The organism is Emticicia sp. W12TSBA100-4 (assembly GCF_040253585.1).
Taxonomy (GTDB): Bacteria; Bacteroidota; Bacteroidia; order Cytophagales; family Spirosomataceae; genus Emticicia.
Genome location: NZ_JBELAU010000015.1, coordinates 1 through 57,671 on the forward strand (window position 1 = coordinate 1; position 57,671 = coordinate 57,671).

Genomic DNA, 57,671 nt, shown 5'->3' on the forward strand with positions numbered 1-57,671 from the left:
AAGCTTTTGGTAAATAAATTATAAACGTTGCCCCAACATTTACTTCACCTTTTGCGGTGATAAATCCATTGAATCGAGTAACAATTTTTTTACAAATAGCCAAGCCAATACCTGTGCCTGAGTAGGTTTGATTGGCGTGTAATCTTTGGAATAACTCAAAAATTTTGTTGGAAAATATTTGTTCAAACCCTATACCATTATCCTTAATTTGGATACAATGATAAGTAAGATGATGAATAACTTTTTCTTCATTAATATCACTCCCGCTGACCTCTTTTGAATGAATTTTGATTGAAATTGGCTGATTTGGCTTAGAATACTTGACCGAATTTTCAATAATATTAGCAAATAACTGACTAAATAAAAAGCATATTCCTTTAACAACAGGCAAAGGCGATACATCAAAATTAATGTTTTGCTGTTGAGAAGATTCTTGTATTTGACTTTGTATATTTCCAATAATCTTATTCAAATCGCAGCTTTCAAACGCATCTGTCATTTCGTTTGCTGCTAAATATTTTTGTAAATCATCAAGTAAGTTTTGCATCCGGTGCACCGCTTTAAGCATCTTATTCAGAGACTCTGAAGACCTTTTCGAAAGCGTTTTATCCTCAGTGATAAGCTTGGTAAAAATTTGAATTTTCCGAAGAGGTTCTTTTAAATCATGATTAGCTATAAAATTAAAGCTTGTCAGCTCTTCATACATTTGTTGAAGTTTTAGATTTTTTAATTCTAATTCTTCTGTTCGAACTTTTACTTTTTCTTCTAATGAAGCATTTAGTAAATTCAAAGCCTTTTCTGATTCTTTAACTACCGATACATCTGTATTAGTACCAAACCACTGCACAACTTTATTGTCTTGATTTCTAATTGCAGTAGCCCTTGACAAAAACCAGCGATATTCTCCATCTTTTCTCCTTAACAAAAAAGTATCTTCCCAATTTGTACCTTTTTGAATGGCAGTACTAAATCTTTCTACTACACCCGCTACTAAGTCTGGGTGGTGAACTTTCTGCCAACCCCATCCTTGCATTTCTTCAAATGTTGTACCAGTATATTCATACCATCTATCATTATACCAATAAATGTAACCTTCAGCATCAGTCATCCAAGCCAGTTGAGGGATTGAATTAGCCAATGTTTTGAAACGTTGTTCGTTTTGTTTGGTTTCTTCCTGTATATTTTTTTGTTCAGTAATATCTTGTGCAGCCAGAATACTGTACTTTGGTTTAGGAGGCGAAAGTGTGTGGTCAAAAAAGAGATTCATTCTCACCTTCAGCCATCTGGCTTCGTTATTGGGTAACAAAACCTGATGCTCAACCTCCATAAAATCATTGGCATGGTTACTTAATAATACTTCTATTTTCTTTTTCATTTCCACCTTAAATGCAGGGTGGATTGTTTGGTGAAATGTTTCTCTGCTTATTTGACGTTGATTTGTAGACAACCCGTACATGTGAGCGGCCTCAGTAGATAAAGTAACGGTGTTGGTGACATAATTGATTTCTGCAATACCTACATTTGCAACTTTTAGGCCGGTATATAGTAACTGACTTCCTTTTTCGAGTTTTTCTAAAGTTTCTTTTTGTGAAGTAATATCTCTAGAAGTGGCAATGATTTGTGATACATCGTGACCTTTGTGACGAATAGGCGAAACCATCACATCCCACCATTTGGGAGTGCCTTTGGCTGTTTCACAAAAAGCCGTGAAGTTTGCCGATTCTCCATTTTTAGCTTTTTCAACTGCCGACCTAACAAGGTCACGGTTTTCTTCACCCCATAAATCCCACCAGTACCTATATTTAAATTCACCAAAATCATCGATTTCCATCTGGCACAACCCATTGAAGTTCATAAAATGAATTCTGCCTTCCACATCAATTACTTTTAAGCAATCGGGGCTACTTTCTAGCACTGTTCTATTAAAGTCATTGTCGAGGTTACTATTATTCGAAAAACTTTGCTCGTTTTTTACTGTGATGATAGAAACCCGATAGTTATCTAATGAAAAAGCTTCTATGGCACAGTATATCTCTTTGTTGTGCTTATCGTAAAGAATATTATTCGAAAATTGCTTATCTGAAGAGGATGACTTTTCACTTATTAGCGTAGTATCGGTCTTGGTGCCAAAAAGTAATGAGCAGCTATTGCCTACTAGTTCGTTTGCTGAATAATTGACAATTTCGCAAAAAGCATTATTTACGAATACAATTATTTCATCCGCCGTACTTGCATTGTTTTCTTGTACTAAAACTGCTTCATTAATTGAATGCAGTAGTTGCTCATAAATTTTTAAGTTAGACATATACTTTTGGTGTTTTTAGCTTCAAATAGGCAGCAAAATTTTATTAGTAAGGCATCTGTGGTATAGAGTTTAACTTAAGGATATAAAATACTATGGTTTTAGGCAAACCAATTTTTGGATTTATATATCAAACAATTGAAAAGAACAAATTGTTATACCACAATTTTAGAAATTACCACCGTACCTGCCCATCACCAAGAATTACCCATTTTTCGGTAACGAGTTTTTCGAGAGCAAAAGGCCCACGGGCATGGAGTTTTTGGGTCGAAATGCCAATTTCAGCACCGAGTCCAAACTGTCCGCCATCGGTAAAGCGAGTAGAGGCATTATGATAAACCGCTGCGGCATCAACTTCGGCCAAAAATCTTTCAGCGAGTACCTGATTATTTGTCAAAATGGCTTCTGAGTGTCGAGAAGAAAAGGCTTGCACATGAGCCAATGCTTCATCGAAGCCACTCACGGTTTTGATTGTAATTTTATAATCAAGCCATTCACGACCGAAATCTTCGGGTTGGGCATGATGAAGGTTTTCGTAGCCAATTTTTTCAAAAACAGCATACGATTTTTCATCAGCATAAACGCCAACATTCCATTTCTTGAAATCTTCTACCAACATTGGTAAAAATTCATCAATAATGGCTTCATCAACGATAGCACAGTCGAGCGAGTTACAGACCGATGGACGAGAAACGCGGGCATTAACAATAATTTCTTTCGCTTTCGTTAATTCTGCACTTTCTTCAATATACGTATGCACCACACCCGCACCAGTTTCAATAGTCGGAATGAGAGAATTCTGACGTACATATTGAATAAGCGAATCAGACCCACGAGGAATAATAATATCTACAAAACGAGTCGCTTTTAGTAATTCTTCAGTGAATTTTCGGTCGGTTGGTAAAAGCAAAACGGCGTCGGCCGCAACGCCAAATTTGGCTAAGGCTTGATGAATCAAGCCAACTAAGCAAGTATTCGAGAAAATAGCTTCTTTTCCACCTTTCAGCACGCAAGCATTACCTGAGCGTAAGCATAACGAAGCCACATCAATCGTTACGTTGGGGCGAGATTCGTAAATTACGCCCACAACTCCCATCGGAACAGCTATTTTCTTGATATTCAGTCCATTTTCGAGGTTTCTTTCAATCAATACTTCACCCGTGGGGTCGGGCAAAAGAGCAACTTCTCTCAACGAGTCGGCCAAACCTTGAATCCTGCTTTCGGTTAATAATAAACGGTCGTATTTGGGGTCAGCTTTATCCATCAAGTCTAAATCTTTCTGATTTTCTGACATTATCAGTACCTTCGATTGCTCAATGATTTCGGCCAATTCATTTAATAAATCGCTGCGTTGGGAATCGGTAAAACGTCGAACGGACGCCGAAGCTTGTTGGGTTTGCTGTAAAAGAGGAAGTATTGAATTCATTATTTTTTTTATAAGTCGATAGTCCACAGACGACAGTCAATAGCGTTCTGTGGACTGTGAACTATTGACCGTTGACTCGACTAAATTTTAATTAATCCCGAGCAAAAACATTGCCTTGATTCTATTTTTTCGTAAAATTACATTTTTAACAAAACATTTATACCATAAAGTAGCTGATTAAAACCAAACAACGACAATTTTTACCAAAAGCCTCCTTATCAATAGTTTAAATTCCCTTGAAAACCAACTATTGACCTTGGACTAATTAAATCAACCATATTAATTATGTTTAGCGAAAAAGACCTTAGCCTAATCGAAGCCCGTGGGGCAAAAGTGGAAACGATTCTTGAACAAATCGAGAATTTTAAAGTGGGATTTCCATACCTAAATGTCGTACGAGCAGCCACCATCGACGATGGAATGATTCAGCTTGGCGACGAAAAAGCCAAAGAACTATCGAAGGATTTCGACGACCAAATTTTCGGCAAAAAACTACTGAAATTTGTACCTGCTTCGGGAGCAGCTTCACGTATGTTCAAATCGCTTTTTGCGGCTCTGGAAGAAAATAAATTCGACAAATTGGTCAATGAGGTCTTAGAACACCTACAAGATTTTGCATTCTACAAAAGTTTGATAAAATCAGTCGGTAGCGAATCGGCCGACCATAAAACCATTCTCCGACACCTACTCACGGCCGAAGGACTCGACTATGGTGCTTTGCCAAAAGGCTTGTTGGAGTTCCATAAATACGGCGATTCGACTCGCACACCAGCCGAAGAACATTTGGTTGAAGGGGCAAAATATGCCAGTTCAGGCGGTAATGTAAATCTTCATTTTACGGTTTCACCTGAGCATAGAAGCAAGTTTACGGCCTTGATAGATGCAGTTTTGCCTGATTACGAAGCAAAATATGGCGTAAAATACGACATCAGCTTCTCAGAGCAAAAGCCATCAACCGACACGATTGCCGTAAATCTTGATAATACCCCTTTCCGCACGGCCAGCGGTGATTTACTTTTCCGTCCAGCAGGACACGGAGCTTTGCTCGAAAATCTCAACGACCAAGATGCTGATGTGGTATTTATCAAAAACATCGACAACGTAGTGCCAGATAGTCTAAAGGAGCAAACAATTACTTACAAAAAAGCTTTGGCGAGTTTAGTTTTGAGCTACCAACAAGCCGTTTTTGCGTATTTGAAAATGATGGATGGGGCTGATTTGAAAGAAGAGGACGTAGAAGAAGTGGAGGACTTCATTGAGTTCGACCTTTGTGTAGAATTCCCTGACGGTTATGATGATTATACTTTTGAAGAACGTAAAACTTATTGCCGTACGAAACTCAATCGCCCGTTGCGTATTTGTGGCATGGTGAAAAACGTTGGCGAGCCAGGTGGTGGACCTTTCTGGGCAGAAAATGCCGATGGTTCGACTTCGCTGCAAGTAGTAGAATCGGCTCAAATTGATTTGAAAGACCCCGAACAAAAAGAAATTTTTGATGGTGCAACGCACTTCAATCCTGTTGATTTGATTTGTACACTAAAAGATTATCAAGGAAATAAATTCAACCTTTTGGAGTTCCGTGACCCAAAAACTGGCTTCAATACGCAAAAATCACAAAGTGGTCGTGACCTAAAAGCACAAGAATTACCAGGTTTGTGGAATGGTGCAATGGCCGACTGGAACACACTCTTTGTAGAAGTGCCATTGATTACATTCAACCCCGTAAAAACGGTGAATGATTTGCTGAGACCAGAACACCAGTAATTCAATGAAGAATTGAGAATGTAGAATTAAGAATGAGATTGAACAACAAAATTCTACCGACCGTGGTGCGGAACATCGCCCGCAATTGACTAAAAAATGACATCATTAAAAATAGATACGCCTACGGCAGTTAGGCAAGGAGAAGAATTGGATTTGATAAAGTTGAATGACTTTATCAAATCTCAATTACCTGATTTTGAGGAAATTACCGAAGTTTCACAGTTCCCTGGTGGATACTCGAATCTGACGTATTTTTTGAAAACTGCTAATCATGAATATGTTTTACGTCGCCCGCCAGTGGGTGCGAAAGACATCAAAGGTGGGCATGATATGGCTCGTGAGTATAAGATTCTGACAGCCATCAAGTCAATTGGGTATGAAAAAATACCAAACCCGATTCTTTTCACTGATGATGAGGCCGTAATGGGTTGTCCATTTTATATCATGGAGAGAGTACAAGGCATTATTTTGCGAGCAAAAGATGCTCCTAAACTCATGCAAACCGTTACTCCTGCCGAAATGCGAAAACTTTCGGAAGCACTGTGCGATAATCTGGCAGCTTTACACGCTATTGATATTGAATGCACAAGCCTGATAAATATCGGAAAGCCCGAAGGCTATATCCAACGACAAGTTGAAGGTTGGTATAAACGCTATTTAGCCTCACAGACCGATGAGATTGCAGCAATGGATACGTTGGCCGCTTGGCTCAAAGAGAATCTTCCTACCGAAAGCAAACCTACACTCATTCATAATGATTATAAATATGATAATGTGGTGCTAAATGCCAATAACTTATCAGAAATCATTGCAGTTTTAGATTGGGAAATGACCACCGTTGGCGACCCACTCATGGATGTAGGTACAAGCCTTTCGTATTGGGCCGAAGCCAATGATGGAGCATTTGAAAAAACATTTAACCTTTCGTGGGTAGAAGGAAACCTAACTCGCCAAGAGTTTGCCGAGCGTTACGCCGAAAAAAGCGGTCGAGATGTATCAAATATTCTATATTTCTATGTTTTTGGCTTATTTAAAAACTCGGTTGTTATTCAACAAATTTATAGCCGATACAAGAAAGGACTAACCACCGACCCACGCTTTGCAGATTTAATTTTTGGAGTGAAAGCACTTTCTAAAAAAGGCATAAAGTCGATTGAGAGTGGAAAAATGATGTGATAGACATCTAAGCTTTATTGCGATAGAATTTACACCGAAGCCTTGCCGTTTGTTGCCCCGATATTGAGCCAATTTTATTGATTTTTCTTGTAATTTTCTTACATTTGAATAAAAAAACTGAGATGGCTATTACATTTTTAGAGAAATCTAACCAATCCATTAGACCCGCTCCTAAAGTTTATACATTGTGGGAATACCTTGCCCGTGAAGAGCGAGCAAAGGAGAAACATGAATTTTATAATGGAATCATCGTAAAAATGGCAAATGCTAAATTTTATCATAATCTAATTGCTTCCAATATCTTACATTTTATGCGTTTGTCTATTAAAAATACTCAAAAAAAGTATTTAATTCTTGGCGATAACCAGAAAGTGTATATTGAAGCTGAAAATGTGGCAGTATATCCTGATGCTTTGGTAATAAGCGAAAAACCTATTTTTTATCAAAATCGTGAAGATATTTTACTGAATCCTGTTGTGATTGTTGAGGTGCTTTCTCGTCGAACGAGTTTGTATGATAAAACTGCAAAATTTGATTTATACAAAAGCATTCCCTCTTTCAAAGAATACGTTTTGATTGACCCTAAAAAAATGAGTGTTGAAACTCGTTACAGAGAAGAAATAGATTTATGGCGGATAACATCGCATAATGCTGATAGCCAAAAATTTAACCTAAAATCATTGGGCATAACCTTAGAAATGAATGATATTTATGAGAATGTAGTTTTTTAAGCCTTAATGATTGATGCAAATGAAGATGATGTTAAAAACTTTAAAGTTTTAATTACCAGCTTTCTACCAGAATGATAGAGGTTTTAAAACAACATATCACCAACAGACTCGGCAATGACCTTGATAATTTAGATATGGTGCTTTCCTCTTTTAAGCATATCAAAACTAAGCGAAACCAGCATCTTTTACAACAAGGCGATGTTTGTAAATATGTATATTTCATTGCCAAAGGTTGTTTGCAAGTCTATGTTTATGATAAAGATTTTAATGAAACAACCCGTGACATAATCATTGAGGATAATTGGTGTTCAGAACTTTTAAGTTTTGGCAGTGGCAAACCAGCCTTAGAAAATATAAGAACCGTTGAACCCTGCGAACTCTTCGCCATAGATAAACCGACTTTTCAAAAACTGATGGAAACAGTTCCTCAGTTTGACAAAGTTTATAAACAAATCCTTGAGGCATCTTATGCCAACTCCGTCTATCGTATCAATACATTCGTATCATTGACAGCATTGGATAGAATTAAATGGTTAATGGAATATCGACCAATGCTCATGACACGCCTTTCGAGTAAACTCATCGCTTCCTATCTGGGCATCAATAAAGATGTTTTTAGCCGTCTCAAAGCCAAACTGTAAAACATAGACTTTTGTCATCATTCACGAAATTTTAATTGCTGAAATTTGTCCCATCATTCACAATTAAAGTTAAAGAATCATGACAGAGTATCTATTGTTATTTCGCAACGCCAGTGCCGAAAACGGATATTTGGCCACTTCAGAAGATATGGCAGAAGACATGCCTAAATGGCAATCTTGGATTGGAAATATTGCCATGCAAGGTAAATTAGTACATACCGCCCCAATGCGTTATGAAGCGTCTATTGTAAGCAATAGTGGTGTTTCCGTCGGCCCACATAAAGAAGCTGATAGTGTTTTAGTAGTAGGATTTTTAGTCTGTAAATCTGATAGTTTGGAAGAGGTGCAAGAATGGAGCAAAACCTGCCCAGTACTAAAATACCCCAATAGCTCGGTTGAAATTCGCCCACTTATTCCTTTTCCAACTAACTAAACAAGCAATACAATGGATAAAATCTTAAATTCGGGTAGATATATATTCCCTCTTTCGTTTTTACTTTACGTTGGTTTGCATTTAGGCAAGCCCGAAGTCGGAGCTTCATTTGTGCCTAATTATATTCCGTTTCCGTACTTTTGGAATTACTTTACTTTAGTTTGCATCTTATTATTTATCGTAAGTGCCGTAATTCGGAAGTACGATAAATTAGCCTACTCATTAATGGCAGTTTATGTAGTCTTAATGGCAGTTTTAGTACATTTACCAAGAGCAATGGGGCAAGAATTAGGCCTTGGAAATATGACTGCTGATATAGCAAGAGAGAAAGAACTTGAAATGGTAAATTTTTTTAGAAATATAATGGTAACTGGGGCATTATTGGCTTTTGCCAAATTTGTAGCCAAAGATAAGCGTATTATTGGGTAGTTACATTATATAAACAAACGAGGCTTGGAAGTTATTCCAAGCCTCGTTTGTTTATATAAATTCTCTATTTATACTGCTCAATAATTCTAAAAAGAGCCTTTTGTGTATCAAGATTCGGGAAGAAATCATAGATTTGGGTGTGGGCATCATAGTTTAAAATCAAGCCTGTTTCGAGGTATTTGTAGGCTTCGTTGTAGCTTCCATCAAAAATCAAATAGGCTGCTGCACGATAAAATAAGTCAGCATCGTCGGGCATTTCACTGATTCCGTCATACACAATCTCAAAGGCTTTGCCATATTGGTTTTGCTCAAAGAAAAGTAAAGACCAATTTAACCAAATATCAGGGTTGTTCGGGTCAAGTGCAACGGCTTGTGTGTAAGCCTCATTGCTTGATAAAAAATTACCTAACTTAGATTCGGTATCGCCCAAAAGCAACCAATAATCAGCGTTTGCTTCGTTGAGTTTAATGGCTTTTTGCGTAAAATGGACACTTTCAAACCAACGTTCTTGCTCATACAAAGCCGAACCCATACCAAACCAAGCATCGTCCCACATTTCATCTAAAACGGTGGCTTCTCGGTAGTTTTTGTAAGCTTCGTCGTATTGTTCCAGTTTCTCGCAGGCAGCCCCCAAATGCGTATAAACCTCGGCCGTTGGAGCTTCGTGTTTCAGCACATTGGCGTAGCATTCTTTGGCATCAATAAAATTATTGAGGTTCATGTAGGCATGAGCCAAATTGAACCATCCCGAAGCAAAAGTTTCTTTGACAGTAACGGCATAATCATACGCAAAAGCAGCATCTTTATGCTTACCAAGGCGGCTGTGGGTCATGCCCAATGCAAACCACGCAAAATGCGAATAAGGATCATTATCAACTAATTCTTGAAAATAGCTGAGGTTTTCTTCTAATTTATCGACTTGCTCTAAGCAAAAAACCAGTTCATAAAAAGCAATTTCTTCTTGAAATTTATTTCGGATAGCTTTTTTGTAAAAATGAGCTGCTTCTTCAAACTTCTGCCAGTTTTGGTAAGTTTGGGCAAGTTGAAAATATACTGTTTCTTTTTCGTCAGATAATAATAATGCCTCACGCAGATGCTCAATGGCTTCTTCGTAATTACCCATGAGATTGCAAATGACGCCTCTCATGTAGGTTATTTCGTTATCGGCTGGATTATAAGTGGCAGCAGTATCCAAAACCTCCATTGCTTCGTCGAACTGCTCGTAGTTAGCGTGAAGTTGTACTTTATCGAGTAGTAATTCGAGCGAATAAGGGTATTGCTGAAGGCCAATTCGGCAGGCTTTCATTGCCATATCCCACTTGCTTTTGAGCAAATAGTATTCGGATAATTGTTCGTATGTTTCTTCGTCGAAGAAAATCGTTTCTTTACTTTTGAGCATTTCCTCAAAGCGTTCAGCCGATGCTTTCACATCAGCGTCATCGAAACCATCGAATCTGTCACTAAATTCGTGTTGCATGTAGAATTCCACTCAAAGGTTAAACAGTCCAACCAAGGACTGCACATCGTGCTTAAAATTGATTTTTTGGGTATTAAAACAGCCCTATCTCTCCTGCTTCTTTAGTGTTATCTATTGATAATCAATCAAATAATAATCAAGAATAGCAGTGTCAATAAAACTATCAATAAATGTAAAAATTATTTATTAAATGTCAATAGTTTTCCAGAAATAAAAGTTATTATGATGGTGATTTGTTATTGGTTGATTAGTGAACCAGTTACTCATTATTAGAAAAACAAACCAATAACCGCACGGGCGGCCCCGCAGTTTCCCAATAACTAATTCTCCAATAACCAATTTATTTTTTCAAAAGAAAATTTCCAACTCGACTAATTGTCTCGTCCAAGTCAGTAAATTGAAAATTAATTGCTTTCTGAATCTTTTGGTTTTTATAAGCAAATTTCGTGCGAGAGTTATGGGCGGTTTCTTTTGTAATTAATGGAGCTTTTTTTGTAAAGAATGCCCTCAGAGCTTCAAGTCTCCACAGGATTTCAATGGCGAACGGTGATAAAGTCTTAGAAGGGGCTTTTTTGCCGAAAACGGCCGCTATTTTCTCGAAAAATACCTTGTATGTGGTAGTTCCTCCATTTAGAATGAAGCGTTCACCTTTGATTTCGGAGGTAATAAGTTTGAAAATAGCAGTTACGAGGTCGTTTACATCGACATAATTGAGATTACCGTTGGTATAATATTTGTGCTGGTCATAAACGTACTTAAAGAGCTGCGTACTACTTTTGTGCCAATCTCCTTCGCCTAAAATAATTGAGGGATTTACTACCACCACATTAAGTCCTTCGGCTTCGCCACGCCAAACTTCAAGCTCTCCTTCATACTTCGATTTTGCATAATTTGAGTTAAGTGGAGAATCTTCCCATTTCTGGTTTTCGTCAATGATTCCTCCATGTACATTTTCTGATGCCGACGTTGGGCGACCCAATGCCGCAATCGAACTTACATGACAGAGTTTTTTGATTTTTTTCTCCAAACAAATATTCACTAAGTTGGCCGTTCCTTCCACGTTTACTTTAAACATTTGGTTGCGGTCTTTGGGTGCAAACGATACCAATGCGGCCGTATGAACGACAAAGTCTTGATTTTCGAGTGCATTTTCAAGTGAATGTATATCTAAAATATCACCTTCGATAATTTTGATTTTAGATATAATATCTTTTAGTAAAGATAAATCGCTGCCAGCACGGCACAATGCCGAAACCTCATAGCCCGCTTCTATAAATCTACGAGCAGTAGCACTGCCAACTAAGCCATTTGCACCTGTAATTAGAACTCGATTCATGCTTTTAATGAGTGAATGTATAAAAGTTTACACTATTTACTGCAAAATAGAACGCAGATATTTATGATTGTTCGGATGGATTATGATTTGCTTTCGTTAAATCATATATCTATCATAAGAACCATAAAAATCTGCGTTCAGTTTTCTTTTCGTATAAAAGAAACGATTATCTCGAATAGTTTGGAGCTTCTCTTGTAATCTGAATATCGTGCGGGTGGCTTTCTTTGATACCTGCCGCCGTGATTTTTACAAATTTAGCTTTTTGTAAAGTGGCAATATCGCCAGCACCACAATAGCCCATACCTGCTTTTAAGCCACCTACCATTTGATAGATAATTTCGGCAGCACGACCTTTGAATGGCACACGACCCACGATTCCTTCAGGAACGAGTTTCTTGATGTCATCTTCAGCATCTTGGAAATAACGGTCTTTCGAACCATCTTCCATTGCTTCTACCGAACCCATTCCACGGTATGTTTTAAATTTACGTCCTTCATAAATCACCATTTCGCCAGGGGCCTCTTCAGTTCCTGCCAAAAGTGAACCCATCATTACGGTACTTGCACCACCAGCAATGGCTTTTACAATATCGCCAGAGAAACGAATTCCACCATCGGCAATTACAGGAACACCGTATTTTGCGGCAGCTTTTGCTGAATCAGCAACGGCTGAAAGTTGTGGCATTCCGATACCCGCAATGATACGGGTAGTACAGATACTTCCTGGGCCTACACCTACTTTGATGGCATCGGCACCTGCTTTGGCAAGGGCTTCAGCTGCTTCTTCGGTTGCAATATTTCCAACAATAACATCAATTTTCGGGAAAGCCGTTTTGATACGTTTGAGGGTATCAATTACACCTTTCGAGTGTCCGTGAGCGGTGTCGATACTTACCACGTCAACCCCTGCTTTGATAAGGGCTTCTACACGTGCCTCAATATCAGGCGTTACGCCTACAGCCGCACCAGCAAGCAGACGACCTAAGCTATCTTTTGCTGCATTTGGGCGGTCTTTTTTCTTTAAAATGTCTCGGTAAGTAATCAAACCGATGATTCGGTATTCTTTATCAACAATCGGAAGTTTCTCGATTTTATAATTGCGTAAAATATCTTCGGCTTCGGCTAATCCTGCTCCTTCATGCCCAACGATTAAGTTTTCTTTGGTCATGATATCGGTGATTGATTTTGAAGCATCTTGTTGAAAACGTAAATCACGGTTCGTGATAATTCCTTTGAGCTTTTGGTTTTCATCAACGATTGGAATACCACCGATGCGGAATTCTTTCATGATGCGAAGAGCATCGCCAACAGTTGCTGTTTCGGGAAGTGTAATTGGGTCGATAATCATGCCACTCTCCGAACGCTTCACCTTGCGAACTTGCTCGGCTTGCTGCTGAATAGACATGTTTTTGTGAATAAAACCAATTCCGCCCTCTTGTGCCATTGCCACTGCCATTTCGTATTCGGTAACGGTATCCATTGCCGCTGAAATAAGTGGAATGTTAAGTTGAATATTTTTTGTTAAAAATGTTTTCGTGTGCGTATCACGTGGAAGTACCTCGGAGTATGCTGGGACGAGCAGAACGTCGTCGTAGGTGAGTGCTTCGTAAAGCAACTTTGAAGAATCTAACATAGCAAATAATTTCGTTTTCTTATTTGCCAAGCAAAGTTACGGCAAATATTTGAAAACGACAATTTTATGCGAAAAATTTAATTTTTGGGTAATGTTAGGGAGAGAGTCCACGGTCGATGGTCGGCAGTCCACAGAATGTAATTTTTAATGCTAAGTTGTAACCAATAAAATTCATTGTAAAATTAGAACGCTGATGACGCTGATTTTTACAGATTTACAATAAAGTTTTGTTTTATCAGTGAAAATCAGCTTAATCAGCGTCATCAGCGTTCCATTTTTTGAAGGTTGTAACTTAAATAATTTCTAACTAAAAAAATTACTCAATCCTCCACTCACCGTTTTTATAAAAATCTAAGATTTTTTTCTGTAATAAGAATTCGTATTTGGCTTGTACGAGGTTAGATTTCGCACGATCGAAATTAGTTTTGGCAAGCATATATTCCAAATAATTGACCGTTCCTGCATTGATTCTACTTTCTACGGCTTTGATATTTTGGTCTAAAATATTTACTTGATTGCTTGCAACTTTGTAGCGGTCAGAGGCGGCAGTGAGTAATTGATAATTCTGCTCGATGGCTTGGCGGAGTTGGAGTTTGGCCACATTTAACTGATTTTGACTGAGTTGTTGTTGGATTTTTACGGCCGATATTCTCGGAGCATTTTGTAAACGACCCAAAATCGGAATGCTAATATCTAAACTCAACGACCCACTGCGAGTACCGTTGATTTGTGTAAAATAGTTTTCTGATTTATTAGATGAAGAATAAAACGTGCCATAATTACCCGATAGACTTATCTGTGGTAAATTAAAAGCCTGTGTAGCTTTAAGCTGACTATCAAAACTTTTTAGGCGGAGTTCACCTGCTTTTATTTCGGGGAAATTATTGGCGGCTTGCTCAAAAATGCCGTCAATCGTCTGATTATCAATCGTGTATTGAAGTGCGTCATCTTTTAAGGCCTCAAAACTTGTTGCATTATTGCTTGATTGGTTCATTAGTTGAAACAATGCAAGGCGGGCAGCTTTGTTATTGTTTTGGGCAGTAACGAGCGAAAACTCATCATTGACCAACTGAGATTGAACTTGGAAAAGCTCTGTTTGACCAACTACGCCAGCTGCCACTTGTTTGTTTACTCTTTCAACTTGCGATTTGGCGGTTTCGACTTGTTGTTTGCTTACCTCAAGCAATTCTTGCGAAGCCAAAACTTGCAAATACGCTTGAATGATTCCGATAATGGTGCGGTTTTTTACGGCTTCGATATTTTTAGCCCCAGCATCACGCAGAAACTCATTTTGACGAATTTGATTTTTTATTTGAAAACCATTAAAAACGGGCATTGATGCCTGCAAACCAAAGTAATTGGTGGTATAAACTTGCTCAATGTATGCGTTCGTGAAACGGTCAATACTTCGCCCTACTCGTACATCTTGACCTGTGCCGAACCCAATGCGTGGGTAAATCTGAGATTTTGCTCTTGCCAGTTCGATATTGGCACTTTCGCCCATTATCTGACTTTCTCGGTAAGTCAAATTATTTTTGATAGCAATATCAACGCATTCTTTTAGGGAAAGTCCTTGCCCGAAAACAAAGCCTCCTATCCCCCGATGGGGGAATAAAATGATGATTGTGAGTGAGATTTTTAAAAATAGCTGTTTCATGATAATAGAAATGTAATTTAGAAAATATAGTAGAAATGAATTACCCCATCGGGGGTTAGGGGGCTGGCTGCTATTCTATCCAACCATCTTTCAATCTTATAATTCTATTACCATATTCGGCGTTGGCTTCTGAGTGAGTTACTTGCACGATAGTCACGCCATCTTTTTGGTTGAGTTCTTTGAAAAGCTCCATGATTTGCTGGGCGTGTTCGGAGTGAAGGTTGCCCGTTGGCTCATCGGCAAAGATAATTTTTGGCTCGGCTACAATCGCTCGTGCTATGCCGACGAGTTGTTGCTGTCCACCCGAAAGTTGAGAGGGAAAAAGGTCTTTTTTGGCTACAATATTGAAGCGGTCGAGTACATCGGCCACACGACTTTTCCGTTCGGCCGATGACTGTCCTTTATAAAGCAGTGGGGTTTCGATGTTTTCGTAAACCGTCAATTCATCAATCAAATGATAAGCCTGAAAAACAAAACCAATGCTTGTGCGATGCAGTTCGGTACGTTTCTTTTCAGAAAGTTTCAGTACTGGATTTTCGCCTAAAATATATTCTCCTTCGGAAGCCTCTTCGAGTAAGCCCAAAATATGAAGAAGTGTTGATTTTCCTGAACCTGATGGCCCCATGATTGATACAAATTCGCCCTCTTTTATTTCGAGATTGATGTTGCGTAAAACATAGGTTTTGCCGAATCCTGCTGGATAATATTTGGAGATATTTTTTAGTTCAATCATTGGTTTTGTTTACGGACTTTCGCCATCTAAATCTTTCGTTTGAGTTGCAAATAATCTAAGAAATAGATGACTTTGATGGATAAATTATTATTTTGGTCGCTCTGAAGCGTATTTTGAAAATTGTCAAAGTAACGTGTATTGGCTATTTCTGAACTCATAACTCCTGCATCTTTCCACACAACATTCAGGAAGCTACCAGGAGCAAACTGCCAAGTATAAACCATATCAATATTAAAGTAATTGACATTACGGTTATATTTTTCGGTTAAACCTGTTTTTGGACTTAACGAACCATCATTGTTGAGTGTGAAAAACTCTTTGTTATCAACCACGCTCATATAATGTCTGGCTCTGAAAGTAAGTCCCATTTTATTGGTGAAATTATACTTTAAGTTAAATACATTATCAATGGTGCTTACTTTTCTGATAGCAAATAAAGTATTTCCATCATCAAGAGTTGTGGTATAACCCAAACCTCTTGGTCTTGGCTGAAAACCAAGTTGAAGCCCAACCGAAAACTTGCTATTGAAACGGTAATTTTGAGCTAAAAAAACATCAAAACCACTGAGTTTATAAAAATTTAAAAATACTCGCTCCACAACTTCTGCATTGACCGAATATTTCTTTGCCGAATTACTCTCTATCCAACCACCAAAAGCTACGCTTCCACCTCTTCTGAACACTTTTCCCATTGTGCGTGGCTCGTAAAAGTCATTCTGAACAGGGTTATAATTAGCAAAAGCACCAAACCAAATCAATTTTTTTGTCTGTGCATTGATATTCACATTGAATCTTGAATTCTGATATTTACTATCTATTTCACCAATTTGGGTGTATAAATTGCTCAAACCAGCATTAAAATTCAAAAATAAGCGATTATACCAGCCTTTTGGTTCGGTGTATCGGTAGCCAACGTGGAGGTTATGATTTATAAAATTATTATTCGTAAAATAACCTAAATCGTTGCTGGTATATTTTTCGTCGGTCAAGGCCTGTGAAAGATGATAATTGAATCGGCCGCTATTCTTTCCGAAACTTAAACTATGACTATAACCGAGTGAGTTTTCACTATTAGGTGTTTTATATTTTAAATGACTGAGCGATGCACTTCCTGCCAAATTATAGGTGTTTTTCTTGTCATAAAAGCTAAAAAGAGCGGCACTCACATTAGCATTGTATTCGTTTCCACCTCGCAAAACGCTGGTGTTGACAAAACTTACGCTCGAATTATTCTTGAGTGTTTGGTCAAGCACAAAAAGGTTATAATTGGTCGTTGGATTGGTTTCAAACTTACGAATTTCACCCGTTTCGATATTTTCGATGGTGGCAAATTGTGCTTGCGTAACAGCATTTAAAAGACCAACGCCCAAGCCGCTTTTGGTACGTCCCGAAATCTTTGAGGCATTAATTAGCTTCGATTCCGACGGATTTCTTAACATTCTTTCATTAGCTTTTACGTCATCGTAGGCATCATACAAATTAATTGGTGTGCCTCCGATTCGGCGAGAATAAAACAAATTTCCCTTGTTGAAAAGCTCAGTACCTTCCGTAAAAAAAGAACGATATTCATTGAATTTCACCTCGAAAGGTGTCAGATTCAAGACTTGATTATCACTTTGTACTTGCCCAAAATCTGGAATCAAGGTGGCATCGAGCGTAAATGCTTGGCTGAGGCCGAGTTTTAAATCTAAACCGCCTGACACTTGATTTGTCCAATTTTTCTGATTGGCCACATCCGTCGGGAAATGATTGGCATACACCGAAAAATATGGAAAAAGCTGCAATCGAAGTGGTGGTTTTATATCCGAAATGCCCTTCCATTGTCCTTCTTGGGTCAGAAAACCATTTACATTTGGGTCAATCGGATTCCAAGTATATTGTTGCTCGGTTTTTCTTCTTCTTCGGGTGATATTCAACCCCCAATTTTGTACTTTATCTTTACTAAACCTGATGGCCGCATAAGGCAAAAACATCTCGAAACTCCAACCTTTATCATGAATCACCACGGCACTTTTCCAAACGGCATTCCAGCTAAAATCTTCGCCACCGTTATTGCTATTTTGGTTTGAGGTCATTTTTGCGTCCCATTGTTCACCAAGTGGAGTCAAGAAATATTCAAAACCATTCAATTTGTCGTTATAAGTATCGAAAATCAAACCGATGTAATCATTTGTTCCGAAACCATCACGGCCTGATAATTCTTTCGCAATGCTATCGACATTTCGCTCGAAACAAGTTCCGCCGAAATAGATTCCTGCATCATCATACATCAAATAAGTTTCGGTATGATTTCCTTTTTCTTCTTTTCGACCAGCGGTTGGTCGAAACTCGGTGTAATCATCGGCTATGGCGGCATCTTGCCAAGCCAAATCATTCAGTTTGCCATCAATAACTACGGGTTTGTTGGTGCGTTTGGCTTCGAGTGAGCGAGGCGTTGGAGTTTGGGCAAACGTTAAGCTGAAGCCAATGCACGAGTGCATCAGAGTTAGTAAAAAGAGCTTTTTCATAATTGTTGTTTGTAAGTACAGTTTGTGTCGTAGAAGCTTAGAGCCTTTGCGGTCACAAATTTATTTTTGTTTGGCTTTCGACAAGTATTAATAAATGTTAAGAGGTGTATTTTTAACAATTATTAATCAATCTGATGTGAATACTTGTCTGAAAAAAAAAGGTTACAAAAAGTAATTACGACAACGACACTATTTTTTCATAAAAGTTGCATGGATGTAGGTTTTGTTTTGAAATAAGTTTTTGTTTTTAATGTGATAATAGCTTTTTCATAATTTTGTGTATCTGATGCTCTAAACCCTAATTTAGACAGCAAATAGTATTTTTCAAAACCTGTGCCAACTTTATAAAATATTGATAGTCAAATATTTGTATATTTTTTATAAAAAGTAAATGTCCGAAAATGGACAATTTAAGTACGCCTTCGGACATTGAGAATCTTAGAAAAAATAGTTTTGGTGAAACGAAATTGTATCTTTTCGGAATCTAACGTATATTTGAATGAGTTAGAAAAATTATGAAAAAGATAAACTAAAAATGAACCGCATAGATAGACTTTTCGGGATTCTTACCTTTTTACAATCAAGAAAATATGTTTCGGCCGAAAAAATTGCCGAGAAATTTAAAATTAGTGTCCGTACCGTTTACAGAGATTTAAAGGCTTTGAGCGAATCGGGCATTCCGTTGAGTTTTGAGCCAAACAAAGGGTATTTTGTAGTGCAGGGCTATTTTCTCCCACCAATTTCGCTATCAACCGAAGAAGCCAACGCCCTTCTTCTGACCGAATCGTTGGTTTATGGTTTTACCGATAAATCTATTCAGAAACATTACTCCAATGCTCTCAATAAAATAAAGTCGATTTTACCAACGCAACAAAAAGAAAAGGTTGAGTTTCTGACCAATAATATCAAATATCAAGTTCCCGAACGCCTCACGCAAGACTACGAACATCTCTCAATTTTGCAGCAAACCATTGCCGCCAAAACCATCATTGCGTTTTCGTATCGAAATAATAAAGAAGAACACAGTCGCCGCCAAGCAGAGCCAATCGGGTTGATTTTCTACGCTTTTGGTTGGCATTTGATAGCGTGGTGTCATACAAGAAACGAATACCGAGATTTTAATGTCTCACGAATGTCGAAAATTGAAGATACGCACCAAGCCTTCAAAAAGACCGACCACATCGAAGTAGGCGAATATATGCCGCAGATTCCTGTAAATTATTGATAACTGCTTCATAAGACAACAAAAAATATTTTAAGAACCCTATACAATTAAATTTATTGATTATAAAACCCATTGAAATGGGTAGCTAAGGGAACAAAGGATAAGAAAATGTATATGTGTCTTTCGACTTAAAGTCGAACAAAGAAAGAAAATATACCTTTGTTCTCTTAGTCAGCGAATAAATTCGCTGAGATACGTCAAAAAGCGTGTAGTTCCGAATAAACTTTCAAAAGTACTGACATAGGGTTGTCAGTGAGGCATATTTTCTTTGTGTCATTAACCAAAAATAACACAAAATTATGTCAATGATTGCAACCTTCCTCAAAGAATTAGAACAAGAATCCCTCGTCACTCGAAAGATGCTATCGCTCATTCCCGATGATAAATTCGACTGGCAGCCACACCCAAGAAGTATGACTTTTCGCCAGTTGGGTACGCACGTCGCCGAATTACCAACTTGGGTAACTTTAGCTTTAACGACCGATGAATTAGATTTTGCAACAACGCCCTACGTGCCAAAAGCAATCAATAATACGACTGAATTATTGGCGTATTTTGAAGAATCGTTGGCTGATGGACGTACGCAGCTTATTCCAGAAAATGAAGAAAAATTGACCGAATCGTGGAAGTTACGTACAGGCGACCAAATTTTTATGGATGTAAGTAAAGCCGAAGCCGTACGTAATGCGTTGAGCCAAACGACTCATCATAGAGCTCAATTAGGGGTTTTCTTACGCCTTTTGGATATTCCGATTCCTGGTTCTTATGGGCCAAGTGCCGACGAGAAAAACTTTTAAGCGAGGGATTTTCTAAAGACTTTTTAGCCAAAGGAAATTCATGAAAGGTATATAACCTACACAAAATTATGAAAAATGCTTTTTTAGGGTAAACGCAATCCACACAACTGAAAAGAGGTCATTAATAGACCTCTTTTTTATTTTTTGTGCTATCCATTTGTGCGGCACTTGCGGTGGCAATAGAGTCTTTCTCAAAATATGCCTTTTTGTCAGCATCGGTTGCTTGTTCGGGCGTACCAAAAGTGATAAAACCAGCAAAATAAGCTATCGCCATAAAGCCAATTAATAGACCGAAACCCCATCCCCAAAAACGCTTATAATCAAGTTTGGTTTCTTCTTTTATCTCAGTTTCGTTTTCTAATGCTTTTTTTTGATTAATATTCATGACAGTGAAAGTTTAGTTATACAATTATTCCCAAAAAAATAATACCACAGATTTTCTTATGAATAATGCAATAAATGGAGGAAATTTGGGGATAAACATCAGCATTTGATGATTATTCCACAGAGAAAAGCTTAAAAGTGAGTATAAAATGACTGAAATTGAGATTTTAGAAAGAAACCTGAATAAGTTTTCGGGAATGAGTAGTGAAGCGTTTCAGCTTTCGGCGAAATATTGGCAAGTGAAAACCTACAAAAAAGGTGATTTTTATAACGATTTTCAACAAGTTTGTAAGCATTTAGGAGTTGTTTTAGAAGGTGTCTTTCGCACTTACTACGTCGATGAAAAATCAGCCGACGAAAAAAATATTTTCTTCTACACTGATAATCAACTGGTGGTTTCGTATGCCAGTTTTATCAACCAAGTGCCGTGTCATTTTTATACGCAGTCGATGGTGGCATCAAAGGTTATTTACATTCATTTTGATAACCTGATGTCGCTTTACAGGCAATCGCACGAGTGGGAGCGGCTGGGAAGATTAATTGCCGAACAAGCCTCCAACGTATCGCTTAATCGAACCGAAAGTTTGCTATTTCAAACACCCGAACAGCGGTATTTAGATTTGATTACCTTCCACCCCGATATTATGAATACCATTCCGTTGTATCATATTTCATCGTATCTCGGTATTCAAGGGCCATCGTTAAGTAGAATCCGAAAAAGACTTTCTGAAAAAAAATAAACATTTCTGTACGATTTTAACTTGGGTTAAAGTTTTTGTTGTGACTGATGCTGACCTTTGTATCATCAAATTCAAAACAAACAATTTAAACAATAACGACAATGAAATTTACAAGACAAGCATCGGCCAATTGGAAAGGTACAGGGATGGAAGGCGTAGGAACAGTTTCTACACAAAGTACAACCCTTGATAAAGCTCAATTATCATTCAAAACTCGTTTTGCGGATGGCGTAGGTACAAACCCCGAAGAACTCATCGGAGCTGCTCATGCAGGTTGTTTTTCGATGAAATTTAGTTTCGTTTTGAACGAATTAGGTTTCACGGCCGATAACATCGACACAAATGCAAAAGTGGTGTTTGAAGATGGAAAAATAACGCATATTCATTTAGAAATGTCGGCTTCGATTCCGAATATTTCGGAAGAGCAATTCCAAGAAGCTGCCCTAAATGCCAAAGCAAACTGTCCGATTTCGCAATTATTCAATGCTGAAATCACGCTAACGGCTACTTTAGTTTAAGTATCATCAAAACACGCATAAATTTACTGAACACAGGCAGCAATGCCTGTGTTCTTTTTTGTATCTCTTACAAATACCGCAACCAAGTTTTTTCGGGGTGTTGGCTTTTATAATGGCTGTACCATCTACAAAGTGGATACATAATTAGAATCACGGCAAACCAAGCTAAATAAACCTGTGGAAGCGTAAGCCCATCATCGTTTTTGGGGCGGCCGAGTGTTTGTTCATGAAATACAAAATCGCTCCACTGATAGCCTTTCGCCAGAAATGTAATGATTAAAAAAGTGCGAATCACGTACCAGTGAATGAGGTAATAAAACAATGGTACACTGCCAAAAACCTTGAAAAATTTGAGTTTATTTTCACCATAAAGTTCGGCCAAATAGAGCATCACAAACGCAATGCCGACCATGCAGAGCGTAAAGTCGAGCGACGGAGCATTTTTAGAAACATTCAGAAAGGATAAAAACGTGTAAACGGGTTTTGCTTGGACACTCCATGGCACGGGGTCGCCGTAAAGATTAATAAAACGCAGCAGTAAGAACGTTCCCAAAAATCCACCAGCCATTTTCATGAAAAATGCTGTTCGTTTGGTTTTTTCTACCAAGAAATATTCGCCCAAACCATAGCCAATCAACATAATTGACCACCACGGCAGTATTGGGTAAGCCAAAATCAACAATCTTTCGCCAAGTGGAAGCACCGTAAGTACAAACAACGGACTCAAGGCATTTCTAAGACCCGATTCGGGAACTAAGGCCAGCAAACCATAGAAAATCATAATAACACTACCAATGCCCAAGGCTATTTTGTGCGATTTTCCAATCAAAAACGATAACAAGATAAACCCAACTCCGATGGCCGCAATGACTTGGAAAAGCAGGGTATGAAAACCAATATCTGACCAGATTCCGAACGAAATAATGCTAAACTCTAAGAATATTAACCAAAGTCCACGAGTTCGCAAAAACTTACGGGTTTCGCTGATATTATTTTGGTTTTTGGCCGAAATATACACCGAAACTCCCGATAAAAACACAAACGTAGGGGCACACAAATGCGTAATCCAGCGAGTGAAAAATAGAGCAGGGTAAGTATTTGATAAATCGGTTGGGTTTTGTGTGAGAGCATTTTGCAATAAAAAATCTCGTGTGTGGTCGAGAGCCATAATAACCATAACAATGCCACGAACGACATCAATCGAAGTAATTCTTTTCATAATTTCTAAGGAAGGTTTTTTGTTTTCAAATATAAATAAAACGGCTGTTTTTTTGAAAGAAATTGACCGCTTAAAGAAAAAAAAGAAATTATCACTTTTAAAAGAACGAACGTTCACTTATATTTGCACCTAATATGAGAATTCGTGACGAACATAAAGAACAGATTGTGAAGCAAAAAGCCATTGAACTGCTCGTGAGTCAAGGTTTTGAGGGTTTCAGCATGCAAAAATTGGCTAAAGCCGCCAATGTGTCGCCAGCTACGCTTTATATTTATTATCGAGATAAAGAAGATCTCGTGATGAGTATTGGCCGTGAAATTGGCAAAAAACTCAATCATGCGATATTCAAAGACTTTAATCCTGAAGCACCTTTTGAGGATGGAATGAGGGTTCAATGGCGAAACAGAGCCAATTTTATGCTGAGCCATGCACTTGAAATGACATTTTATGAGCAAATCAAAAACTCAACTTTTCGAGAAGCGGTGGCGGCTGATATTGTTGCTGAGTTTAAAGAAAAAATGAGTGTTTTTATGAGAAATGCTATTGAAAAGAATGAAGTAAAAGTCATGCCGATTGAAGTTTTTTGGTCTGTGGCGTATGCCCCTTTATATAATCTATTGCGTTTTCATAGTGAAGGAAAAAGTATCGGCGACCGCCCTTTTGTTTTTTCTGAAGAAATCATGTGGCAAACCTTCGATTTGGTGATGAAAGCACTTAAAATTTAAAAAATTTACCTAAATAATAAACGAACATTTATTTAATAATGAATAATAATACAACTTCGACTTTTACTCAATACCAGATTTTTATTATTGCTATTTTGGCAATCTTACAATTTACATTGATTTTAGATTTCATGGTTTTGTCACCTTTGGGTGCGATTTTGATGAAAGAATTGAGTCTTCAACCAAATCAATTTGGTTTGGTTGTGTCGGCTTATGCCTTTAGTGCAGGGGCTTCGGGACTTTTGGCGGCTGGCTTTGCCGATAGATTCGACCGTAAAAAACTACTACTATTCTTTTATGTAGGTTTTATTTTCGGCACAACGCTTTGTGCGATAGCCAATAGCTATGAATTTTTGTTGATAGCTCGAATCGTGACAGGTATTTTTGGGGGTGTAATTGGCTCAATCAGCTTTGCGATTATCTCCGATTTATTCAAACTCGAACTCCGTGGGCGTGTGATGGGCTTTGTGCAAATGGCGTTTTCGGCAAGTCAGATTTTGGGTTTACCGATTGGCTTATATCTGGCCAATGCCTTTGGCTGGCACTCACCGTTTTGGATGATTGTGGGTTTTTCGATAATCGTTGGCATTGCGATTGTGGTGTATATGCAGCCAATTACCGAACATTTGAAAGTGCAAAACGACCGAAATCCGTTTGAGCATTTATGGAAGACACTCTCAAAATCTGACTATTTAAGGGCATTTTTAGCAACAATCTTATTGGCTACTGGCGGTTTTATGCTCATGCCTTTTGGTAGTGCTTTTAGTATCAATAATCTAAAGATTGACATCAAAGATTTACCGATGTTGTATTTAGTGACAGGCATATTTACAATTACGTTTGGGCCTCTTTCGGGCAAATTGAGCGATAAATTGGGTAAATATAAAGTATTTTTTATTGGCTCAATCATCACCGTAATCATGGTTTTGATTTATACTAATTTAGGCCCAACCCCACTTTGGTTGGTTGTTGTTGTGAATGTGTTAATGTTTGCGGGTATTACCGCTCGAATGATTTCGGCATCTTCGCTCATGACTGCCGTTCCGCAGCTGCAAGACCGTGGAGCTTTTATGAGTATCAACTCCTCGATTCAACAGATTTCGGGTGGAGCTGCTGCTGCTTTGGCGGGTGTAATCGTATCGGAAGGAAGCGATGGGACGATGCAAAATTATCCATTTTTGGGTATTGTGGTAGTGGCTTCGATGCTTATCACAATTGGTATGATGTATATCTTGAATCGACAAATTCAAAGAAAACAATTAAATAAATCTCAGATTGACTGACATAGGGTTGTCAGTAACAGGTATTTATTTTGTTTATCCTTCCAAATTCAAACCATAGAATAGTCATGATTTGGGTATTCAAAACTACGATAAAAAATAAAATACAAGTACGAAAAGTAGCTCCATTGCTTGACGAACTTGTTTTGCCGCACGGAAAATGGAATTTTGATTTAGAAGATTGCGATAAAATCTTACGAATTGAAAGCCGAAAAATGGAAATTTGCGAAAGCTACATTGTGGAGCAATTAAGTGCTTCGGGCTATGGAATTGAGGTTTTAGAGTAGGTTAGGATGGAAATTGAAGATTAAGGAATGTAGATTGATGATTTAAGAATGATTGAATTAAAAAAATCTACAATCATTAACTTGAAATCCATAATCTTCAATTTCTAACAGACGAAAGTTATTTATTCATATACTTCTTTCCGTTTGAATATTTCATATCAACGCCAGATTTGAATTTTGTATTATCGAAATTGGCATCGTCTTTAAAATCGGCATATTTGAAATCGGCTTGATTACTGAAAGCAGTATTTTTGAAAGTAACACGCTCACTGAAATCAGCGTATTTGAAGTCAGCGTAATTTTTGAAACGTACATCAAAAAAATCAGCATCTTGTTTGAAAGAAGTGTATTTGAAATTGGCGTAATCATCGAAATCTGACTTCGCAAAAATTACTTCTTGCTTAAAATCTGCATATTTGAAATTGGCATCTTTCGAGAATTTCCCTCCACCAAACGAGGTTCTTTCAGCAAAATCAGAATATTTAAACTCTGTTTTTCCTGCAAAAGAACAGTTTTCAAAAACCACCGCTTTCTCAAAATCAGTCGAATAAGTTATTCCATCGCCGATATTCCAGTTTACACTACCGTTTCCAATTTTACGATTTTTTTCTTCTGCTAAGTTTTTATAGGCAATCACATCACCTTTAAACGTACAGTTCTTAAACGAAATTGGCACTTCTACGTAGCTTTTGTATTCTTCGTAATTGCCTTTGTTTTTGATGCGTTTTTTGTTTGAAAGTTCGGTTAAATCTAAATCTCCAATAATTACAGCATCTTGATAATCAACAGTTTGTCCTTTGTCAATGGCTTCAAAAATAGTTTTTGCCGAAATCTCTTTTTGAGCTGAAGCCGTCGTGCCGACGAAAGCAAAAAGCATTAAAATTAGTATCTTTTTCATAAAATAATTCTTAGGCCGTACGCCGTCCGTTTAGAGTGATTGGATATAAATAGATAACTTTCTTGTTAGATGGCTCAAAACCTTAGTCCGTAGGACTTTCATATTGGTAGAGATTATAATAGGTTCAGTTTTCAGAATGCCGTAGGTATTCAACAAATGACTCAATAGTTGAATACCTACGGCATTCTTGTTATACTTATTTGATGGATGCTACCGATATGAAAGTCCTACGGACTAAATAGCTCAGAATTAATCTATTAATCCTTTTCGATAATTTAACTGAAAAAATGTCTAATACACAAATTTATTCGTTGATATAAACACCGCCAGAGTTGGCGTCCATTCTTACGGCAATTCCACCACCATTAAGCGAGCCTTTCACACGGTCTTTTTCAACAGTTCCGCTGAATTTTGATAATGCTGGTACTTTTACTCTTTGTCCGTCAAGGTCTAAATCCATGCCTTTATCCATTGGCATTCTTACATGAATGCTTCCTGCACTCGTCGAAAGCGAAAGGTATTTGCCAAGCGATTTAATATCGGCACTAATTCCACCACCCGAAGTTGAGGCTTTTACGCTGGCTGTAATATCTTCTAATTTGATTGAACCACCCGAAGTTGAAGTTACGAAATCGCCACTGATTTCTTCGGCTCTGATTCCGCCACCACTGGTAGTTGCTTTGATTGAACCGTCGAGTTTTTTGAGAACCAAGCCTCCGCCCGAAGTGCTTAGTCTGATGTCGCCTTTGCAGCCTTCGGCATCAATTCCACCTCCACTGGTTGCTACGTCAATATTATCACGGCAACCGCTGATATTGATTCCTCCGCCCGAAGTGCGTCCTTTTACATTTCCACCCAAGTTTTGGAGTTTCAGGCCGCCACCGCTGGTCGTGAAACCTAAATTTCCTGTCAGGTTTTTGAGAGAGATTCCACCGCCGCTGGTTACTAAATCAGTAGAGATTTTTTCGGGAGTGTAGATTTTGAAAGAAATACTGAGGCCATTTTTCCAGTTGTTCCAGCCTCCTTCACTTTTGCGTTTGGCTACGCACGAAATCGTTTCGCCTTCTTTTTTTACACTTAATTCGTATTCTTTTAGGCGGTCTTCGATTTCTTCTTTGCTGAGGTTACTTCCACCGTTGTTTCCTCTTACATAAACCTCTACACGAGCTTCGTCACCTGCACCGCCAGTTACCGAAATTCCGCCACCCGATGTGCGAACATTAAGGTTTTTTACTTCTGATGATTTGTAAGTTTTTACGAAGTAAGGCGTTTCTTTATCTTGAGCCCAAGAAACCGTTGAAATGGATAATCCTAAAATAAATAATGAGAGTAGCTTTTTCATAAATTGCGTAATGTTAAGATTTCATAATTATTGTTGTCTGAACATAAGATGCAAAACATGAAACGAGCGTTGCAGAAAAGGCGAATTATTTTCAGAATAAATCCATTGGGTCTTCGACGACTCTTAGATTTTCGTTGAAAGTATCAATGAAACTCATGTCTGTTTGACTGACTTCGAAGTCGAAAATATCAAAATTCTCTTTGATTCGCTGCAAATTAGCTGATTTTGGAATACTCGAAACGCCATGCTGCAAAGCCCAACGCAAAATAATTTGGGCGGGAGTTTTATTATATTTTTGAGCAAGACTTTGAAGTTTTCGATCATTCATACGCATACCTCGCACGAGTGGAGTATAAGCTTGCAGTTGGATTTTCTTTTGTTTGCAAACTTCTGCCAAATCTTTCAAATATAAATACGGGCTAAATTCAACTTGATTAACGGCAGGAATAATACTGGCGTAAGATTCGAGTTCGGTTAAAAAAGGCACGAGATAATTTGCCACGCCGATTGCCTTAACTCGACCTTCGGTATAAATTTTTTCGAGAGCCAGCCAAGTGTCTTTTCTGGTTGCTTTGATTGGCCAATGAACCAAATAAAGGTCGATGTAGTCGATGTTGAGTTTTTTTAGACTTTCATCAAAAGCCCGCAGTGTTTTATCAAAACCTTGGTCGCCGTTATTTACTTTAGTTGTCACGAAAATATCGCTTCGTTTAATGCCACTTTCACGCACAGCGTTACCAATTTCGGTTTCGTTTTTATACATTTCGGCAGTGTCTATGAGTCGATACCCAGTTTCTAAAGCCCACAATACGGCCTGTTCGGCTTCACGGTTATACATATCATAAACGCCCAAGCCGAGTAGTGGCATTTGATTACCGTTGTTGAGAGTAGTATAGAGTTGGTTTTGCATAGAGTGTTTGGTTTTAGCAAAATTACGATGATTTTTGAAGAAATGAACGTTGAGTAATGACGAGCCGAAAATCCTGAAAGGATGATATTATTATAGAGAAAGAAGCAAATCTGAGCGTTTTTAAAACTCCGAAGGAGTGATATTATACAACATATAATATCACTCCTTCGGAGTTTTGATTGTTGGCGAAATATATACTGCTATAATCTTTCCACCCCTTCGGGATTTAAAATCATCTTTTATTTATTTCGCATTTTTTCTCAAATTACCATTTTTCTAAACCCAAAAGTTTTTTGCCTAAATCGTTTAACTGTGCTGTATTATATTTAGTTTTTTCCCAATTACGAGGGTCGCCTGGGAACGCATAGCCTTCGGGAGAAATACGGTTTTTCCAAGAATTTACTCGCCAGTCACGCAAATCATCGTTTTCTTCTTCGGCTGGCATCATCGAAATATATTGGGCGATACGCACCTTGTCAGTCGAATTATTCGGACGAATTCCGTGCGGTTGACTGCTATTAAAAATCAATAAATCACCAGCTTCGAGTTTTACTTTTACCAATTTATCTTCAAAACCTGTAATATCGGGTTTGAAACGATTGCGGTCTTCTGGTTGGGTTAATTTCCAAGTATCATACGTGCGGAATAACTCAGGAATACACTGAAAACCGCCCATGTTTTCGTCGGTTTGGTCGGCTAAAGCCAATACTCCTTGTACGTTTTGTGGTTTTGTTTCGGGGTCATAGTCCCAGTGAATAAATCCTTTATATTCAAACCCAGGGCGAAGCGGAAAGTTCAAATTTGCACGGTCGATGGTTACCCATAGTTTTTCGGTTCCCCATACATCTACAAAAGCATCATACACTCGTTGAGACTGGCGGTTATTCCAAAGGTGTTGGTTGTTATACACTTCCACCATTCCCGTACCCGTGAGTTCCTTCATTTGCATTTCGGCACGTGGGGCAGTGTACCAAGTGCTTTGGTCGTTAGGGTCTTTTTCTTCAAACTCCCAAATAAATTCAGCTGTGCGAAGAGCTTGTTCTCGTGGTACGGCATTTTTGATAATTACGTAACCATTTCCTATCCAAAAATTCCAGTCTTCTTCGCTCAAAACTCGCAGTGGGCCGCCTTTGTTGAGGCTTGTACGAAGTTTAATTTGGCTACTGGTAGCGGTTGAAGGATTCCCAGGTTTATCCGTATGATTTTTATTGGGCATCATCGTTGGGGTTGCCATTGTCATTTGCATAGCGTATGTTTTTTTGTGAATGATATTGAGTAATTATTACTTCTATTATTTATTGCGGCGATTGAAATCACCGACTAAAAGAACAAAGGAGTTTTTTAGTAAATGTGGACTTCAAGTCCGCATAAAGTATCGCCACAGTTCCTTTGTTTCTTTAGCTGGTGAATTTATTCACTCGCTGATATGACATTATTTAGTTATATTTTTAATCAAAATAATGATACAAATGTAGCAGCTAAAATTAAACTATTCTTAACCTATAATTGCCAATTTTTGAACAATATTGATTTTATGTAGATAATTATATAGACAAATTACGAAAAATGTGCAAATTTGATAGAAGTGTGTCACCTAACTTGTATTTTGAAGTGCAGCAAAATGAAAATTGTTTTAGAAGAGTTTACGATTGATTCCGAAAGTTCATTTCGGGTTTTTAGGCCACGATTGGGTCAGATTTTTTATTGGCATTTTCACCCTGAATTTGAGTTGGTTTTTATCGAAGGAACGGACGGTACTCGGCACGTTGGCGAACATATTTCTCGATTCGAGGGTAGCGATTTAGTTTTCATAGGCTCAAATATTCCGCACCTCAATTTTGACTATTTAGTAAAAACTGATTATGAAAAAGTTGTACTGCAAGTTCGACAAGATTTCCTGCAAAATGCCATGCTCGAAACTCCTGAATTGGCAGCTATTCAGCAACTTTTTCAACGCTCGCAGTATGGAATTGCTTTCGGAAAAAAAACAAAGAAAATGATTGGCGAACGAATGAAACTGCTCGACGGACTAAGTTATTTCGGACAGTTTTTGGAGATATTGAGTGTTTTTCAGCTTTTGGCAACTACGCAAGATTATGTGTTGCTGCACGAACAACCCGTTGAAAATCAATACAATAAGAAAGACCAAGAACGCATCAAACGCTTGTATCAGTTTATTGATGAGAATTATCAGCGAAAAATAGATTTGCAGGAAGTAGCTGCTTTGAGTCATTTGAGCGAAGCGGCTTTTTGTAGATATTTCAAGAAAATGACGAAGGTAACGTTCACCGAATTCCTGAATCATTACCGAGTCAATCAGGCTAAAAATTTGCTTTTACTTGATAAAAACGTAACTGAAACTTGCTTTGATTGTGGTTTTGAAAGTATGTCGTATTTCAACAGAACTTTCAAAAAACTGACAGGAGAAAATCCTTTGGCTTTTAAGAAACGGTATTTTACGAAGTAGATTTTCGGGGAAATACTATTTATTGCCGTCAGTTAAAACTGACGGCAATAAACTCTTCTTATAATAAAATTCGGGATAAGCTATGTTCATTTATTTCCCCAAAACAATCCAACGATTGAGGGTATTATAGGGCATTTCAATGACAATTTTATAAAACTGCGAAGGCAATTTACTGACATCAATCGTAGCTTTTTCGGCATCAACGGCTACTTGTTTGACTAATTGGTAAGTATCTTTTCCGCCAGTTTCAAAATTATTGGTAGTGGCGAGCCAAATCTTTGCTTTTCCTTTTTTGTCGATGGCTTTCCAAGTTAGGTCAATACTACCATCTTTTAATTTTGCTTCGGGCGAAATGGCTGAAACTTTGCCAGTTAATGGAACTCCGTCGATTTCGAAATGTTGCTCACGAGGCAAAGAAATCTGCATAAACGATGCAATTGAAGGCATAATATCAACAATGGCAGGTTGATTTTGCTTAAAATATGGATTGAGGTTTTGAGCATTTGTTACAATCCAAGTAGCACGCTCTCTGTCCGATTGTCCGCCATGACCTTTGCCTGTTTTGGCATCTCGACCGTGGTCGGTCGTAATGTAAATTACCCAATCTTCTTTAAAATTTGCTTGGCGATACTTGATAGCCTGCCAGATTTTTCCCACTTGTTTATCCATCGTTTCGATAGCCGCATAAAACTCTGGACTATCGCCGTGTTTATGCCCCATATCGTCCGTAAATTCCAAATATACCCAACTCAAATCGGGGGCATCGGTTCTAATAGATTTTGCCGCAGCGGCTGTTACTTCTTCATCAATCAAATTGATGTATTTGCTTTGTTTATCGTGCGGGTAGCGAGCGGTATCGAGTTCTAAACCATCGAAATGGAAATCGGTTTTGAGTTTGCCAGTTTGTGGTAAATCATCACCTACGAGTTTGGTTCTGTTATCAAGCCAAGTCGAAAATACGGCGGTTTTCTTTTCGGGGTATTGTTGTTTGAAGAATCGAAAGATTGTCCAATAATTATAATTCGGTGCTTTGATGTCGTTGTCCCAAACGTTGTGCTTGTTTACCCAAGTGCCAGTCAGTAAACTATTGTAGCCAACGGCCGAAATCGTCGGGGTCTGGGAATAACTTTTGCGTTCGCCACCCACATACGCACGGGCGTAACCACCCACTTGGGCGATTGAATCAAGGTGTGGCTTTTTGAGTTTTTCAATCACATCGGCAGGAATACCATCGACAATGATAAAAACGGCTTTTTTCTTGATTTGGGCTGAAAGATTTAAAGAGACAAGCGTATAAATTAAAATAAATACTTTTTTCATGCGGAAGATTTATAGATGTTGACACCACAAATATAGATACGCACTTTTGATTTTGAGATAAAGGATTTGTTAAATTAGAGAAAAACAAAAAGTGCCAGTATTCTGAACACTGGCACTTTTAAAAAAGGTTTTTTTATGCTATTCATCCAAAATACTCTCTTCCATTGTGGTAGAGTTTCCACCTTGCATAATTTCAATGAGTTGCTTGATGTTATAGACCGAGCGGTTATATTTATTACTGAGTAGAATTATCACAAAATCTTCACGAGGGTCGAAAAACATAATGGTGTTGTAGCCTTTCCACCAACCCGTATGATACACGTAGTCGGTCTGTTGTTTGGCATTTACCCAGAGTCTGAAACCGTAGCCATAATTCCTCAGCCCTGGAAACTCAAAACTACGAGGCATAATCATTTCACGGAAAGATTCTTTGCTAATGATAGCATTAGTTTTTAGAGCTTCATACCATTTTAGTAAATCACCCAAGGTCGAATAAACTCCTTTATCACCCGAAATATCATCATAATAATCTTTCGGTAATTTTCTGCCAAACTGATACCCAATCGTACGATTGATATTGATAGAATCATTTTTGGTAGTTACGATATAAGAATCTTTCATGCCAATCGGACGAAAAATGTTTTCTCGCATATATGTATCAAAATCTTTGCCCGTAACTTTCTCAACCAACGCTGCTAAGATGGCAAAATTGGTGTTATTGTAACCAAAATAATGGTCGGGTTGATTAAACATTCTTGGCGTTGGCTGCACGGTTGCAAACCATTCCATAATTTGCTGATTAGTTGGGTAAGCTTTGGTTTCTCTAACCATCTTATCAAAAGTATATTGATAAAATGGCAAACCCGAACGGTGGCAAAGCAAACTACGAATCGTGATACCATCGTATGGAAAATTTGGGTAATAATCTTTTACAGTGTAATCAAGGCCGAGTTTTCCTTGTTCAGCCAATTTCATGACCGCAACTGCCGTAAATGTCTTTGAAAGTGAAGCAAGTTGAAACTTCGATTGTAGGTTATTTTTAACTGAGTCATTAGCAAAACCAAAGGCATTTTGATACACAATTACACCTTTTTGGGCAATCAGCACATTTCCATTAAAACCCTGAGTTAATTTTTGCTGAATAACTTGTTCAATCAAAGCCGCTTTTTTATCTGCATTAATTTCTTTTCTAATACGAGCTTCCTCTTTCTTTAGAGCAGCACTATCCACTTTTTTCTCGCTTTTACTTGAGCCAACATTCTGACACGAAAAAACACTTGTAGCGAGCAAACAAACAACAATATAGTAGTAACTACTGAAAGGAAAGCTTTTAGTCAATTTCATCATAATATCTCACAAATCCGAATCAAACAAACGAAGTAAAGTAGCTGTAATTTAAGTAGGACAGAAAGCAAAATCTGCCAAATTGTGTCGAAAAAATAATAGGTGATGTTTTAGAAGTAGTGTAGAAAACTGTGCATGGAAACTTAATTTCCACGCACATATTGCAAAATGATAATCAAAAACGTAGTAAAAATAACGCTGCAAATGATTTTCAGAACCGTAATCAAGAAAAACTGAAAACCGCCTGCTTCTACAAAAAACAGCATTGAGTGGTGAATTATTGTAAGAATAGCCACGTATCTTACAAAACGCTCACCGCCCATATCTTTCAACGAAATTGTAATATCGTTTTCAACACCTTTTGTTGGGAATAAAAACTTGATGATGTAGCCTCTCAAATACCCAATCATCACACTGGCGGAGGCGTGTACACCTGCGGTATTGTAGAAAATATCAACTAACAAACCTATCAGAAAACTTATCAAAATCACCCAAATTGGATCAACTTCATCAGGTAAGAGTAAAATACACGCAATATAAACAAAGCAAAACGCCACATCGAAGAACACAAAATTGCGGAGAATCACAATTTGTAGTACTAAATAAATGACGAATGTAAGGACTAATTTTATGACCGTCTGAGAATTCATTTCTTTTCTTCGGTGGTTGATTGCTCTAATAAATCTTGTTCTTTTTTCAGCTTATTGTTTACTATGTAAACATAAGATAAATTGCGGAAGTCAGTTGCCAACTCCACTTCAATATCAAAAAACGCTTGGTCTTGTTTGGCACTTAGCTTACGAATTTTACCAATCATTGTTCCCGACGGATAAATTACGTTTTGCTCAGAAGTAACCACCGAGTCGCCCTGTTTGATTGGCTTAAAGCGGTCAATCGTATTCAAATTAATGATTTTTGGATTCAGACCACCCCATTCGGCAATACCTAAGGCTTTATCGTTTTTAGTACGAAGCGTCAAGTTTTTGATTTCTGACGAAACCTTCGACTCTGAGTGTAGAATCGAATAAACACGAGAGAAATGCTCAGAGCATTGCATCACCGTTCCAACAACTCCTTGCGGACAAATTACGCCCATTCCAGGTTCAATGCCATCAAGTGTACCTTTATCGATCGTCAAGTAGTTTTTCGATAAACCAACTGTATTATTGACAACCTTCGCCACCTTAAACTCGAAACGGAGTGCAAAGGCTGAATCAACCTTATAATAATCTCCCTCTCTTTGCTTAAACGATTGCATGGCCGACACTGCTTTTTTGAGTTGAGCATTTTCAGCAATCAATTGGTCGTTTACATTGCCAAGATTCATGTAGTTTTTTACATAATTTGAGCTTTCGAGGGTCTTGGCTGCGTAGAAATTGGAAGTATTAAAAAACGAAACATCCCAGTAATGATTGTTCTTGACGAGCAACCAAAAGCTGACGAGTTCGAGAATAGCAAACAAAAGAAAATTTCGTATGCGAAATATAAGTCGGAAGAGTTGCGACATATTTTTAAGTTCTGAGTTCTGGGTTCTGAGTTCTGAGTTGTCTAAACTAAGCCATAATCACAATTAAAGTGAAAGCAGTTGAATGTAGAAACCATTCAACTGCTTTTTGTAATTTATACTTAGAGAACCTGAGTGATATATTTAATTACTCAGAACTCAGAACTCAGAATTCAGAACTAATGAATTACTGAACTATAACTGCTCTATATTTTTCGATATTTTTCAAAATCTCACCTGTTCCACGCACAACCGCACGGAGTGGGTCGTCAGCTACGTGAATCGGAAGTTTTGTTTTAATAGCCAAACGTTTGTCTAAGCCATGAAGCAATGCTCCACCACCTGTCAGATAAATACCATTTTCGTAAATGTCGGCCGAAAGTTCTGGTGGCGACATCTCCAATGCACGCATGATGGCTTCTTCAATTTTTGAAATTGATTTATCAAGAGCGTAAGCAATTTCGCTGTAAGTTACCTTGATTTCTTTCGGAATACCCGTCATTAAGTCACGACCACGAATCTCGATGTCAGCTGGTGGATTATCCAAATCTGGTAAAGCCGCACCAACCTGAATCTTGATAAATTCTGCCGAACGCTCGCCAATAAGCAAGTTATGCTCACGACGCATATAATCAACAATATCTCTCGTAAATAAATCACCTGCAATACGAACCGACGCTTCACAAACGATGCCCGAAAGAGCAATAACCGCAATCTCAGTTGTACCACCACCGATGTCAGCAATCATTGAGCCATTGGGTTGCTCAATGTCGATACCAATACCGATAGCTGCAGCAATTGGCTCGTGTACCATGTAAACTTCTTTTGCACCTGCGTGTTCGGCTGAATCTTTTACGGCACGTTTCTCAACCTCGGTGATACCTGATGGAATACAGATAACCATGCGGTGAGAAGGTGAGAAAAACCAACTACGCCCCGTCTCAATCATCTTAATCATACCACGAATCATTAATTCAGCGGCAGTAAAGTCAGCAATTACACCATCTTTGAGTGGACGAATAGTTTTTATATTTTCATTGGTTTTTTCGTGCATTTGCATTGCTTTATGACCTATCGCCAACACTTTTCCAGTAATTTTGTCTAAAGCAATAATAGAAGGTTCATCTACAACGATTTGGTCTTTGTAGATAATGAGGGTATTTGCCGTACCCAAGTCAATCGCGATGTCACTCGTGAGGAAGTTAAACAGTCCAGCCATTTTGAGCTTTATGGGTTAATTTTTTTTAAATTGTCCGCAAATTTACAACTATTATTTACAAAATATTTCTAAAAAGTTGAAAAAGTATTGAAAAAGAGAAAAGTATAATGTCTATTAGATTGCTTTGAGAGGTAATACGACGCTTTTTCAATGAAAAACTTGTGTTTTGAGCATATTTACTCATAAAACTAAGGATTTAGCTCGAAAAAAACGTTTTGTTGATATAGTTCAAAAAATACTTGCTATCGTAATATTATGGGTTTTCTGCTCGCCAAAACCCGCAATAAATAGCGAAACAAAAAAAACTATTATCTTTGCCCCATAGCAAATTATCTAACCAAAGAACAGAAACATAAATGGGAGTTCGTTCGATACTCAGTAAACCCATAGCAGCTTATGTGGTTGCACAGCAGAAAAAGTGGATGGCTCGCTCGGCAGAAGTACAAGCCGAATGGCGAGAAAAGTTAGTAAACCAAGCTGCTCAAACGGTTTTCGGTCGTGACCATCATTTCAATGATATTCGCTCTTACGATGACTTCAAACAGGCTGTTCCTGTTCGTGATTATGAAGACCTAAAACCTTATGTAAACCGAGTGGTTGAGGGCGAAGAAAATATTCTTTGGGCAGGAAAACCGCTTTATTTTGCCAAAACTTCGGGTACAACTTCTGGAACGAAGTATATTCCTATCTCGAAAGATTCGATTCATAATCACATCAATTCAGCCAGAAATGCCCTGCTCAATTATATCAACGAAACTGGTAAATCGCAGTTTTTAGATAATAAACTCATTTTTTTATCGGGAAGCCCAGAAATGACCGAAAAAGCGGGCATCAAGACTGGCCGACTTTCAGGAATTTCTACGCATCATGTTCCTGCCTATTTGCAGGCGAATCGCTTACCATCTTACGAAACAAATTGCATAGAAGATTGGGAAACTAAACTCGAAAAAATCATTGATGAAACCATCAAGCAACCCATGAGTTTGATTTCTGGAATTCCGCCGTGGGTGCAAATGTATTTCGATAGAATTCAAGCTCGCACTGGAAAAAAGATAAAAGATGTTTTTCCCGAATTTGACTTGTTTGTTTACGGTGGTGTAAATTTCGAGCCGTACCGAGCAAAACTTTTTGAATCCATCGGTAAAAAAGTTGATTCTATTGAATTCTTTCCTGCGTCCGAAGGCTTTTTTGCTTACCAAGATAAGCAAAACAACGAAGGAATGTTGCTGCTGCTTGATACGGGTATTTTCTACGAATTTATTCCAGCCGAAGAATATTTCAACGAAAACCCAACTCGTTTGAGTATCGAACAAGTAGAACTTGGCAAAAACTACGCCCTCGTTATCAATAATAATGCTGGCCTTTGGGGATATTCGATTGGCGATACTGTAAAGTTTGTTTCGCTCGACCCTTATCGTGTGATTGTTTCAGGAAGAATCAAACATTACATTTCGGCTTTCGGCGAACACGTTATTGGTGAAGAAGTAGAAAAAGCCATGAAATACGCTTGTGAACGCCAACCCGAAGTGGAGATTGTAGAATTTACGGTTGCTCCGATGGTTACGCCCAATGAAGGACTTCCTTACCACGAATGGCTCATTGAGTTTGCCGTTCCGCCACGAGACATTGTGCAATTCAATAATGATTTAGATAAAAAAATGACGGAGTTAAATGTTTACTACGATGATTTGATTGTGGGTAGCATTCTGCGGAAATTGGTTATTACACCATTGCAAAAAAATGCCTTCATCGACTATATGCGTTCAGAAGGAAAACTTGGCGGACAAAATAAAGTTCCTCGTCTATCAAACGACCGTAAAATTGCCGATGCCTTGAAAAAGTTCTGACGGGGCCGCCCGTGCGGTTATTTTTGACTCAACTTACTTTGGGTCTAAACTCAGCACTCATAATTCATAACTCATAACTCATATCCTCCATCTATCAAAAACTAAGATAATTTTCTGTACATACATATATTTTTGTATTCAGATATAAAAAACTAAACTATAAGCCGTATATGTTACAATTTTTGAAATACGTTTTCGCTACTATCGTCGGGATTTTTCTATTCACGATTTTGAGTTTTATCATTTTGATTGGAATTGGCAGCTTGATGTCAAGTTCAGACACAAAAACCCAAGTTGAATCAAACTCTGTTCTTAAACTCGACCTTAATCAAGTTATCAGAGAAAACACTGCTGAAGATGACCCATTTACCGAAATCCTATCGGGCGGAAATAGTCCGGGGCAAGTGAGTTTACCACAAATCAAAGAAGCGTTAGCGAATGCTAAAATTGACCCAAATATCAAAGGGATCTACCTAAAAGCCGAAAATCCAATGGGTGGTATGGCAACTTTGAAAGAGGTGAGAGAATATCTTTTAGATTTCAAAAAATCAAAGAAATTTATCTATTCTTATGGCGAAACCATGACCGAAGGTTCAATTTACCTTTGTTCGGTTGCCGATAAAAGTTACCTAAACCCAGCGGGAGGCTTAGATTTCAATGGTTTGAGTGCTGAGTATTCTTTTATGAAAGGCTTGTTTGAGAAAATCGGTGTAAAACCTGAGATTTTCAGAGTAGGAGATTATAAAAGTGCAGTTGAGCCATTCTTCTTGACAAAAATGAGCGATGCTAACCGTGAGCAAACACAATCATTTATTTCTGACATTGCCAACAGCTTTTATGGAGATATTGCCGCTTCTCGCAAGATTCCGATGGAAGAATTGAACAATATTCTGAATAATGCCTTGATTCAAGAACCAACTGATGCTGTAAAGTACAAGTTGATTACAAATACTGGTTATTGGGATGAATTTGAGACTGCTCTTCGTCACGAATTAGGTTTCAGTGCCGATAAAAAAATCGAATACATTGGCTTAAATAAATATTTGAAAGCCGATAAATTGGTAGAAGAGGGCAGTAACTCAAATCGAATTGCAGTAATTGTGGGTGAAGGAGATATTCTTTCGGGCGAAAGTCAAGACGGAACAATTGGTTCGGAAACCATCGTAAAAGAATTACAAAAAGCTCGCAAGGATTCAAAAATCAAAGCTATTGTATTGCGTATCAATTCGGGTGGTGGAAGTGCCTTAGCTTCTGATGTCATGTGGAGAGAAGTTGAATTGACCAAGAAGGTAAAACCAGTTATTGCTTCAATGGGTGATTATGCTGCTTCGGGCGGTTATTATATGGCTATGGGTTGCGATACGATTGTAGCTCAACCAACAACGCTGACTGGTTCAATTGGTATTTTTGGTGTATTATTCAACGTAGAAAAACTAATGAATGAGAAATTGGGCGTTACGTTTGATGGTGTAAATTCACACAAATATGCCAACTTCCCATCGGCAACTCGTACAATGACCGATGCCGAGAAAAATATGATTCAGAATAGTGTAAATAAAGGCTACGAAAGCTTTACCGCTAAAGCTGCCAAAGGCCGTCACATGAGTGTTGAGAAATTGAAAACCCTCGCCAGCGGCCGTGTTTGGACAGGAACACAAGCCAAAGCAAATGGCTTAGTTGATATTTTAGGAGGTGTAGATGATGCTATCAGAATTGCTGCTAAAAAAGCTAAATTAAAAGATGGCGACTACCGTGTGAAATATTTACCCATTAAAAAGTCAAGTTTTGAATCAATTGTTGAAAAATTTGGCAACGACCAAGAAGATGCAAAATTAAAAGCATATTTAGGCGATTTTGCACCGTATGCTAAGCAGTTGAAAAATCTTCAAAGCATGGATAAAGTTCAGGCAAGAATGCCTTTTGAATTGGAGATAAAGTAAATTTATTGAGTTTCATGAATGAACCAAGCTACCCATTCAGTAGAGTTGATGATAGATTTGTCTTTGAATTCGATAGTATAAGCGATACTAAGACTGTAAAAAAACTGGTCGAATTTCGGTTGCTTGATGCTCAGATAGCACTCTATAATCTTGCGTTAGTTGATATTTTGCCAGATGGTGCAGCAAGTGACTTATCGGTTAGTAATAACCAAGATATGCCTAAAGTTCTTGCTACTGTTTTTCGAGCTTTACTTTATTTCTTCGAGAGAAACTCACAAGCAAAAGTTTTGATTCAAGGAAGTACAAAATCCCGAACAAGACTTTATCAAATGGCAATTGTGAAATATTTAGCAGAAGTAGAACATAAATTTTCAATTTGGGGTTTTATAGAGGAGGATTTTGAAACTTTTGTGAGAGGTAAAAATTATGATGGTTTTATAATTGGACAAAAATAAATTTCGGTTATGAAAAATAAACAACCAATAGTAAAAGATAAAGACCAAAAAATCTATAAGACAGTAGAAGAAGCCTTAGATGCAAAGCATGATTTAGCAAAAAAGTTTCTTGCAAAAATTGATACCACTAAAATTGCGACATTGGGTCAAAAGTTATAGTATTTAAAATAATATTAAACACTTTTGATAGTCATCGTAAAGACTATCAAATCAAACTTTATCATCAAAAGGAGAAAGAAATTAGTACCTTTGTACGAAATTCTTTCTCCTTTTTGATTTTCGTAGGACAAGTTACAAACCTATTACAGAGCAAGAACAAGAAATAAAAAGATGATATTTTAGTAATATGAAAAATACAAAATTAATAGAAGCAAAATTTGTCACGAGTGCGGCAGATTATCGTAAATGTCCGCCACCCGAAAAACCAGAATATGCCTTTATTGGCCGCTCAAATGTAGGTAAATCTTCGTTGATAAATATGTTGGTGGGCAATAAAAACTTAGCAAAAACCTCTCAAACCCCTGGGAAAACACAATTAATCAACCATTTTGAAGTAAATAAAAAATGGTATATTGTCGATTTACCGGGCTACGGTTTTGCCAAAGCACCAAAAGGCGAGCGAGACAAGTGGGGCGAAATGATTGGTAATTATTTGGTCAATCGTGAAAACCTCATGTGTGTTTTTGTCTTGATTGATATTCGCCACGAGCCACAAAGAGTTGATTTAGAGTTTCTCGACTTTTTAGGCGAAAAAGATGTGCCTTTTTATCTGATTTTCACAAAAGCTGATAAAGTTGGAAGCGTGACGGCTGAACAAAACGTTGAGTCTTTCAAGAAAACCATGCTTTTGAGTTGGACGAAAGTTCCTCAATATTTCATCACGTCGTCAGAGCGACGAACGGGTCGTGAGGAATTATTGAAAGCAATCGAAGAGTTGAATCTGTCTTTTACGAAATAATTTGTACTTTTGCAGCGTTGTAAATGAGATTTACGAATGACTCGAACGGTTCGCCGCTGCGATGACGATTGACGAATAAGTAGTAGTGAGTCAGCTATTTACACTATCAAGAAAAAACAATAAAGCTAAATAAAATATTCTGTTGACAGTCGTCTGTCGACCATAGACTAAACAAAAACAATATATTTTTCAAATGGAATTATTAAGAGATATTGCCCACATTTCTGGAAAAAGTGGTTTGTATAGAATTTTGAAGCCAGGGCGTGGTGGCGTAATCGTTGAAACACTTGACGAGAAAAAACAAAAAGAAATGGTAAGTTCAAATGCTCGTGTATCGGTTTTGAAAGACATTTCGATTTATACTGAAGACCCAAACAAATCAACTCCGCTCGGAGATATTTTCTTGAAAACTCGTGAACTTCACGGAGAAAAAGTAGAATTTGACTTCAAAACAGCATCAAACAATCAAATCTTTGATTTATTTGCAACCGTAATGCCAGATTTTGACCGTGAGCGTGTTTACGCTTCCGACATCAAGAAAATCGTAAGTTGGTATAATATTCTTTCGGCTACAATGCCTGAGCTTTTCGTTCCTGCGGCAGAGGAAACTAGTACTGAAGAAGTTGCTACCGAAGAAGCAAAAGCATAATTCCTGAAATTAAGATATAACAGAAAACCCATCGTTTCCTATGGGCTTTCTGTTTATAGAAAATTGTCATGCTGAAAGCATCTGTTATTGTGTACAAGTTCAACGTTAACGAATGCTTACAGCATGATAGAAATTTAATCATAAATATTGCATACTTACTTCAATACAACCGTCTTCCCAGTTTTTGAAGATTTCACCGCCGCATCTAAAATTTCCATAGCCACCATATTGATTTTCAGCGAACCCAAATCATTTTCTGATTTCACTTTACCACGAGCCACTGCTGCAAAATAAGTAAACGCATCATTCATGGGTGTTTCGAGTGGTTTTACTGCAATTTTCTCCTCGGGTAAGGCATTTCTATCGCCTTTTCTGACGGTCGTTTGGGCAGATTTATCGGCAAAAATATAGCCCGTTTTACCATAAACTTCAATATCTTTTCTATCGAAAGGCCAGTTCCAAGAGCCTTGAAAAATACCCTGTGCTTTTGGGTAAGTTACTACGATAGTTGCTTCATCATCTACATTTGGGTAGGTTTCGGGCTTGATAGTTTGTGTGATTGCCGTTACCGAATTTGGCCTTTCTCCTTTCATCAACCACGCCATAATATCGGCTCCGTAGCAACCAAAATCAATGATTGCACCACCGCCATTTTTCACAGGGTCGGTTAGCCAACTCAAAAACTCTTTACTCACACCAATTTCTTTTGGGCCACGGTGTCCGTCATGAATTACTACTTTTCTAATATCGCCAATCGTATTTTGTCCATGAATCATTTCGTAGGCTTGATGGTTACTTGCATACCACGTGGTTTCGTAGTTTGTCAAGAGCTGAATATTGTGCTTTTTTGCTAAAGCAGCCATTTGTGTAGCATGTGCAAAATTCACGGCCAAAGGCTTTTCAACCATGACATGAACGCCTTTTGGTGCACATTTTTGTACCGTTTCGAGATGCTCAATGATACTTCTGAAATCACAAACGGCTTCGGGTTTGGCTTTTTCGAGCATTTCGTCGAGGCTGGCGTACAAAAGGCTTTCGGGTAGATTATATTTTTTCAATAATCTTAGAGCCAATTCTTTATTTGGCTCAGCAAAACCAATGATTTCTACACCCGCACGATTGGGATTATTCAAAATCTGATAAACGTGGTCGTGTGTCATGCCCGCAATGCCCATTCTGACGGGTTTTTCTTGGGCAAATACAAATGTTAGGCTTAGGAATAAGCTCAAAAAGAGGAGTTTTTTCATGTTAGATAGAAGGTTGAATCAATCAAATTTAACCAAAAACCATCATTAAGACTATTTTTTCAGAAAAGTTTTCATCAGAAAACCTATTTTTGCGTTATAAAAGAAAAATCTTAATCCTATTGACTGTTGTCAGTGGACTATCGACTAAAAAATGTCAATAAAAATCCAGAATCTAAGTAAAGTGTATGGCACTCAGCGTGCCGTTGATGATATATCTTTTGAAGTTGCCAAAGGCGAAATTGTCGGCTTTCTTGGTCCTAACGGTGCAGGAAAATCAACAACAATGAAAATCTTGACTGGCTATTTACCCGCCACCGATGGCTCGGCCGAAGTAAATGGTTTTGATGTGAAAAATTCGCCAATGCAAGTCAAAAGTAGTATTGGATATTTGCCTGAGCATAATCCTTTGTACTTGGATATGTACGTGCGTGAGTTTCTTGAATTTGCGGGTTCGCTTTATGGTTTAACAGGCAAAACACTTCAAATAAAAGTGGCCGAAACCATAGAAATGGTGGGTCTGGGCTTAGAAAAACACAAGAAAATCGGACAGCTATCGAAAGGCTATCGCCAGCGTGTAGGACTTGCCCAAGCCTTGATTCATAACCCTGATGTGCTGATTTTGGATGAGCCAACTACGGGTCTTGACCCCAATCAGTTGGTGGAAATCAGAGATTTAATAAAATCAGTTGGTCGAAATAAAACCGTTATTTTCAGCACACACATCATGCAGGAAGTAGAAGCTATCTGCGACCGTGTGGTGATTATCAATCGAGGGAAAATCGTGGCAAATGGCACGCTTTCCGAACTTAAACAAGGTGGAAAAGGTATTGAAGATGTTTTCCGTGAATTAACAGCGTAAAAGTGAATGACGAATAAATCGAATTACGATTTACGAATATGTTATTTCACCATAAAAACTAAATCCAATAATCTTACAAATCTTTTTAATCCTGTCGAATGCTCGAAATTTGTAGTTTTTCATTAGAATCTTGCCTAACTGCCCAAAAAGTAGGTGCTGTTCGTGTTGAGTTGTGTGGTGGAATGTTTGAAGGTGGCACAACACCTTCGGCTGGTTTGATAAGTTTGGCTCGCCAAAATCTGACTATCAAAATATACGTCATGATTCGCCCTCGTGGTGGAGAATTTTGCTATTCTGATGCCGAATTTGAGGTAATGAAAGTCGATATTCAGACCGCCAAAAATCTGGGTGCGGATGGTGTAGTTTTTGGAATTCTGAACCCCGATGGAAGTGTAGATAAAAAACGTACCACAGAACTCGTAAATTTAGCCGCTCCACTCAAAGTTACTTTTCACCGAGCGTTTGATGTAGCAAACGACCCCATTCAAGCCTTGGAAGATATTATCGACTGTGGTTGCGAGCGAATTCTGACTTCTGGACAGAAAAATACAGCCATCGAAGGAATTGATTTACTGAAAACATTGGTAGAAAAATCTCAAAATCGCATCGAAATAATGGCTGGAAGTGGTGTTTCTGCTCAAAATGCTCAGCAGTTTCTAAATATTGGTGTTCATGCTCTACACATGACAGGCAAAGGAATCCAAGAAAGCAAAATGATTTTCCGCAAACCTGATGTAAGCATGGCAAGTGCTGCTCTTACCAACGAATACGAAATTTATGAAGCCGATTTTGAGAAATGCAAAGCGGTAGTTGAAATCATGAGTCATTGATTTATCATCAATTTTTTACCACGGAGTAGCACAGAGTGAATGACACAGAGTTTCACTATGATTTCTATGTGAAACTCCGTGAAAAACTCAGAGTAACTCAGTGGTAAAAAATAGTACGATGTTATTTTTCTTCCATTGGAATTTTACTCAAAATCTTATTGTCGATATAAAATGTGCCGAAAGGTACAACGCACGCCAACAGCACTTTCCAAGTAGTTTCTTTAAAACGCCATTTTTGTTCTACGCCCACACTTAGCGTATTGAAAACAAAGAGCAAAAACAAAATACCATGAAGCTGCCCCACAATTTTTACGAGTGCGGGGTTTCCATAGAAATATTTCAGGGGCATAGCGATAAAAATCAGAATCAGTAACGAAATTCCTTCAAAAAATCCAATGATACGAAGGCGGCCGATATTGGTAGAAAAATAGTTGTTCATAATCAGAATGTTCGGATATAAGGACGATTAGCAAGTGGTGAAAAAGGCCACGGAATGGCTATAAAGATGATAAATAGAGCCAATGAAAACCACACTAACATAGTTTTAAACTTCTCTTTATCGGTTGATTTGCGTTTAGCCATTGCCGAGCCAATTGTGAGAATGACAATGGCTACCAACATCAAGAAAATATGGATGATTCCGAAGAAAAGAACCTCTAACTGCTGGCTCATTTCTTTGAAATTTGCCCAAAAATATTTGATGACTGGATTTTGAATATAAAGCGTCATACCGACCACCAACTGAATGTGAGCAATGGTCGCCGTCCAGTGTCTAATTAAATTATCGGTTTTTGTAAAAATCGTGTGTTGAGTAAAACCACGATATGCCCTAAAAATGGCTAAAATCAAACTGACTAACACGAGCCAACGGAGTATCGAATGAAGCGATACGAGGAAAATTGAACTTGAAAACATACTTTTTCATTAGTTTTGATGCTGCAAAGTTCGGTATTGTATCGGCAGAATAGTTAGGACGAGTAAATCTAATTTTAGGATTTTTCAATCATTTTCCTAAAAGTCAACGGACTCACTCCTTCATATTTTTTGAAAAGTCGACTAAAATAAGATTGGTCGAAAATGCCAATTTCGGCGGCTACTTCGCTGATAGAAAGCGTGGTTTGATAGAGCAATACTTTCGCTTCCAATACAATTGCTTCATCAATCCATTTGGTCGGAGATTTTCCAGTAATTGTCTTAGCAATTTTATTCAAATGATTAGGACTTATATTAAGTAACTCGGCGTAATCGCTTACTAAATGCTTGGTTTTGATATGAATAAAGAGTAATTCTTTGAATTTATTGATGAGAGATATAGCTGAGGTTTGATGACTGTTTGAAAGTGGTTGATACACCCGATTGATTTCACAGAGTAATGCGATAAAATAAGATTGGATAATTTCGATATTGTTCAGCCCATTTTGTGAATAATCACGAAAAATTCGCTCGAAAAGCATCCGAACAAAACCAGAGGTTTGTTCATCTAATTTAATTGTTGGATTTCCCCAAACATTCAGAAACTCAAATTCTTTTAACAGTTCATTTTTACCAAATTTGCCTATAATGAAATCGTTATGAAAATTACAAAGAAACCCTTTGTTGATGTCGTGTTTGGCAAAAGAATAGACTTGACCCGCTGGAACAATTAGACATTCATCTTTGAAAATCTTGTAAGATTGACTACCTATTGTCATGTTGGCTTCTCCTTCTGTAAGATAAATAAACGAGTGTGTAGTAGCTCGTGAAGGTGGTACAGGTAGTTTGATGAGTCGTATTAAATCTTCTACCTTGACAAGAAAAAACTTCCCAAAATCTGCTTTTAGCATTTGTTTTTGGGCGATTTCGGGTTTTATATATTCTTCCCGAAACGCTTCTGTATTATGTGTTTTGATTCTATTCTTTGCCAAGTTTCTTGATTTTTTATACAAAAGACTAAAAAAATAGGCATACGCCAAAAACGTATGCCCATTTTATAACTCTGAAATATTATTGTAGAACGTTTACTATACTTCCTACTATTGTCCATCGACAGTGGACTATTTACTTATTCTCAGCCAATTCTGCGATTTTTTGGTGAATCATCACTTGGTTCGACATGATTTTCGAGAAACCTCTTACGTCATCTCCGCTCCAAGCATTGTTCATTTCGCCGTAGCTACCAAATACTGGCGACATCAAATCATAGTCAGATTTAATACCCAATAATTGGAAGTTATACGGTGCTAAATGCACACGAACTTCGCCACTTACGTGCGACTGCATACTTTCTAAGAATTTCTCAATATCACGCATCAACGGCTCTAAGAATTGACCTTCGTGAAGCATCATTCCGTACCATTCAGCCAAGTTTTGCTTCCAATATTGTTGCCATTTCGATAGTACGTGCTTTTCGAGTAAATGGTGAGCTTTAATGATAATCAATGGAGCGGCAGCCTCGAAACCTACACGTCCTTTGATACCAATGATGGTATCGCCTACGTGAATATCACGCCCGATGCCGTAAGGAGAAGCCAATTCTGATAATTTACGAATAGCATCAACTGGGTTTTCAAAACTTTCACCAGCTACACCTTTCAATTCTCCATTTACAAATTGTAGAGAGATTTCTTCGGTTGCGGTTTTAGTTACTTGTGTTGGGAAGGCACTTTCTGGTAAAAATTCATACGAATTTAGTGTTTCACGACCACCAACCGAAGTTCCCCACAAACCTTTATTGATTGAGTAAGCCGCTTTGTGCCACTCACGCACCACACCTTTCGACTTCAAGAATTCAATTTCAGCCTCACGAGATAATTTCAAATCTCTAATCGGCGTAATGATTTGTGCATTTGGCAATACGATTCTGAAAACCATATCGAAACGCACTTGGTCGTTTCCTGCACCTGTACTTCCGTGAGCTACGGCTTCGGCACCGATTTGCTTAGCATATTCAGCCACCGCAACTGCCTGAAACATACGCTCGGCACTCACCGAAAGTGGATAAGTATTATTTTTTAGGATATTGCCATAAACCAAATAACGAATACATTTTTGGTAATATTCATCAACCATACGAGCCGTGTAGTGGTTTTTTACTCCCAATTCGTAGGCTTTGGTTTCAATATCCTTCATTTCTGCTTCCGTAAATCCGCCCGTATCAACTAATACTGAGTGAACTTCATGACCTAATTCTTCGGTCAAATATTTTACACAAAAAGAGGTATCCAAACCTCCACTGTATGCCAAAACAACTTTCATAAGCCCAAACTGGCAAAGCCAGAAAATTAAGAATTATAAATTAAGAATTAAGAATTTTTGAAGATTCAGCTTCTGAAATTCAGCTTTTTTGAAGTTTTCTTCAGAAACACAACAAAATTTTACGCAAAAATAGGACTTATTAATGTGAAATCTCGAATAATATTTAAAATTATTGTACTATTCAAATAAAACTAATTTTGAGTGATTGAATGATAGAATGTTTTGATTTTCAGTAATATTTATTCTGTCATTCATTCATGCACTCATTCAAAATTATCGAGGAACGGTAAAATACATAATCGTACCGATGCAAGAAAAAACAATATTGGGTAGCCAAACGGCCAACATTGCTGGCATATTGCCCGATTCGGCAATGCCTTTCGACATGATGAAGAATAAAATATAAACAAATGCCAGCACAAACCCGATGGCAATCTGAAAACCAACTCCACCACGAGCCTTTCGTGCCGATACAATCAAGCCCATTAAGGACAAGATAATTACGGCAAAAGGCGTAACGATTCGTTGGTAAAGTTCAATTTCAAAAGATTCGATTCCCTCAGCTCCTCGACTCCGAATTAGCTCAATTCGTTGGCGTAATTCTGGAATCGTAAAGGTTTCATAAACGTTGCGGTCGCTCTCAAAATCACTCGGTGAAAGATTAATAACCGTATCTTTTGTTGCCGTATTATAAATGAGTTTATCTTTCATGATGCCCAACGTGCGAATCTTATAGTCAGAAATTTTCCAGCGTTTGGTGCTGTCATTCCACTCGATTCGTTTAGCCGAAAGTTTTTCAATTAGCTTATTATCAGCGATTTTTTCGAGCGTAAAATCATAGCCAGTTTTGGTTTCGTTATTATAGCTCGACATGTAGGCGTAGGTATTCGGAGCAACGGCCGTATGAAAATCTCGGTCGGAGAAGTAAAATTTATCGTTGATGTACGTAGCCTCAAACCCCAGCCTGACTTTATTGGCTTTTGGCAAAATCCAACCAACCATCACAAACGATAAAATTGCTACCATCGAAGAAGCCACAAAATATGGAAGCATCAATCTGCGAAAACTCGTGCCACTACTCAAAATGGCTACGATTTCGGTGTGGGCGGCCATCTGGGCTGTGAAGAAAACCGTTGAGATAAAAATCATCAACGGACTGATATAGTTTGCCCAATATGGGGCAAGATTGGCATAATATGAAAGCAAAATAGCTCGCATCGGAGCATTTTTCTGAATAAAGTCATCGTTTTTTTCTACGAAGTCAATCACCATGATGATAAGCACGATGACCAAAACCGCAAAAAAGTATGTTTTCAGAAAACGTTTGATTAAATATTTATCGAGAATATTCATACCCCTAACCCCTAAAGGGGAATTAGATAATTTTTAATTAATAATGCAAAGGTACGCATTGTAGATTTTCTAATGGCTTTATTAAGAAGTATTAACACTCACTGTCAAGAATTCTGCACTTGCACCAATAAATTTCTCGCTACTTCATTACTCACAAAAAGTCTTATGTCATTGTTCAGAAGCAAACCATACGATTTATCAAAATCACTTATTTCCAAAACTTTTAGGTCGCACCCGAGCGTAATCTGTTGTTTATCAAGGTGTTGCAGAAAAGCAGGTGAATGCACAGAAACTCCCATCATAACCACCGATTGATTGAGCGGAATCTCTGAAAGTTTCAGATAACTCACCGAAGGCATTTTGCCCTTTGCATCAGGAATTGGGTCTCCATGGGGGTCAAATTTTGGATTTTCCAAGAAATCATCTAAACGTTTGGTCAATTCTTTCGAGTCAATATGTTCGAGTTGCTCGGCAATATCATGAATTTCGTCCCAGCCAAAACCCAGTTTTTCTACCAAAAAAACTTCCCACAGACGGTGTTTTCTAATCACCCCCAAAGCAATTTGCTCGCCTGCTTCGGTGAGCGTAACACCCTGATACTTACGATAATTTATATAATTTTTCTCGGCCAATTTGCGTAGCATATCCGACACCGAAGCCGCTTTGGTCTGCGTGTGTTCAGCCAACTGATTGGTACTCACCTCATTACCGTTGTATCGTTCGGTAAGTAAATAGATGATTTTTAAATAATTTTCTTCGGTAAAAGAGATAAGTTGATTGTCCACAGTCGATAGACGATAGTTAAAGAAAATAGCCATAAGCTAAAAGCCAATAGCCAACCACTAAACAAAAGTACATTTTTAGCCTAATCAAACAAAATTTTAGACTAACCTAAAAATATATTTTGATTGACAAACTTTTTGTTTTATGTTTGTATTGAAATTTTTGGATTTACAGCAAATGGAAAAAAACATTGACATAAAAAATAAAGCATGGCGTTCGACGACGAGTAGTCTTTCACTACCAGAAGTTCACGGAAGCATTACGGTTCATACAAAAGGAAGTTTTTGGAAAAAAATGTCAGCTTTTATTGGCCCCGGATTGATGGTTGCCGTTGGCTATATGGACCCTGGCAACTGGGCAACCGATATTGCTGGAGGTGCAAAATTTGGCTATACGCTACTCTCAGTTATTCTAATTTCTAATCTTTTTGCGATGCTTTTGCAGCATTTATCGCTCAAACTGGGCATTGCCACGGGTAGAGATTTGGCACAGGCTTGTCGAGATTCTTACTCAAAACCAGTATCATTTATTTTGTGGATTTTGGCCGAGGTTGCCATTGCCGCCTGTGATTTGGCCGAGGTCATCGGAGCGGCAGTTGCTCTTAATTTGCTCTTTAGTATTCCATTAACTTACGGAATTCTGATAACGGCCATCGACGTAATTTTTATATTATTCCTCCAAAACAAAGGTTTCCGCATCATTGAAGTAATTGTTGGAGGGTTGATTTTGATAATTTTACTATGCTTTGGCTACGAAATTTTGGCATCTCAACCCGATTTTGTAGCAGTTACAAAAGGTTTGATTCCGAGTAGCCAGATTGTGACCAACCCCGAAATGCTCTACATTGCCATCGGGATTTTGGGAGCTACCGTGATGCCTCATAATTTGTATTTACATTCGAGCATTATTCAAACCCGCAAGATAGAAAACACACACGCCGCCAAGAAAAGTGCTATTAAATATGCAACTATTGATTCTACGGCTTCGTTGTTTATTGCATTCTTTATCAATGCCGCTATTTTGATTATGGCCGCCGCAACTTTTCACTTCACAGGAAACAAAGAGGTAGCCGATATTACCGATGCTTATATGTTGCTCGACCCAATTTTGGGTGTAAAATTGGCAGGGCTTTTCTTTGCTGTTGCCCTGTTAGCGGCTGGACAAAACTCGACACTCACAGGTACTCTTGCTGGGCAAATCGTGATGGAGGGTTTCTTAAATATTCAACTAAAACCGTGGCTTCGACGATTGATTACTCGACTTTTAGCCATCGTGCCAGCTTTGATCGTAGCAATTATTTACGGAGACAAAGGCACTTCCGACCTACTCGTACTAAGCCAAGTGATATTATCTTTGCAGTTGAGTTTTGCTGTTGTCCCTTTGGTAATGTTCACATCCGATAAACTAAAAATGGGCGAATTTGTAAATCCTGCCTATGTAAAATACACAGCTTGGGTAGTTACAATTATCATTATCGCCTTGAATAGTTATTTGTTGTTTGATACGATGTTTTGAGGAGAAAAATATAGTTTGTCAGTAGTAGAGACAGGGTAATGCTCTGTCTCTTATATTTTGATGACATTGTAACAACAAATTCAGAGTCTGAAGTTTAGAGTTTTTTAAATATTATTTTAGAGTAAATCCACCTTCTTTACCAAATAAAGAGCAAATACCTTGCTTATATTGATAAAAAATTTTGGAACCCATGTTATCAAAACTACAATAATTGTAATACTACCTACTTGAGTAGTATTTCGTTTTCTAAGATTAGGTTTTCTTTTGTTTTGCTATTTTCTTCATCAACAATTCGATTAATTTCTTTAATTACCTCAAAAAAAACGGCCAATTTCTCAGCAGGAATTTGCTCTTGAATCATTTTATTGAAAATGATTACTCCTTCACGAGAAAAATTTCTCTTTTTGCGGCCTTCTTCGGTTAAAAATACTCTTACAAAACGCTTATCATCGGGGTCAATTTCACGGTAAATCCAGCCCTTTTCTTCCAACGTTTTTAGCATTCTGGTTAGGCTTCGGGGCTCCATTCCAATCGAAGGACCAATTTTTGTGGCAGGTGTACCTTTTTCTGAGTCAATATTTAGCAACACATAGCCAATCGCCATCGTCATATCGTTGGGATTCGCATAGGCATTGTACATTCTTGAAATTGAATGCCACGCCCATTTTATGTAGAAATCTATCGTTTTTTCCTTTTTCATTGGTGTTTTTTGCTTCGAACCTACACAAAAGTAACAAAAAAACAGTATGCAGGCATACTGTTCTGTGATTTTTTCTACTAAAACTTTATATTTTTACATGATTGCTATTCAATCTCAGCAATTTTGGTTTTTGCATTGAAAACATACGTTTTCTTCCCATTTGGTTGAAGGAAATTTACGAGATTAGTTTGGTCATCAAAAAGCTCCTGCATAATGTTATTGTAGAGGATATTTCCTTTAAAATCCTGTGCATTAGGTATTTCTACATAAACCCAAGTAGCATCACCTTCGGTTTCTTTTCCCAAGACAGTCATCGCTCTTTTTTGCTTTTGCGAAACCAAGATAGCAAAGTGCTGCTGCACGTATTTATTCAAGATGGCATCGCTATTATCATTCTTCCCTCCTACCATAACCTTCTGCCCATTATTGGCTTTTGTCAAGGCAGTTTCTAAATCATCAGTAAACATTCGGATACTTATCTCCAAGGATTTCTCTTTGGCGTTATACTGAATTTCGGTCAAAGAAGTATGAAAGGCGTGAGCAGCCCCCCCCATCGAAACGTCGAACCGCCCCGATGGGGGAGCTTTTTCTACTTTCCTAACGGAAAGTAGGTTTGTCAAAGCAAAAAATGCCAAAAATATCTTTATCATTTTAGAAAATCGTATAATAACTCCCCCATCGGGGGCAGGGGGGGCTATTTAAACAAAGCCTTAAAAGTATCATTAAACAAAACAAGCACCATCAACGTCAATAAGATGAATGTACCTACTTGTTGGGTGCGTTCCATGAATTTTTCTGATGGCTTGCGGCGTGTAATCATTTCGTAAAGTAATACTAAAACGTGTCCACCGTCGAGGGCAGGAATCGGCAAGGCATTCATAAAGGCCAAACCCATTGATAATAAACCAGTTAAACCCCAAAACCTTTCCCAATCCCATGACTTACCATACATTTGAGCCAAACCAACTGGGCCACTTACGGCATTTCCTGCCGAAATATGTCCTTTGAAGATTCTACCAAATCCTTGAATTTGATTCGGAATCACCGAAAGTGCATCTTTCGCTCCTGTGATGAATGACTCACCAAACGAAAGTGTGCGTTTGCTTGAAGTAAGGGTCATTTCTGAAGTAAAACCAATTGTTCCTTCTTCAGTTACTGTTGGATTTATTTTGACAGTTTGGTTTCCACGCTCAACGGTCAGCTCAACTTTTTTGCCAGCTTGTTTCTTGATTGCCGCTTGAAAATCTTGGAAACAAACAATCGGAGTGCTATCAATTTTTACAATTTTATCACCTTCTTTCAAACCTGCCGCTCCAGCGGGCATTCCATCAGCAATTTTACCCACTTTGAAAGGCAAAATTGGCTCCATGAAAGGTACTTTGCTGGCTACTTTATCAATCAAATCGTTTGGTACTGGAATCTCTTTTACTTCACCATTACGCTCAATCGTAAAGTTGGTATTTTCTTGCATCAATGCCGCACGCACATCGCCCGAAGATTCATAATCTTCACCATTTACTTTGATAATTTTATCGCCAGTTTTCAATCCAATTTCTTGTGCTAACGGGTGTGCATAATAGCCCAATTTGTTTACTTCTGCTTTCGAATAATATTCTTCACCCCAATAGTATTTTACGCCCCAGAAAATCAAGACTCCAAGGATAATATTCACAATAATTCCACCTAACATTACAAAAAGGCGTTGCCAAGCTGGTTTTGAGCGAAACTCGTAAGGTTCAGGCACAGCCGCAAGCTGCGAAGCGTCTTTGGTTTCATCAACCATTCCCGCAATGTCCACATAGCCACCCAACGGAAACCAACCTAAACCGTATTCAGTATCACCACTTTTCTTTTTCCACAAGGCAAAGTTTAATACATTGGGCAATGGAAAAAGGAAATCGAAGAAAATATAAAATTTATTAACTCTAATACCGAAAATACGAGCAAAAATAAAGTGTCCAAATTCGTGTAATCCGACCAAAATAGTCAATGCCAGCAAAAGCTGACCAATCATTGTTAAAATTGCCATTAGTTGACGTTGATTTGTTTGATTTGGTTTTAGCCTAAATCAGTTTTTTAATTATGAAAAATATAATATTTTTTTTTACTTCTCCTCCTTTTTTCAAGGAGGGAGAAGTTTCTCTTTACTAAACTTTACTCCAAAACCACCGTTCCTTCCAGATAATCGGCGGCGATATTTGGGTCATTAACTGACCACATTCCGATATATGAACGATAAGGAAACAAAAAACGATTGTCATTGACCGAAAAAAGGATCTTTTTTCGATATTCTTCTAGCGTCTCCATCCCATTTTGCAAACGCATTTCGTTGATTCTTTGTTCATCAACCTTATCAATTTGCCTAAAAACCCACTTATTTAGCTTCACTGCAAAGGGTTTTCCCTGCATTGCGAGCGATTCATCAGTTAAAATTTTGAATACGTGTCGGGCAAAAAACACATCATTACCATTGATTGTTGCCATGATGTGCGTAGCCGAATGCGGAGAAGTTTTGCCATTTCTTACGGCTGCCATCAAATAATTAGAAAAATTAATTGTCTGATTTTCAGGCGTTTGACGACGAATAACGGTATAGAATGGATATTGAATTATCGGCATTCCACCATCGCCACAGCCAATCGCATCTTCTCCTGGAAAGCCATATCTATCAAAAATATAATCAAGTTCGGTTGCATTTTGGCGGTCAATTTTCACAATAGTATCGGCAAAAGCCTCTGCCCCTCGTACCCTAAACCACTGGTCACGCTCAACTATTTTCGCCAATTTATCTTTTAATCCTTTGTTGATTTTCTGGTCAAATTCACGCTTTTTTGCCAAATATTCTTTCTCAAAATTACGCCAATTTGGGTCTTGCTGAATACCCATAAAAGCGGTTTCATCTTTAATAAAATCAAGACTTATACCTTTTCCTGCCACTTCAAGTAAATATTTGTAAGTATTGGTGGCATCGCCCAAATATGTAGCACAAACTGCGGCATTGAAATAATCTTTCATAAAGCCACGTGGTACTGCCGCAAAAGCTTGTTGGTAGTTTTCGAGAGCCGCTTTATAATTGGCATCAACCACCAATAATTCAGCTTTATTGATCAAAGGATGATAGACTTTTACAAAATTTACATCTTGTGCAACAGCAATCCGAACAAACAAACTGAGCAACAAGGCAAAAAATAACCTCATAGAAATAAGTAATTGATTCAAAAATGTTGCTTCCTGATTTTCTTTAACGAAACTACTTTCAAAATTAGCATAGTTTTAGCAAAAAGAACGAATTTTAGTGAAAACTTTGTTGTTTCTTAACAGACAAAAGCCCTGAGACACGAGACAATAGATATTAATTTTGACTAATGAATACTCAAAAATACGACATTATTATTATTGGTGGCGGGCCGATTGGCCTTGCGTGCGGACTTGAAGCCCAAAAAGCGGGTTTAAATTATTTGATTCTGGAGAAAGGATGTTTGGTCAATTCGCTTTATAATTATCCAGCAAATATGACCTTTTTCAGTACATCGGAACGGTTGGAAATTGGCGATGTGCCTTTTGTATCAAACAATGCGAAACCAACTCGTAGTGAAGCACTCGAGTATTACCGTCGAGTAGCGATTCATCGAAAACTCAATGTTCGGTTGTTTGAAGAAGTTTCGGAAGTGACAAAATCGGATGAAAACTATTTAGTGCAAACTCGCAAGAAAACGTATGAAGCTACGCACGTAGTGATTGCATCGGGTTTTTATGACATCCCACATAAAATGGGCGTAAAAGGCGAAGAATTGCCAAAAGTAACGCACTATTATACAGAACCACATTTTTATGCTTTTCAGAAGGTATTGGTAGTTGGAGCAAACAATTCGGCGGTTGATGCAGCTCTCGAAACTTGGCGAAAAGGTGCCGATGTAACGATGGTTATTAGAGGCGAGGGGGTGGGAGAACGAGTAAAATATTGGGCAAAACCCGATATTGAAAATCGAATTAAGGAAGGTTCGATAAAGGCTTATTTCAATTCGGAAGTAGAAGAAATTACCGAAGATTCGGTTATCGTAAAAACTCCTGAAGGTTTGGTTACAGTTGAAAACGATTGGGTGATTTCGATGACTGGCTACCAACCCAATCTTGATTTTTTAAGAAAAATAGGCATTCATCTTTCAGCCGATGAAATTATGAAACCGCAATACGACGAACACAGCATGGAGACAAATCTGCCAAATATTTATCTCGCAGGCGTAATTTGTGGCGGAATGAATACCCACAGTCTATTCATAGAGAATTCAAGAGTTCATGCTGAAAAAATTATTCAGAAGATAAAATCCAATTTTGAATGATAGATTGATTGAATAAAAAATATCATTTTTGATTTATACCGAAGTTATTTCTTAATTCATAAATCAACATTCCGAAAACCAATAAATATTCAAGTGTAACCAACCAAAGGTTTTCTCGATAGAGATTGGTCTGATAAGTGGCATAGCTGAGAAAAATAGTATATGACCAGACAATTGGATAACGGAAACTCGTAAAAATGGCAATCACCAAAAGATTGGTTACATACCACGGATGAACGGTGGTTGCCATTGCGAAATAAAGCGTCAGAATAGCCAACGCTCCTACAAACAGGTTTTTGCATTTCCACGAAATGAGAAGCACTCCTGAAAATGTCAAAAATGCCATGATTTTCCCCGCCGTTCCGATAATATTATAGCCGAAAATCTTGAAGCCAACGGCACGTACTAAATAATAAATGCTGGCATTAAACTCAAACTTTTGAAAGTAAAGATTTACACTCGAAAAGAGTTTTTCGATAAGCATTCGGTCGAGAAATGGCAGAAAAAACAATGTAGTAAATATTCCAACCAAAACGG

The 57,671-nt window shown here is 38.0% G+C and carries 55 protein-coding genes (1 of these 55 running past the window's edge); 24 read left to right on the forward strand and 31 right to left on the reverse strand.

What is annotated here, in order from left to right; genetic code table 11:
• Together ABR854_RS20810 and ABR854_RS20815 are read right to left on the reverse strand one after the other, a co-directional pair.
• Positions 1-2,305 (reverse strand): PAS domain-containing sensor histidine kinase (locus ABR854_RS20810; RefSeq protein WP_350267781.1); only part of this gene is annotated, 2,305 nt, incomplete at its 3' end.
• 172 nt (positions 2,306-2,477) lie between these two features.
• A complete protein-coding gene (locus ABR854_RS20815; protein WP_350267782.1) occupies positions 2,478-3,728 on the reverse strand; it encodes a glutamate-5-semialdehyde dehydrogenase in 1,251 nt (416 codons plus the stop codon).
• A gap of 285 nt (positions 3,729-4,013) precedes the next feature.
• Here ABR854_RS20815 and ABR854_RS20820 point away from each other — a divergent pair, with 285 nt between their 5' ends.
• From ABR854_RS20820 to ABR854_RS20845, 6 genes are all read left to right on the forward strand, one after another.
• Positions 4,014-5,492, forward strand: coding sequence for a DUF4301 family protein (locus ABR854_RS20820; RefSeq protein WP_350267783.1), 1,479 nt, complete (start codon positions 4,014-4,016; stop codon positions 5,490-5,492).
• 96 nt (positions 5,493-5,588) lie between these two features.
• Positions 5,589-6,668, forward strand: a complete 1,080-nt coding sequence (locus tag ABR854_RS20825) for a phosphotransferase family protein (protein ID WP_350267784.1) — start codon at positions 5,589-5,591, stop codon at positions 6,666-6,668.
• 122 nt (positions 6,669-6,790) lie between these two features.
• Positions 6,791-7,399, forward strand: a complete 609-nt coding sequence (locus ABR854_RS20830; protein WP_350267785.1) for a Uma2 family endonuclease — start codon at positions 6,791-6,793, stop codon at positions 7,397-7,399.
• Positions 7,400-7,470: 71 nt separating this feature from the next.
• Entirely contained in the window at positions 7,471-8,040 is a 570-nt protein-coding gene (locus tag ABR854_RS20835) for a Crp/Fnr family transcriptional regulator (protein WP_350267786.1), read from the forward strand.
• A gap of 79 nt (positions 8,041-8,119) precedes the next feature.
• A complete protein-coding gene (locus ABR854_RS20840; protein ID WP_350267787.1) occupies positions 8,120-8,473 on the forward strand; it encodes a YciI family protein in 354 nt (117 codons plus the stop codon).
• A 12-nt stretch (positions 8,474-8,485) separates the two neighbouring features.
• Positions 8,486-8,902, forward strand: coding sequence for a hypothetical protein (locus ABR854_RS20845; RefSeq protein WP_350267788.1), 417 nt, complete (start codon positions 8,486-8,488; stop codon positions 8,900-8,902).
• 64 nt (positions 8,903-8,966) lie between these two features.
• On the opposite strand, the gene ABR854_RS20850 is transcribed toward ABR854_RS20845, so the two are convergent.
• The 6 genes from ABR854_RS20850 to ABR854_RS20875 form a co-directional block, all read right to left on the reverse strand.
• Positions 8,967-10,379: a tetratricopeptide repeat protein gene (locus ABR854_RS20850; protein WP_350267789.1), complete on the reverse strand. Its 1,413-nt coding sequence runs from the start codon at positions 10,377-10,379 to the stop codon at positions 8,967-8,969.
• Between the two features lie 340 nt (positions 10,380-10,719).
• Positions 10,720-11,715 (reverse strand): SDR family NAD(P)-dependent oxidoreductase, encoded by a 996-nt coding sequence (locus tag ABR854_RS20855; RefSeq protein ID WP_350267790.1) that lies wholly within the window; start codon positions 11,713-11,715, stop codon positions 10,720-10,722.
• A 166-nt stretch (positions 11,716-11,881) separates the two neighbouring features.
• Positions 11,882-13,348, reverse strand: coding sequence for an IMP dehydrogenase (gene guaB / locus ABR854_RS20860; RefSeq protein ID WP_350267791.1), 1,467 nt, complete (start codon positions 13,346-13,348; stop codon positions 11,882-11,884).
• A gap of 316 nt (positions 13,349-13,664) precedes the next feature.
• Entirely contained in the window at positions 13,665-15,005 is a 1,341-nt protein-coding gene (locus ABR854_RS20865) for a TolC family protein (protein ID WP_350267792.1), read from the reverse strand.
• Positions 15,006-15,075: 70 nt separating this feature from the next.
• Positions 15,076-15,738 (reverse strand): ABC transporter ATP-binding protein, encoded by a 663-nt coding sequence (locus tag ABR854_RS20870; RefSeq protein WP_350267793.1) that lies wholly within the window; start codon positions 15,736-15,738, stop codon positions 15,076-15,078.
• 26 nt (positions 15,739-15,764) lie between these two features.
• Positions 15,765-18,245, reverse strand: a complete 2,481-nt coding sequence (locus ABR854_RS20875; protein WP_350267794.1) for a DUF5916 domain-containing protein — start codon at positions 18,243-18,245, stop codon at positions 15,765-15,767.
• Positions 18,246-18,780: 535 nt separating this feature from the next.
• On the opposite strand from ABR854_RS20875, the gene ABR854_RS20880 reads away from it, so the two are divergent.
• Positions 18,781-19,470 (forward strand): helix-turn-helix transcriptional regulator, encoded by a 690-nt coding sequence (locus ABR854_RS20880; RefSeq protein WP_064197475.1) that lies wholly within the window; start codon positions 18,781-18,783, stop codon positions 19,468-19,470.
• 299 nt (positions 19,471-19,769) lie between these two features.
• Complete coding sequence (locus tag ABR854_RS20885; protein ID WP_350267795.1) at positions 19,770-20,267, forward strand: DinB family protein; 498 nt, start codon at positions 19,770-19,772, stop codon at positions 20,265-20,267.
• Between the two features lie 121 nt (positions 20,268-20,388).
• Here ABR854_RS20885 and ABR854_RS20890 read toward each other — a convergent pair whose 3' ends face one another.
• Positions 20,389-20,652 carry a hypothetical protein gene (locus tag ABR854_RS20890; RefSeq protein ID WP_350267796.1) on the reverse strand — a complete coding sequence of 88 codons (264 nt, stop codon included), beginning with the start codon at positions 20,650-20,652 and terminating at the stop codon, positions 20,389-20,391.
• Positions 20,653-20,800: 148 nt separating this feature from the next.
• Here ABR854_RS20890 and ABR854_RS20895 point away from each other — a divergent pair, with 148 nt between their 5' ends.
• Complete coding sequence (locus ABR854_RS20895) at positions 20,801-21,391, forward strand: Crp/Fnr family transcriptional regulator (protein WP_350267797.1); 591 nt, start codon at positions 20,801-20,803, stop codon at positions 21,389-21,391.
• A 101-nt stretch (positions 21,392-21,492) separates the two neighbouring features.
• Positions 21,493-21,909: an OsmC family protein gene (locus ABR854_RS20900; RefSeq protein WP_350267798.1), complete on the forward strand. Its 417-nt coding sequence runs from the start codon at positions 21,493-21,495 to the stop codon at positions 21,907-21,909.
• A 67-nt stretch (positions 21,910-21,976) separates the two neighbouring features.
• On the opposite strand, the gene ABR854_RS20905 is transcribed toward ABR854_RS20900, so the two are convergent.
• Positions 21,977-23,128, reverse strand: coding sequence for an acetyltransferase domain-containing protein (locus ABR854_RS20905; protein WP_350267799.1), 1,152 nt, complete (start codon positions 23,126-23,128; stop codon positions 21,977-21,979).
• Positions 23,129-23,262: 134 nt separating this feature from the next.
• Here ABR854_RS20905 and ABR854_RS20910 point away from each other — a divergent pair, with 134 nt between their 5' ends.
• The 3 genes from ABR854_RS20910 to ABR854_RS20920 all read left to right on the forward strand — a co-directional run bounded on the left by ABR854_RS20910 (position 23,263) and on the right by ABR854_RS20920 (position 25,420).
• Positions 23,263-23,853: a TetR/AcrR family transcriptional regulator gene (locus tag ABR854_RS20910; protein WP_350267800.1), complete on the forward strand. Its 591-nt coding sequence runs from the start codon at positions 23,263-23,265 to the stop codon at positions 23,851-23,853.
• Between the two features lie 38 nt (positions 23,854-23,891).
• Positions 23,892-25,136: an MFS transporter gene (locus ABR854_RS20915; RefSeq protein ID WP_350267801.1), complete on the forward strand. Its 1,245-nt coding sequence runs from the start codon at positions 23,892-23,894 to the stop codon at positions 25,134-25,136.
• 65 nt (positions 25,137-25,201) lie between these two features.
• Positions 25,202-25,420, forward strand: a complete 219-nt coding sequence (locus tag ABR854_RS20920; protein ID WP_350267802.1) for a hypothetical protein — start codon at positions 25,202-25,204, stop codon at positions 25,418-25,420.
• A 118-nt stretch (positions 25,421-25,538) separates the two neighbouring features.
• On the opposite strand, the gene ABR854_RS20925 is transcribed toward ABR854_RS20920, so the two are convergent.
• The 4 genes from ABR854_RS20925 to ABR854_RS20940 form a co-directional block, all read right to left on the reverse strand.
• Positions 25,539-26,318 carry a pentapeptide repeat-containing protein gene (locus ABR854_RS20925; protein ID WP_350267803.1) on the reverse strand — a complete coding sequence of 260 codons (780 nt, stop codon included), beginning with the start codon at positions 26,316-26,318 and terminating at the stop codon, positions 25,539-25,541.
• Between the two features lie 304 nt (positions 26,319-26,622).
• Positions 26,623-27,660, reverse strand: coding sequence for a DUF4097 family beta strand repeat-containing protein (locus tag ABR854_RS20930; protein WP_350267804.1), 1,038 nt, complete (start codon positions 27,658-27,660; stop codon positions 26,623-26,625).
• A 91-nt stretch (positions 27,661-27,751) separates the two neighbouring features.
• Complete coding sequence (locus tag ABR854_RS20935; RefSeq protein WP_350267805.1) at positions 27,752-28,570, reverse strand: aldo/keto reductase; 819 nt, start codon at positions 28,568-28,570, stop codon at positions 27,752-27,754.
• Positions 28,571-28,835: 265 nt separating this feature from the next.
• The gene (locus ABR854_RS20940) at positions 28,836-29,816 is read right to left on the reverse strand and encodes a phytanoyl-CoA dioxygenase family protein (RefSeq protein ID WP_350267806.1); all 981 of its coding nucleotides are present in this window, start codon (positions 29,814-29,816) and stop codon (positions 28,836-28,838) included.
• A gap of 375 nt (positions 29,817-30,191) precedes the next feature.
• Here ABR854_RS20940 and ABR854_RS20945 point away from each other — a divergent pair, with 375 nt between their 5' ends.
• Positions 30,192-31,037 (forward strand): AraC family transcriptional regulator, encoded by an 846-nt coding sequence (locus ABR854_RS20945; protein WP_350267807.1) that lies wholly within the window; start codon positions 30,192-30,194, stop codon positions 31,035-31,037.
• A 90-nt stretch (positions 31,038-31,127) separates the two neighbouring features.
• Here ABR854_RS20945 and ABR854_RS20950 read toward each other — a convergent pair whose 3' ends face one another.
• From ABR854_RS20950 to ABR854_RS20970, 5 genes are all read right to left on the reverse strand, one after another.
• The gene (locus ABR854_RS20950; protein WP_350267808.1) at positions 31,128-32,357 is read right to left on the reverse strand and encodes an alkaline phosphatase family protein; all 1,230 of its coding nucleotides are present in this window, start codon (positions 32,355-32,357) and stop codon (positions 31,128-31,130) included.
• Between the two features lie 138 nt (positions 32,358-32,495).
• On the reverse strand, positions 32,496-33,704 hold the full coding sequence (locus ABR854_RS20955) for a serine hydrolase domain-containing protein (RefSeq protein WP_350267809.1): 1,209 nt from the start codon (positions 33,702-33,704) through the stop codon (positions 32,496-32,498).
• Positions 33,705-33,844: 140 nt separating this feature from the next.
• Positions 33,845-34,351 (reverse strand): hypothetical protein, encoded by a 507-nt coding sequence (locus tag ABR854_RS20960; RefSeq protein ID WP_064197492.1) that lies wholly within the window; start codon positions 34,349-34,351, stop codon positions 33,845-33,847.
• Positions 34,348-35,208 carry a rod shape-determining protein MreC gene (mreC, locus tag ABR854_RS20965; protein WP_064197493.1) on the reverse strand — a complete coding sequence of 287 codons (861 nt, stop codon included), beginning with the start codon at positions 35,206-35,208 and terminating at the stop codon, positions 34,348-34,350. The genes ABR854_RS20960 and mreC overlap by 4 nt, the downstream gene beginning before the upstream one ends.
• Positions 35,209-35,392: 184 nt before the next feature.
• Positions 35,393-36,424: a rod shape-determining protein gene (locus ABR854_RS20970; RefSeq protein ID WP_015028530.1), complete on the reverse strand. Its 1,032-nt coding sequence runs from the start codon at positions 36,422-36,424 to the stop codon at positions 35,393-35,395.
• 356 nt (positions 36,425-36,780) lie between these two features.
• Here ABR854_RS20970 and ABR854_RS20975 point away from each other — a divergent pair, with 356 nt between their 5' ends.
• The 6 genes from ABR854_RS20975 (at position 36,781) to ABR854_RS21000 (ending at position 42,273) form a co-directional block, all read left to right on the forward strand.
• Complete coding sequence (locus ABR854_RS20975; protein ID WP_350267810.1) at positions 36,781-38,271, forward strand: GH3 auxin-responsive promoter family protein; 1,491 nt, start codon at positions 36,781-36,783, stop codon at positions 38,269-38,271.
• 170 nt (positions 38,272-38,441) lie between these two features.
• Positions 38,442-40,211, forward strand: coding sequence for a signal peptide peptidase SppA (gene sppA / locus ABR854_RS20980; protein WP_350267811.1), 1,770 nt, complete (start codon positions 38,442-38,444; stop codon positions 40,209-40,211).
• Positions 40,212-40,225: 14 nt separating this feature from the next.
• Positions 40,226-40,666 carry a DUF6934 family protein gene (locus tag ABR854_RS20985; RefSeq protein WP_350267812.1) on the forward strand — a complete coding sequence of 147 codons (441 nt, stop codon included), beginning with the start codon at positions 40,226-40,228 and terminating at the stop codon, positions 40,664-40,666.
• A gap of 9 nt (positions 40,667-40,675) precedes the next feature.
• Positions 40,676-40,825: a hypothetical protein gene (locus ABR854_RS20990; RefSeq protein WP_350267813.1), complete on the forward strand. Its 150-nt coding sequence runs from the start codon at positions 40,676-40,678 to the stop codon at positions 40,823-40,825.
• Between the two features lie 187 nt (positions 40,826-41,012).
• Positions 41,013-41,624, forward strand: coding sequence for a ribosome biogenesis GTP-binding protein YihA/YsxC (gene yihA, locus ABR854_RS20995; protein ID WP_188771168.1), 612 nt, complete (start codon positions 41,013-41,015; stop codon positions 41,622-41,624).
• 193 nt (positions 41,625-41,817) lie between these two features.
• Entirely contained in the window at positions 41,818-42,273 is a 456-nt protein-coding gene (locus tag ABR854_RS21000) for a DUF5606 family protein (protein WP_350267814.1), read from the forward strand.
• Between the two features lie 155 nt (positions 42,274-42,428).
• On the opposite strand, the gene ABR854_RS21005 is transcribed toward ABR854_RS21000, so the two are convergent.
• Positions 42,429-43,520 carry a Gfo/Idh/MocA family protein gene (locus ABR854_RS21005; protein ID WP_350267815.1) on the reverse strand — a complete coding sequence of 364 codons (1,092 nt, stop codon included), beginning with the start codon at positions 43,518-43,520 and terminating at the stop codon, positions 42,429-42,431.
• 151 nt (positions 43,521-43,671) lie between these two features.
• On the opposite strand from ABR854_RS21005, the gene ABR854_RS21010 reads away from it, so the two are divergent.
• Both ABR854_RS21010 and ABR854_RS21015 read left to right on the forward strand, forming a co-directional pair.
• The gene (locus tag ABR854_RS21010) at positions 43,672-44,379 is read left to right on the forward strand and encodes an ATP-binding cassette domain-containing protein (RefSeq protein ID WP_350267816.1); all 708 of its coding nucleotides are present in this window, start codon (positions 43,672-43,674) and stop codon (positions 44,377-44,379) included.
• 98 nt (positions 44,380-44,477) lie between these two features.
• Positions 44,478-45,209, forward strand: coding sequence for a copper homeostasis protein CutC (locus ABR854_RS21015; protein WP_350267817.1), 732 nt, complete (start codon positions 44,478-44,480; stop codon positions 45,207-45,209).
• 121 nt (positions 45,210-45,330) lie between these two features.
• Here the strand turns inward: ABR854_RS21015 and ABR854_RS21020 are convergent, their stop codons facing one another.
• From ABR854_RS21020 to ABR854_RS21045, 6 genes are all read right to left on the reverse strand, one after another.
• A complete protein-coding gene (locus ABR854_RS21020) occupies positions 45,331-45,648 on the reverse strand; it encodes a DUF3817 domain-containing protein (protein WP_350267818.1) in 318 nt (105 codons plus the stop codon).
• Positions 45,649-45,650: 2 nt separating this feature from the next.
• Positions 45,651-46,124, reverse strand: coding sequence for a hypothetical protein (locus ABR854_RS21025; protein ID WP_350267819.1), 474 nt, complete (start codon positions 46,122-46,124; stop codon positions 45,651-45,653).
• A 74-nt stretch (positions 46,125-46,198) separates the two neighbouring features.
• Positions 46,199-47,113: an AraC family transcriptional regulator gene (locus ABR854_RS21030; RefSeq protein WP_350267820.1), complete on the reverse strand. Its 915-nt coding sequence runs from the start codon at positions 47,111-47,113 to the stop codon at positions 46,199-46,201.
• A 133-nt stretch (positions 47,114-47,246) separates the two neighbouring features.
• Complete coding sequence (locus tag ABR854_RS21035) at positions 47,247-48,443, reverse strand: argininosuccinate synthase (protein WP_350267821.1); 1,197 nt, start codon at positions 48,441-48,443, stop codon at positions 47,247-47,249.
• Between the two features lie 273 nt (positions 48,444-48,716).
• Positions 48,717-49,796: an LptF/LptG family permease gene (locus ABR854_RS21040; RefSeq protein WP_350267822.1), complete on the reverse strand. Its 1,080-nt coding sequence runs from the start codon at positions 49,794-49,796 to the stop codon at positions 48,717-48,719.
• A 104-nt stretch (positions 49,797-49,900) separates the two neighbouring features.
• Complete coding sequence (locus ABR854_RS21045) at positions 49,901-50,614, reverse strand: metal-dependent transcriptional regulator (protein WP_350267823.1); 714 nt, start codon at positions 50,612-50,614, stop codon at positions 49,901-49,903.
• A 142-nt stretch (positions 50,615-50,756) separates the two neighbouring features.
• Here ABR854_RS21045 and ABR854_RS21050 point away from each other — a divergent pair, with 142 nt between their 5' ends.
• The gene (locus ABR854_RS21050) at positions 50,757-52,094 is read left to right on the forward strand and encodes an Nramp family divalent metal transporter (protein ID WP_350267824.1); all 1,338 of its coding nucleotides are present in this window, start codon (positions 50,757-50,759) and stop codon (positions 52,092-52,094) included.
• A 223-nt stretch (positions 52,095-52,317) separates the two neighbouring features.
• Here the strand turns inward: ABR854_RS21050 and ABR854_RS21055 are convergent, their stop codons facing one another.
• The 4 genes from ABR854_RS21055 to ABR854_RS21070 all read right to left on the reverse strand — a co-directional run bounded on the left by ABR854_RS21055 (position 52,318) and on the right by ABR854_RS21070 (position 55,992).
• Positions 52,318-52,794, reverse strand: a complete 477-nt coding sequence (locus tag ABR854_RS21055; RefSeq protein WP_064197703.1) for a MarR family winged helix-turn-helix transcriptional regulator — start codon at positions 52,792-52,794, stop codon at positions 52,318-52,320.
• 104 nt (positions 52,795-52,898) lie between these two features.
• The gene (locus ABR854_RS21060) at positions 52,899-53,444 is read right to left on the reverse strand and encodes a DUF6702 family protein (RefSeq protein WP_350267826.1); all 546 of its coding nucleotides are present in this window, start codon (positions 53,442-53,444) and stop codon (positions 52,899-52,901) included.
• 44 nt (positions 53,445-53,488) lie between these two features.
• Positions 53,489-54,823 carry an RIP metalloprotease RseP gene (rseP, locus tag ABR854_RS21065; RefSeq protein ID WP_350267827.1) on the reverse strand — a complete coding sequence of 445 codons (1,335 nt, stop codon included), beginning with the start codon at positions 54,821-54,823 and terminating at the stop codon, positions 53,489-53,491.
• A gap of 125 nt (positions 54,824-54,948) precedes the next feature.
• Positions 54,949-55,992, reverse strand: coding sequence for a hypothetical protein (locus ABR854_RS21070; RefSeq protein WP_350267828.1), 1,044 nt, complete (start codon positions 55,990-55,992; stop codon positions 54,949-54,951).
• Between the two features lie 167 nt (positions 55,993-56,159).
• Here ABR854_RS21070 and ABR854_RS21075 point away from each other — a divergent pair, with 167 nt between their 5' ends.
• The gene (locus ABR854_RS21075) at positions 56,160-57,134 is read left to right on the forward strand and encodes a YpdA family putative bacillithiol disulfide reductase (protein ID WP_350267829.1); all 975 of its coding nucleotides are present in this window, start codon (positions 56,160-56,162) and stop codon (positions 57,132-57,134) included.
• 22 nt (positions 57,135-57,156) lie between these two features.
• On the opposite strand, the gene ABR854_RS21080 is transcribed toward ABR854_RS21075, so the two are convergent.
• Positions 57,157-57,671: the end of an MptA/MptB family glycosyltransferase gene (locus tag ABR854_RS21080; RefSeq protein ID WP_350267830.1), read on the reverse strand. Its footprint extends 940 nt past the window's final position; 515 of the gene's 1,455 nt are visible here — the last part of the coding sequence; its start codon lies beyond the right edge, outside the window — the gene reads right to left on this strand; its stop codon occupies positions 57,157-57,159.

Excerpts from the sequence above, each read along its gene's own strand:
- ABR854_RS20815 (WP_350267782.1), bottom strand. The coding sequence starts at position 3,728 with ATGAATTCAATACTTCCTCTTTTACAGCAAACCCAACAAGCTTCGGCG.
- ABR854_RS20820 (WP_350267783.1), top strand. The coding sequence starts at position 4,014 with ATGTTTAGCGAAAAAGACCTTAGCCTAATCGAAGCCCGTGGGGCAAAA.
- ABR854_RS20825 (WP_350267784.1), top strand. The coding sequence starts at position 5,589 with ATGACATCATTAAAAATAGATACGCCTACGGCAGTTAGGCAAGGAGAA.
- ABR854_RS20830 (WP_350267785.1), top strand. The coding sequence starts at position 6,791 with ATGGCTATTACATTTTTAGAGAAATCTAACCAATCCATTAGACCCGCT.
- ABR854_RS20835 (WP_350267786.1), top strand. The coding sequence starts at position 7,471 with ATGATAGAGGTTTTAAAACAACATATCACCAACAGACTCGGCAATGAC.
- ABR854_RS20840 (WP_350267787.1), top strand. The coding sequence starts at position 8,120 with ATGACAGAGTATCTATTGTTATTTCGCAACGCCAGTGCCGAAAACGGA.
- ABR854_RS20845 (WP_350267788.1), top strand. The coding sequence starts at position 8,486 with ATGGATAAAATCTTAAATTCGGGTAGATATATATTCCCTCTTTCGTTT.
- ABR854_RS20850 (WP_350267789.1), bottom strand. The coding sequence starts at position 10,379 with ATGCAACACGAATTTAGTGACAGATTCGATGGTTTCGATGACGCTGAT.
- ABR854_RS20855 (WP_350267790.1), bottom strand. The coding sequence starts at position 11,715 with ATGAATCGAGTTCTAATTACAGGTGCAAATGGCTTAGTTGGCAGTGCT.
- guaB (WP_350267791.1), bottom strand. The coding sequence starts at position 13,348 with ATGTTAGATTCTTCAAAGTTGCTTTACGAAGCACTCACCTACGACGAC.
- ABR854_RS20865 (WP_350267792.1), bottom strand. The coding sequence starts at position 15,005 with ATGAAACAGCTATTTTTAAAAATCTCACTCACAATCATCATTTTATTC.
- ABR854_RS20870 (WP_350267793.1), bottom strand. The coding sequence starts at position 15,738 with ATGATTGAACTAAAAAATATCTCCAAATATTATCCAGCAGGATTCGGC.
- ABR854_RS20875 (WP_350267794.1), bottom strand. The coding sequence starts at position 18,245 with ATGAAAAAGCTCTTTTTACTAACTCTGATGCACTCGTGCATTGGCTTC.
- ABR854_RS20880 (WP_064197475.1), top strand. The coding sequence starts at position 18,781 with ATGAACCGCATAGATAGACTTTTCGGGATTCTTACCTTTTTACAATCA.
- ABR854_RS20885 (WP_350267795.1), top strand. The coding sequence starts at position 19,770 with ATGTCAATGATTGCAACCTTCCTCAAAGAATTAGAACAAGAATCCCTC.
- ABR854_RS20890 (WP_350267796.1), bottom strand. The coding sequence starts at position 20,652 with ATGAATATTAATCAAAAAAAAGCATTAGAAAACGAAACTGAGATAAAA.
- ABR854_RS20895 (WP_350267797.1), top strand. The coding sequence starts at position 20,801 with ATGACTGAAATTGAGATTTTAGAAAGAAACCTGAATAAGTTTTCGGGA.
- ABR854_RS20900 (WP_350267798.1), top strand. The coding sequence starts at position 21,493 with ATGAAATTTACAAGACAAGCATCGGCCAATTGGAAAGGTACAGGGATG.
- ABR854_RS20905 (WP_350267799.1), bottom strand. The coding sequence starts at position 23,128 with ATGAAAAGAATTACTTCGATTGATGTCGTTCGTGGCATTGTTATGGTT.
- ABR854_RS20910 (WP_350267800.1), top strand. The coding sequence starts at position 23,263 with ATGAGAATTCGTGACGAACATAAAGAACAGATTGTGAAGCAAAAAGCC.
- ABR854_RS20915 (WP_350267801.1), top strand. The coding sequence starts at position 23,892 with ATGAATAATAATACAACTTCGACTTTTACTCAATACCAGATTTTTATT.
- ABR854_RS20920 (WP_350267802.1), top strand. The coding sequence starts at position 25,202 with ATGATTTGGGTATTCAAAACTACGATAAAAAATAAAATACAAGTACGA.
- ABR854_RS20925 (WP_350267803.1), bottom strand. The coding sequence starts at position 26,318 with ATGAAAAAGATACTAATTTTAATGCTTTTTGCTTTCGTCGGCACGACG.
- ABR854_RS20930 (WP_350267804.1), bottom strand. The coding sequence starts at position 27,660 with ATGAAAAAGCTACTCTCATTATTTATTTTAGGATTATCCATTTCAACG.
- ABR854_RS20935 (WP_350267805.1), bottom strand. The coding sequence starts at position 28,570 with ATGCAAAACCAACTCTATACTACTCTCAACAACGGTAATCAAATGCCA.
- ABR854_RS20940 (WP_350267806.1), bottom strand. The coding sequence starts at position 29,816 with ATGCAAATGACAATGGCAACCCCAACGATGATGCCCAATAAAAATCAT.
- ABR854_RS20945 (WP_350267807.1), top strand. The coding sequence starts at position 30,192 with ATGAAAATTGTTTTAGAAGAGTTTACGATTGATTCCGAAAGTTCATTT.
- ABR854_RS20950 (WP_350267808.1), bottom strand. The coding sequence starts at position 32,357 with ATGAAAAAAGTATTTATTTTAATTTATACGCTTGTCTCTTTAAATCTT.
- ABR854_RS20955 (WP_350267809.1), bottom strand. The coding sequence starts at position 33,704 with ATGATGAAATTGACTAAAAGCTTTCCTTTCAGTAGTTACTACTATATT.
- ABR854_RS20960 (WP_064197492.1), bottom strand. The coding sequence starts at position 34,351 with ATGAATTCTCAGACGGTCATAAAATTAGTCCTTACATTCGTCATTTAT.
- mreC (WP_064197493.1), bottom strand. The coding sequence starts at position 35,208 with ATGTCGCAACTCTTCCGACTTATATTTCGCATACGAAATTTTCTTTTG.
- ABR854_RS20970 (WP_015028530.1), bottom strand. The coding sequence starts at position 36,424 with ATGGCTGGACTGTTTAACTTCCTCACGAGTGACATCGCGATTGACTTG.
- ABR854_RS20975 (WP_350267810.1), top strand. The coding sequence starts at position 36,781 with ATGGGAGTTCGTTCGATACTCAGTAAACCCATAGCAGCTTATGTGGTT.
- sppA (WP_350267811.1), top strand. The coding sequence starts at position 38,442 with ATGTTACAATTTTTGAAATACGTTTTCGCTACTATCGTCGGGATTTTT.
- ABR854_RS20985 (WP_350267812.1), top strand. The coding sequence starts at position 40,226 with ATGAATGAACCAAGCTACCCATTCAGTAGAGTTGATGATAGATTTGTC.
- ABR854_RS20990 (WP_350267813.1), top strand. The coding sequence starts at position 40,676 with ATGAAAAATAAACAACCAATAGTAAAAGATAAAGACCAAAAAATCTAT.
- yihA (WP_188771168.1), top strand. The coding sequence starts at position 41,013 with ATGAAAAATACAAAATTAATAGAAGCAAAATTTGTCACGAGTGCGGCA.
- ABR854_RS21000 (WP_350267814.1), top strand. The coding sequence starts at position 41,818 with ATGGAATTATTAAGAGATATTGCCCACATTTCTGGAAAAAGTGGTTTG.
- ABR854_RS21005 (WP_350267815.1), bottom strand. The coding sequence starts at position 43,520 with ATGAAAAAACTCCTCTTTTTGAGCTTATTCCTAAGCCTAACATTTGTA.
- ABR854_RS21010 (WP_350267816.1), top strand. The coding sequence starts at position 43,672 with ATGTCAATAAAAATCCAGAATCTAAGTAAAGTGTATGGCACTCAGCGT.
- ABR854_RS21015 (WP_350267817.1), top strand. The coding sequence starts at position 44,478 with ATGCTCGAAATTTGTAGTTTTTCATTAGAATCTTGCCTAACTGCCCAA.
- ABR854_RS21020 (WP_350267818.1), bottom strand. The coding sequence starts at position 45,648 with ATGAACAACTATTTTTCTACCAATATCGGCCGCCTTCGTATCATTGGA.
- ABR854_RS21025 (WP_350267819.1), bottom strand. The coding sequence starts at position 46,124 with ATGTTTTCAAGTTCAATTTTCCTCGTATCGCTTCATTCGATACTCCGT.
- ABR854_RS21035 (WP_350267821.1), bottom strand. The coding sequence starts at position 48,443 with ATGAAAGTTGTTTTGGCATACAGTGGAGGTTTGGATACCTCTTTTTGT.
- ABR854_RS21040 (WP_350267822.1), bottom strand. The coding sequence starts at position 49,796 with ATGAATATTCTCGATAAATATTTAATCAAACGTTTTCTGAAAACATAC.
- ABR854_RS21045 (WP_350267823.1), bottom strand. The coding sequence starts at position 50,614 with ATGGCTATTTTCTTTAACTATCGTCTATCGACTGTGGACAATCAACTT.
- ABR854_RS21050 (WP_350267824.1), top strand. The coding sequence starts at position 50,757 with ATGGAAAAAAACATTGACATAAAAAATAAAGCATGGCGTTCGACGACG.
- ABR854_RS21055 (WP_064197703.1), bottom strand. The coding sequence starts at position 52,794 with ATGAAAAAGGAAAAAACGATAGATTTCTACATAAAATGGGCGTGGCAT.
- ABR854_RS21060 (WP_350267826.1), bottom strand. The coding sequence starts at position 53,444 with ATGATAAAGATATTTTTGGCATTTTTTGCTTTGACAAACCTACTTTCC.
- rseP (WP_350267827.1), bottom strand. The coding sequence starts at position 54,823 with ATGGCAATTTTAACAATGATTGGTCAGCTTTTGCTGGCATTGACTATT.
- ABR854_RS21070 (WP_350267828.1), bottom strand. The coding sequence starts at position 55,992 with ATGAGGTTATTTTTTGCCTTGTTGCTCAGTTTGTTTGTTCGGATTGCT.
- ABR854_RS21075 (WP_350267829.1), top strand. The coding sequence starts at position 56,160 with ATGAATACTCAAAAATACGACATTATTATTATTGGTGGCGGGCCGATT.